Annotated in this window: 52 protein-coding genes and 2 tRNA genes; 31 read left to right on the plus strand and 23 right to left on the minus strand. The window is 69.3% G+C overall.

Annotation, left to right across the window (positions count from 1 at the left end; all coding sequences use genetic code 11):
• Both FV230_RS04925 and FV230_RS04930 read left to right on the plus strand, forming a co-directional pair.
• Positions 1-945: SDR family oxidoreductase (locus FV230_RS04925; RefSeq protein WP_147841493.1), on the plus strand; the 945-nt coding region annotated here is incomplete at its 5' end.
• A 1-nt stretch (position 946) separates the two neighbouring features.
• The gene (locus FV230_RS04930) at positions 947-1,849 is read left to right on the plus strand and encodes an alpha/beta hydrolase (RefSeq protein WP_147841494.1); all 903 of its coding nucleotides are present in this window, start codon (positions 947-949) and stop codon (positions 1,847-1,849) included.
• Positions 1,850-1,874: 25 nt separating this feature from the next.
• On the opposite strand, the gene FV230_RS04935 is transcribed toward FV230_RS04930, so the two are convergent.
• The 3 genes from FV230_RS04935 to FV230_RS04945 form a co-directional block, all read right to left on the minus strand.
• Complete coding sequence (locus FV230_RS04935) at positions 1,875-2,327, minus strand: Crp/Fnr family transcriptional regulator (RefSeq protein WP_147841495.1); 453 nt, start codon at positions 2,325-2,327, stop codon at positions 1,875-1,877.
• 66 nt (positions 2,328-2,393) lie between these two features.
• A complete protein-coding gene (locus FV230_RS04940; RefSeq protein WP_147841496.1) occupies positions 2,394-2,972 on the minus strand; it encodes a methylated-DNA--[protein]-cysteine S-methyltransferase in 579 nt (192 codons plus the stop codon).
• A 7-nt stretch (positions 2,973-2,979) separates the two neighbouring features.
• Positions 2,980-3,666, minus strand: coding sequence for a response regulator transcription factor (locus FV230_RS04945; protein WP_147725679.1), 687 nt, complete (start codon positions 3,664-3,666; stop codon positions 2,980-2,982).
• Positions 3,667-3,947: 281 nt separating this feature from the next.
• Between FV230_RS04945 and FV230_RS04950 the strand changes: the two genes are divergently transcribed.
• From FV230_RS04950 to FV230_RS04960, 3 genes are all read left to right on the plus strand, one after another.
• Entirely contained in the window at positions 3,948-4,523 is a 576-nt protein-coding gene (locus FV230_RS04950) for a L,D-transpeptidase family protein (RefSeq protein WP_147841497.1), read from the plus strand.
• A gap of 136 nt (positions 4,524-4,659) precedes the next feature.
• Positions 4,660-5,052, plus strand: coding sequence for a nuclear transport factor 2 family protein (locus tag FV230_RS04955; protein ID WP_147841498.1), 393 nt, complete (start codon positions 4,660-4,662; stop codon positions 5,050-5,052).
• A gap of 190 nt (positions 5,053-5,242) precedes the next feature.
• Positions 5,243-5,431, plus strand: coding sequence for a hypothetical protein (locus tag FV230_RS04960; RefSeq protein ID WP_147841499.1), 189 nt, complete (start codon positions 5,243-5,245; stop codon positions 5,429-5,431).
• A gap of 84 nt (positions 5,432-5,515) precedes the next feature.
• On the opposite strand, the gene FV230_RS04965 is transcribed toward FV230_RS04960, so the two are convergent.
• The 3 genes from FV230_RS04965 to FV230_RS04975 form a co-directional block, all read right to left on the minus strand.
• Complete coding sequence (locus tag FV230_RS04965) at positions 5,516-6,805, minus strand: MFS transporter (RefSeq protein ID WP_147841533.1); 1,290 nt, start codon at positions 6,803-6,805, stop codon at positions 5,516-5,518.
• 147 nt (positions 6,806-6,952) lie between these two features.
• Positions 6,953-8,371, minus strand: coding sequence for an FAD-binding oxidoreductase (locus FV230_RS04970; protein ID WP_147841500.1), 1,419 nt, complete (start codon positions 8,369-8,371; stop codon positions 6,953-6,955).
• Between the two features lie 267 nt (positions 8,372-8,638).
• A complete protein-coding gene (locus tag FV230_RS04975) occupies positions 8,639-8,905 on the minus strand; it encodes a hypothetical protein (RefSeq protein ID WP_147725674.1) in 267 nt (88 codons plus the stop codon).
• Positions 8,906-9,487: 582 nt separating this feature from the next.
• On the opposite strand from FV230_RS04975, the gene FV230_RS04980 reads away from it, so the two are divergent.
• The gene (locus FV230_RS04980; RefSeq protein WP_147841501.1) at positions 9,488-10,747 is read left to right on the plus strand and encodes a site-specific integrase; all 1,260 of its coding nucleotides are present in this window, start codon (positions 9,488-9,490) and stop codon (positions 10,745-10,747) included.
• A 281-nt stretch (positions 10,748-11,028) separates the two neighbouring features.
• On the opposite strand, the gene FV230_RS04985 is transcribed toward FV230_RS04980, so the two are convergent.
• The 3 genes from FV230_RS04985 to FV230_RS04995 are packed head-to-tail and all read right to left on the minus strand — an operon-like array spanning position 11,029 to position 12,236.
• Entirely contained in the window at positions 11,029-11,403 is a 375-nt protein-coding gene (locus FV230_RS04985) for a hypothetical protein (protein ID WP_147841502.1), read from the minus strand.
• The gene (locus FV230_RS04990; protein WP_147841503.1) at positions 11,387-11,986 is read right to left on the minus strand and encodes a hypothetical protein; all 600 of its coding nucleotides are present in this window, start codon (positions 11,984-11,986) and stop codon (positions 11,387-11,389) included. The genes FV230_RS04985 and FV230_RS04990 overlap by 17 nt, the downstream gene beginning before the upstream one ends.
• 1 nt (position 11,987) lies before the next feature.
• Positions 11,988-12,236: a hypothetical protein gene (locus FV230_RS04995; protein ID WP_147841504.1), complete on the minus strand. Its 249-nt coding sequence runs from the start codon at positions 12,234-12,236 to the stop codon at positions 11,988-11,990.
• Between the two features lie 131 nt (positions 12,237-12,367).
• Here FV230_RS04995 and FV230_RS05000 point away from each other — a divergent pair, with 131 nt between their 5' ends.
• Genes FV230_RS05000 through FV230_RS05015 form a run of 4 tightly spaced genes read left to right on the plus strand, consistent with a single transcriptional unit; the run spans position 12,368 to position 13,901 of the window.
• A complete protein-coding gene (locus FV230_RS05000) occupies positions 12,368-12,628 on the plus strand; it encodes a hypothetical protein (protein WP_147841505.1) in 261 nt (86 codons plus the stop codon).
• A complete protein-coding gene (locus FV230_RS05005) occupies positions 12,625-13,107 on the plus strand; it encodes a hypothetical protein (protein ID WP_187275389.1) in 483 nt (160 codons plus the stop codon). Before FV230_RS05000 ends, FV230_RS05005 begins: the two co-directional genes overlap by 4 nt.
• A 4-nt stretch (positions 13,108-13,111) precedes the next feature.
• Positions 13,112-13,669 carry a hypothetical protein gene (locus FV230_RS05010; protein WP_147841507.1) on the plus strand — a complete coding sequence of 186 codons (558 nt, stop codon included), beginning with the start codon at positions 13,112-13,114 and terminating at the stop codon, positions 13,667-13,669.
• 4 nt (positions 13,670-13,673) lie between these two features.
• Positions 13,674-13,901: a hypothetical protein gene (locus FV230_RS05015; protein ID WP_147841508.1), complete on the plus strand. Its 228-nt coding sequence runs from the start codon at positions 13,674-13,676 to the stop codon at positions 13,899-13,901.
• Here the strand turns inward: FV230_RS05015 and FV230_RS05020 are convergent.
• Positions 13,898-14,212 carry a nucleotidyltransferase domain-containing protein gene (locus FV230_RS05020; RefSeq protein ID WP_246694741.1) on the minus strand — a complete coding sequence of 105 codons (315 nt, stop codon included), beginning with the start codon at positions 14,210-14,212 and terminating at the stop codon, positions 13,898-13,900. The two genes, FV230_RS05015 and FV230_RS05020, sit on opposite strands and share 4 nt — an antisense overlap.
• 102 nt (positions 14,213-14,314) lie before the next feature.
• Between FV230_RS05020 and FV230_RS05025 the strand changes: the two genes are divergently transcribed.
• From FV230_RS05025 to FV230_RS29375, 6 genes are all read left to right on the plus strand, one after another.
• The gene (locus tag FV230_RS05025; protein ID WP_147841510.1) at positions 14,315-15,139 is read left to right on the plus strand and encodes a hypothetical protein; all 825 of its coding nucleotides are present in this window, start codon (positions 14,315-14,317) and stop codon (positions 15,137-15,139) included.
• Between the two features lie 165 nt (positions 15,140-15,304).
• Complete coding sequence (locus FV230_RS05030; protein ID WP_147841511.1) at positions 15,305-16,333, plus strand: hypothetical protein; 1,029 nt, start codon at positions 15,305-15,307, stop codon at positions 16,331-16,333.
• Positions 16,334-16,400: 67 nt separating this feature from the next.
• On the plus strand, positions 16,401-16,625 hold the full coding sequence (locus tag FV230_RS05035; protein ID WP_147841512.1) for a hypothetical protein: 225 nt from the start codon (positions 16,401-16,403) through the stop codon (positions 16,623-16,625).
• Positions 16,618-19,209 (plus strand): hypothetical protein, encoded by a 2,592-nt coding sequence (locus FV230_RS05040; protein WP_147841513.1) that lies wholly within the window; start codon positions 16,618-16,620, stop codon positions 19,207-19,209. Before FV230_RS05035 ends, FV230_RS05040 begins: the two co-directional genes overlap by 8 nt.
• Positions 19,112-19,591: a hypothetical protein gene (locus FV230_RS05045; protein ID WP_147841514.1), complete on the plus strand. Its 480-nt coding sequence runs from the start codon at positions 19,112-19,114 to the stop codon at positions 19,589-19,591. Before FV230_RS05040 ends, FV230_RS05045 begins: the two co-directional genes overlap by 98 nt.
• Positions 19,592-19,601: 10 nt before the next feature.
• Complete coding sequence (locus FV230_RS29375) at positions 19,602-19,742, plus strand: hypothetical protein (RefSeq protein WP_187275390.1); 141 nt, start codon at positions 19,602-19,604, stop codon at positions 19,740-19,742.
• Positions 19,743-19,745: 3 nt separating this feature from the next.
• Here FV230_RS29375 and FV230_RS05050 read toward each other — a convergent pair whose 3' ends face one another.
• Both FV230_RS05050 and FV230_RS05055 read right to left on the minus strand, forming a co-directional pair.
• Positions 19,746-19,967, minus strand: coding sequence for a hypothetical protein (locus FV230_RS05050; protein WP_147841515.1), 222 nt, complete (start codon positions 19,965-19,967; stop codon positions 19,746-19,748).
• Between the two features lie 60 nt (positions 19,968-20,027).
• The gene (locus FV230_RS05055) at positions 20,028-20,252 is read right to left on the minus strand and encodes a hypothetical protein (protein WP_147841516.1); all 225 of its coding nucleotides are present in this window, start codon (positions 20,250-20,252) and stop codon (positions 20,028-20,030) included.
• 71 nt (positions 20,253-20,323) lie between these two features.
• Between FV230_RS05055 and FV230_RS05060 the strand changes: the two genes are divergently transcribed.
• The 7 genes from FV230_RS05060 to FV230_RS31190 all read left to right on the plus strand — a co-directional run bounded on the left by FV230_RS05060 (position 20,324) and on the right by FV230_RS31190 (position 23,985).
• Positions 20,324-20,998: a lysozyme gene (locus FV230_RS05060; RefSeq protein WP_147841517.1), complete on the plus strand. Its 675-nt coding sequence runs from the start codon at positions 20,324-20,326 to the stop codon at positions 20,996-20,998.
• Positions 20,999-21,058: 60 nt separating this feature from the next.
• Entirely contained in the window at positions 21,059-21,553 is a 495-nt protein-coding gene (locus tag FV230_RS05065) for a hypothetical protein (protein ID WP_147841518.1), read from the plus strand.
• A gap of 48 nt (positions 21,554-21,601) precedes the next feature.
• A complete protein-coding gene (locus FV230_RS05070) occupies positions 21,602-22,078 on the plus strand; it encodes a hypothetical protein (RefSeq protein WP_147841519.1) in 477 nt (158 codons plus the stop codon).
• On the plus strand, positions 22,075-22,557 hold the full coding sequence (locus FV230_RS05075) for a hypothetical protein (protein WP_147841520.1): 483 nt from the start codon (positions 22,075-22,077) through the stop codon (positions 22,555-22,557). Before FV230_RS05070 ends, FV230_RS05075 begins: the two co-directional genes overlap by 4 nt.
• 279 nt (positions 22,558-22,836) lie before the next feature.
• Positions 22,837-23,202: a hypothetical protein gene (locus FV230_RS05080; protein ID WP_147841521.1), complete on the plus strand. Its 366-nt coding sequence runs from the start codon at positions 22,837-22,839 to the stop codon at positions 23,200-23,202.
• The gene (locus tag FV230_RS05085; protein ID WP_147841522.1) at positions 23,172-23,705 is read left to right on the plus strand and encodes a hypothetical protein; all 534 of its coding nucleotides are present in this window, start codon (positions 23,172-23,174) and stop codon (positions 23,703-23,705) included. Before FV230_RS05080 ends, FV230_RS05085 begins: the two co-directional genes overlap by 31 nt.
• A 145-nt stretch (positions 23,706-23,850) precedes the next feature.
• Positions 23,851-23,985: a hypothetical protein gene (locus tag FV230_RS31190; protein ID WP_281408251.1), complete on the plus strand. Its 135-nt coding sequence runs from the start codon at positions 23,851-23,853 to the stop codon at positions 23,983-23,985.
• Between the two features lie 406 nt (positions 23,986-24,391).
• Here the strand turns inward: FV230_RS31190 and FV230_RS05090 are convergent, their stop codons facing one another.
• From FV230_RS05090 to FV230_RS05115, 6 genes are all read right to left on the minus strand, one after another.
• Positions 24,392-24,769, minus strand: coding sequence for a hypothetical protein (locus FV230_RS05090; RefSeq protein ID WP_246694742.1), 378 nt, complete (start codon positions 24,767-24,769; stop codon positions 24,392-24,394).
• A 68-nt stretch (positions 24,770-24,837) separates the two neighbouring features.
• On the minus strand, positions 24,838-25,113 hold the full coding sequence (locus FV230_RS05095) for a hypothetical protein (protein ID WP_147841523.1): 276 nt from the start codon (positions 25,111-25,113) through the stop codon (positions 24,838-24,840).
• Positions 25,114-25,216: 103 nt separating this feature from the next.
• Positions 25,217-25,396, minus strand: a complete 180-nt coding sequence (locus FV230_RS05100; protein ID WP_147841524.1) for a hypothetical protein — start codon at positions 25,394-25,396, stop codon at positions 25,217-25,219.
• Positions 25,397-25,493: 97 nt separating this feature from the next.
• The gene (locus tag FV230_RS05105; RefSeq protein WP_147841525.1) at positions 25,494-25,718 is read right to left on the minus strand and encodes a hypothetical protein; all 225 of its coding nucleotides are present in this window, start codon (positions 25,716-25,718) and stop codon (positions 25,494-25,496) included.
• A gap of 94 nt (positions 25,719-25,812) precedes the next feature.
• Complete coding sequence (locus FV230_RS05110; protein ID WP_147841526.1) at positions 25,813-26,073, minus strand: hypothetical protein; 261 nt, start codon at positions 26,071-26,073, stop codon at positions 25,813-25,815.
• A gap of 507 nt (positions 26,074-26,580) precedes the next feature.
• Positions 26,581-26,656 (minus strand) — tRNA-Thr (locus FV230_RS05115).
• Between the two features lie 217 nt (positions 26,657-26,873).
• Here FV230_RS05115 and FV230_RS05120 point away from each other — a divergent pair.
• From FV230_RS05120 to FV230_RS05130, 3 genes are read left to right on the plus strand one after another with little or no spacing between them, the layout of a single operon-like run.
• Positions 26,874-27,344 carry a TerB family tellurite resistance protein gene (locus FV230_RS05120; protein WP_147841527.1) on the plus strand — a complete coding sequence of 157 codons (471 nt, stop codon included), beginning with the start codon at positions 26,874-26,876 and terminating at the stop codon, positions 27,342-27,344.
• Positions 27,345-27,357: 13 nt separating this feature from the next.
• Positions 27,358-27,756, plus strand: a complete 399-nt coding sequence (locus FV230_RS05125; RefSeq protein ID WP_147841528.1) for a CidA/LrgA family protein — start codon at positions 27,358-27,360, stop codon at positions 27,754-27,756.
• Positions 27,753-28,469, plus strand: coding sequence for an LrgB family protein (locus FV230_RS05130; protein ID WP_147725671.1), 717 nt, complete (start codon positions 27,753-27,755; stop codon positions 28,467-28,469). Before FV230_RS05125 ends, FV230_RS05130 begins: the two co-directional genes overlap by 4 nt.
• A gap of 10 nt (positions 28,470-28,479) precedes the next feature.
• Here FV230_RS05130 and FV230_RS05135 read toward each other — a convergent pair whose 3' ends face one another.
• Positions 28,480-29,574, minus strand: coding sequence for an NAD(P)/FAD-dependent oxidoreductase (locus FV230_RS05135; protein WP_147841529.1), 1,095 nt, complete (start codon positions 29,572-29,574; stop codon positions 28,480-28,482).
• Between the two features lie 424 nt (positions 29,575-29,998).
• On the opposite strand from FV230_RS05135, the gene FV230_RS05140 reads away from it, so the two are divergent.
• Positions 29,999-30,406, plus strand: a complete 408-nt coding sequence (locus tag FV230_RS05140; protein ID WP_147725669.1) for a MucR family transcriptional regulator — start codon at positions 29,999-30,001, stop codon at positions 30,404-30,406.
• A 170-nt stretch (positions 30,407-30,576) separates the two neighbouring features.
• Here FV230_RS05140 and FV230_RS05145 read toward each other — a convergent pair whose 3' ends face one another.
• On the minus strand, positions 30,577-30,813 hold the full coding sequence (locus FV230_RS05145) for a hypothetical protein (RefSeq protein WP_147725668.1): 237 nt from the start codon (positions 30,811-30,813) through the stop codon (positions 30,577-30,579).
• A 107-nt stretch (positions 30,814-30,920) separates the two neighbouring features.
• Between FV230_RS05145 and FV230_RS05150 the strand changes: the two genes are divergently transcribed.
• Both FV230_RS05150 and FV230_RS05155 read left to right on the plus strand, forming a co-directional pair.
• On the plus strand, positions 30,921-31,565 hold the full coding sequence (locus tag FV230_RS05150) for a DUF47 domain-containing protein (RefSeq protein ID WP_147841530.1): 645 nt from the start codon (positions 30,921-30,923) through the stop codon (positions 31,563-31,565).
• A 2-nt stretch (positions 31,566-31,567) separates the two neighbouring features.
• Positions 31,568-32,575 (plus strand): inorganic phosphate transporter, encoded by a 1,008-nt coding sequence (locus tag FV230_RS05155; RefSeq protein WP_147725666.1) that lies wholly within the window; start codon positions 31,568-31,570, stop codon positions 32,573-32,575.
• A 160-nt stretch (positions 32,576-32,735) separates the two neighbouring features.
• Here the strand turns inward: FV230_RS05155 and FV230_RS05160 are convergent, their stop codons facing one another.
• Together FV230_RS05160 and FV230_RS05165 are read right to left on the minus strand one after the other, a co-directional pair.
• Positions 32,736-37,847: an SdrD B-like domain-containing protein gene (locus FV230_RS05160; protein ID WP_187275391.1), complete on the minus strand. Its 5,112-nt coding sequence runs from the start codon at positions 37,845-37,847 to the stop codon at positions 32,736-32,738.
• A gap of 1,180 nt (positions 37,848-39,027) precedes the next feature.
• A tRNA-Glu gene (locus FV230_RS05165) sits at positions 39,028-39,102 on the minus strand.
• A 128-nt stretch (positions 39,103-39,230) separates the two neighbouring features.
• Between FV230_RS05165 and FV230_RS05170 the strand changes: the two genes are divergently transcribed.
• Together FV230_RS05170 and rpoH are read left to right on the plus strand one after the other, a co-directional pair.
• A complete protein-coding gene (locus tag FV230_RS05170) occupies positions 39,231-40,208 on the plus strand; it encodes an RluA family pseudouridine synthase (protein WP_147841535.1) in 978 nt (325 codons plus the stop codon).
• Between the two features lie 243 nt (positions 40,209-40,451).
• Positions 40,452-41,336: an RNA polymerase sigma factor RpoH gene (gene rpoH, locus FV230_RS05175; protein ID WP_147728070.1), complete on the plus strand. Its 885-nt coding sequence runs from the start codon at positions 40,452-40,454 to the stop codon at positions 41,334-41,336.
• 89 nt (positions 41,337-41,425) lie between these two features.
• Here rpoH and FV230_RS05180 read toward each other — a convergent pair.
• Positions 41,426-42,541: histidine kinase (locus FV230_RS05180; RefSeq protein ID WP_246694743.1), on the minus strand; the 1,116-nt coding region annotated here is incomplete at its 5' end.

Here is a 42,541-nt window from a genome sequence, read left to right on the forward strand (position 1 = left end):
GCCGGGGGCGCACGCGTGGTGCTGGCGGCCCGCAGCGCCGACGTGCTCGAGACCGTGCGGTCGGAAATAGAGGCGTCCGGCGGCCGGGCGATCGCCGTCGCCTGCGATGTCGGGAACCGGGCCGAGGTCCAGGCCGTGGCCGATCGCGCGGTGGCCGCGTTCGGCGGCTTCGACACCTGGGTGAACGTCGCCGGCCTTACCATCTACGGGCCGCTGCGCGAGGTGTCCGACGCGGACAACCTCCGCCTGATCCAGACCAACCTCTGGGGCACGGTGTTCGGGTCGCTCGTCGCGGTCGAGCACCTGCGCCGCCGCGGCGGTGCGCTGATCAACCTCGGCAGCGTCGCCTCCGACCTCGCCTTCCCGTTCCAGGGTATGTACGTGGCGAGCAAGCACGCCGTGAAGGGGTTCACTGACGCCCTGCGCATGGAGCTGCTGGCCGAGGATGCGCCGGTCTCGGTGACGCTGGTCAAGCCGACCTCGATCGACACGCCGCTGCCGCAGCGGGCGCGCAACTACATGGATCGGGAGCCGATGCTGCCGCCGCCGATCTACCCGCCCGGCGAGGTCGCGAACGCCATCCTGCACGCCGCCGTCCATCCGCAGCGCGACATCATCGTCGGCGGGGGCGGCAAGCTGATGGTGGCCGGCAAGGAATTCGCGCCGGGTGCCTACGATCTGCTGGCGCCGGCGATCATCGCGATGCAGAGGCGCGGCGAGGCACCGCGCGACCCGGCCGGCGCATTGCATGCGCCGAAGCATGCGGGCGCGGTCCGCGGCACCCAGCCCGGCTACGTGATGCGCACCAGCGTCTACACCCGGGCGACCCTGCATCCGGTCGCCGCGACGGCGGGGCTGATCGGGCTCGGCCTCGCCGCGCTGGCGCTGACGGGCATCGGCAGCAAGGCGGGCAATCCGTCCCGCGGGCGCAGGCGCTCGCTCTAGGATGGCCGCCCTGCTGCTCGACACGTCCGGCCTGCCCGGCCCTCCCCCCGAGACCCAGCGCATCGTCCCGCGCAAGATGGTCGACCTGCCGGACGGGCGGTCGATCGCCTATGCAGAGACCGGTGCCGGGCCGGACCTTGTCGCCATCCACGGCACGCTGATGACGCTGGAGGACATGTGGCTCGGTCCGGTGCCGGCGCTCGCCCGGCACTTCCGGGTGGTCGCCGTCGACCGGCCGGGGCACGGACTTAGCACCCGCGCCCGTGGAACCGACGCCTCGCCCTGGCGCCAGGCCGAGCTGATCCACACGGCCGTGCGATCGCTCGGGCTGCATCGCCCGGTGATCGTCGGGCATTCCTACGGCGGCGCCGTCGCGCTGGCCTACGGGCTGCTCTACCCCGACGACGTCGCCGGCATCGTGGCGCTCGCCCCGGTCTGCTTTCCCGAGCTTCGCCTCGAGCAGGTCCTGTTCGGCCCGCGCGCCGCCCCCGTGTCCGGCCCGGTGCTGTCGCGGGCTCTCGGCGCGTCCGCCGACCCGACGCTTCTGCCGATGCTGTGGAACGCGATGTTCCTGCCGCAGACGATGCCGAAGGCCTTCGCCGAGGCGTTCCCGTTCGGGTTCGCCGGGCGGTCCGGCCAGATCGTCGCCGAGGCGGAGGATGCGCTTTCGCTCTGGGCGGCGCTGAGCCGGAGCGCGGCGGCCTACGCGACCTGCCGCGTGCCGGTGCGGATCCTGGCGGGCGATGCCGACATCGTGGTCAACCCGATGATCCACGGCGCCCTGGCCGCCCGCTTGATCCCCGGCGCCCGTTACGAGCGGCTGCCGGGCATCGGGCACATGCTGCACCACTTCCGCGCCGATGCGGTGACGGAGGCCGCGCGCGCCGTCCTGCCACGATCCTGACCGCCGGCCACAGTGGCCCGGTCGCTCAATCCGCGTCGAGCATGGCGCGGACCCGGTCGAAGCCCCGGTTCAATCCGGTCAGGTCGTCGGCCAACGCGTCGTGGATCGCGGCCGCGGCGTCGGGGAACTCCTCCAGCACCCTACGCATCAGCGTCGGGGTGATGCGCATGACCTCCGCCGCGTCGCGCGCGGTGGCCTCGCTCGGCCGCTCGCCGCGGACGAACAGGGCGAGCCGCCCGATCAGCGCAGAGCGCCCGGCCAGGATCGTCTCGCCGCCGGGCACGCGCGGCTCGAGGGCGATCGTGCCCGACAGGACGATGAAGCCGCCGTCGGCAGGATCGCCGCGGGCGAACAGCCGCTCGCCGGGATCCAGCGACCGGCGCTCGGCGGCGAAGGTGAGCAGGCGCAGGGCGTCGCGCCCGAAGGCTTCGAACACCGGCGCGGCGGCGAGGATCGCGATGTCGTCTTCGATGCCCAACCCGCGCCGGTCCTTCCCCATCCGATCGGCGATCCTTAGCGGAAGCGTCGGGAACGGGGAACGGGCTTAACGCAGCAGCGCCGCCCCGAACAGGTCGGCGTGACGCTCCACGCCGCCGAGCCCGACATGGCGGGCCTCGTGGTCGAGAAGCCAGCGCTTGCGTTCCAGGCCGCCGCCGTAACCGGTGAGCGTGCCGTTCGCGCCGACGACGCGGTGGCACGGTACCACCACGCAGATCGGGTTCGCACCGTTGGCGGCGCCGACCGGGCGCACCGCGCGCGGATGCCCGATTCGCGCCGCGAGCGCGCCGTAGCTCTCGGTCGTTCCGGGTGGCACGGCGCGCAACGCAGCCCAGACTGCCCGCTGCAGCAGGGTCCCGCCGGTGGCCGTCTCGATCGCGTCGATGGCGGTGAGGTCGCCGTCGAAGTAGTCCGCGAGCGCGCGCAAGGCCCGGCTCGGATGCGGGCTGTCGGCGATCGACCAGCCGCCGCGGCCGTAGCCGCGTTCGAGCAGCGTTTCCATGCGGTCGCGATAATCGTCGAAGTCGGCGACCCGCAGCCGCCCGTCCGCGTCGGTGAGGAGGACGAGCGTTCCGATCGGGCTCGCAAGGGTCTCGCGCCGAAGGGCGACCGGGGCGGCCCTCATGCCGGCATCACGGCAGCAGCTTGTAGCCGCCGCCCTCGGTGACGAGAATCGCGGCGAGCCCCGGATTCGGCTCGATCTTCTGCCGGAGCCGGTAGATGTGGGTCTCGAGCGTATGCGTCGTGACCTGCGCGTTGTAGCCCCAGACCTCGGCGAGCAGCGTGTCGCGGCCGACCACCTCGCGCCCGGCGCGATAGAGGAAGCGCAGGATCGCGGTCTCCTTCTCGGTCAGCTTCAGCTTGGAGCCGCGCTCGCCGACCAGGAGCTTCGCGCCCGGCTTGAAGGTGTAGGGGCCGATCTGGAAGACCGCGTCCTCGGACGCTTCGTGGCTGCGCAGGTGCGCGCGGATGCGGGCGAGCAGGATCGCGAACTTGAACGGCTTGGTGACGTAGTCGTTGGCGCCCGCCTCGAGGCCCTCGACGGTGTCGGCCTCGGAATCCTGCGCCGTCAGCATGATGACCGGCCCCTTGAAGCCGTTCTTCCGCATCAGGCGGACGGCCTCGCGCCCATCCATGTCGGGCAGCCCGACATCCATCACCGCGAGATCGATCCGGTCGGCGGCGACGCGGGCGATGGCCCGGCCCGCATCGACCTCGGCGACCACCGTGAACTCCTCGCAGAGGTCGAGCTGCTCGGTGAGGGTCTCGCGCAGGATCGCGTCGTCGTCGCAGATGAGAAGGCGGTATGCGTTGGACATCGTCCGAGGAACTCTTCGACAGGGCACGACCGGAACGAGTCGTGCCCCGGAACTCCGGCGCGCGGGCGATCTCGCTCCCAAAAAAACCCGAGGGTTCTTCGACCCGGGTAGTCGCCTTAGAATAACGCGCTTTTCGCGGCGGGGAATTGCCTTGTGCACAATTATTCGACCATTTCGGTGACATCCTGCCCGTATGGTCCTCGCAGGACGGGGCCGGCACGGGCGGGCGGAGCCGATCGGGGCCCCGAACGCCGAGCCTGGAATCACTCTCGCGCAGCATCATGATTCAACGACCTCGCCCTCCCCGAACCGGCTCCCGACCCGGCAAGACGACCACCCTGGCGACGCTTCGCGTGCACCCGCGCGTCGGCGACCGGCGCAAGGGCCTGCTGCAGGCCGGCGACGCCATCATCCCCTGCGCCCTGGGAAGCGGCGGCATCGTGCAGGTGAAGCGCGAGGGCGACGGCGGATCGCCGCGCGGTCGCGTCCGCCTGCGCGGCGGCAGCTATCGGCCCGACCATCTTCCTCGCCCTGCCACCGCCCTCCCCTTACGCCGGACGGCGCCGGGCGACGGCTGGTGCGACGACGTCCGCGACCGCCGCTACAACCGGCCGATCGCCCTGCCCGCGCCGGGAGTGAGCGTGGAACGGATGTGGCGTGACGACGGTCTCTACGACGTGGTGATCGACCTCGACCACAACCGCGGCCCGATCCGCCCCGGCCGCGGCTCGGCGATCTTCCTGCACATCGCCCGGCCGGGCTACACGCCGACGGAGGGCTGCGTCGCGCTCAAGCGCGCCGACCTGCTCCGGCTCCTGCGCCGCCTCGGGCCGCGCACCAGGCTCGTGATCGGGTGATCGCGCGAGGATCGAGACCAGGACCGTCGGCCGCCATGAAGCCGTGACACCAGAATTTTTGCCTATCCGTGGCTTCTCAACTGGCATCTGGGCCGATACCCTCCTCGCGCAGATCGCCACCGCCGGAGGATGAGCCGTGCCGGACGAGACCAAGACGCCGGACGCGCCGGACTACGACCGCCTGCTGCGCGCGAATCTCGAACGCATCTTCAACGAACGCGACGGCGCGAAGCGCGAGCGCGCCCTCGATGAGCTCTTCGTCGCCGACCCGGTCATGTACGAGCCGACGACCGTCGTCGTGGGCCGTGCGGCGATCTCCGAGATCGCCGGCAAGCTTCTCGAGCAGTTCGGGCCGGACTTCCGCTTCGCGCCCGATGGCGTCGCGGTCGGGCATCACGGGCTCGGCGTCCTGCGCTGGAAAGGCGGCCCTCGGAACGGGCCGGTCGTCGTCACCGGCGCGGACGTCGCGAACGTCGTCGATGGGCGGATCACCCGCCTCTGGGTCATGCTGGACCCGCCGAAAACCTAGGGGCGCGTCGAGCACCACCGCGTGCGCCACGATGTGAGGTCTTCGCCGGCGTGCGGGGGGCCATCGGCGACGGGCGGTCGACTTCGGACCGCAGGCGGACCGTCGACCGAACCGATCCCCCTCCGGCCGGTACAGACTTTTGAAGCGTCGGCATAACTAGCCCTTCACCGACGCCGGGTCATGATGCGCCATGACCAGCCCCGTCGCCCGAGCCGTCCAGATCCAGGCCGGTGCCCTGTCTCAGTCGATCGGCACCGCCGTCGCGCATCAGCAGATCGACGCCCAGAAGGCGGTCGCCGCACTGGTCGCGGAGACGGCGGTTGCCGTTTCGCCCCCGGTGCAGGCCGGTCAGGGACAGGTCGTCGACCGAACGGTGTAGCCGCCACCTGCGCCATGGTCGTAAGCGGCGCCCGCGATCGGGCTCGATGCTTGATCGCGATGTGTCGGACGCCGGCACGCGGTTTCAGCCGGCGGCCGGCACCGCACCCGGCACCGCCTCCCGCCGCGGCGGGCTCAGCGTGAGGATCAGCGCCGAGGCGACGAGGCACAGCGCGCCTGCGGCGAAGAAGGCCGGCAGGTAGCTCTGCAGCTCGGTCCGCGAGAGGCCGGCGCCGAAGGCCGCCGTCGCCGCGCCGAGCTGGTGCCCGGCGAAGACCCAGCCGAAGACCACGTTGGCGCGCTCGCGCCCGAACCGCTGCGCCGCCAGCTTCACCGTCGGCGGCACGGTGGCGATCCAGTCGAGGCCGTAGAACACCGCGAACAGCGACAGCCCGGCGAAGGAGAAATCGGAGAACGGCAGGCACAGGAGCGAGAGCCCGCGCAGGCCGTAGTACCAGAACAGGAGCCAGCGGTTGTCGTAGCGGTCCGACAGCCAGCCCGAGGCGACCGTGCCGACGAAGTCGAACACGCCCATGCCGGCGAGCACGCTCGCCGCCTGGACCGGGCGCAGGCCGTAATCGGCGCAGAGCGGGATGAAGTGGGTCTGGATCAGCCCGTTGGTGCTCGCGCCGCAGATGAAGAAGGTGAGGAACAGCACCCAGAACACCCGCGTCCGCGCGGCCTCGCGAAGCGCCGCGATGGCGCCGACGGCGGGCCCGCGCGGCGGGGCGGCATTCGCCGCCGTCTCGCCGTAGGGCAGCAGGCCGACATCCTCCGGCCGGTCGCGCAGCAACAGGAACACGAAGAGGGCCGCCAGCGTGAGCAGGCTGCAGACCGTGAGCAGGGCGGCGCGCCAGCCGAGCGCCTCGGTCAGCGCGGCGAGGATCGGCAGCACGATCAGCTGGCCGGTGGCCGAGCTCGCGGTGAGCAGCCCGACGACGAGGCCGCGCCGATGCGAGAACCAGCGCGTCGCCACCGTCGCTCCGAGCACCAGCGCGGTCAGCCCGGTGCCCACGCCAACCACGATGCCCCAGAGCAGGATCAGCTGCCAGAGCTGCGTCATCGCGAGCGAGGCCAGCAACCCCGAGGCGATCAGCGCCAATGCCGCCAGCACGATCCGGCGCGGGCCGTAGCGGTTCATCAGGGCGGCGGCGAAGGGGCCCATCAAACCGAACAGCACGAGGCGGATCGCCAGTGCCGAGGAGATCGAGGCGGTGTCCCACCCGAATTCGGTCTGCAGCGGCAGGATCAGCACGCCGGGCGCCCCGACCGCGCCGGCCGTGACCAGCATGGTGAGGAAGGTGACCGCGGCCGAGACCCAGCCATAATGCACGCCGCGGCGCGCCAGCGCCCGGGCGAGCGCGCCGGACAGCACAGGGGACGGACTGGCGACCATCATCACATCCTCGACCGATTCGGTGCGCCCCCGCCCGAAACAGGCATATGCATGTATTTCGGCGGGACGCCAAGCTCGGATTTCCGGCGAAGCGGCGGACCGAACGGAGCCGGCGCGCGTGCGTCGCTAGTCGCGTCCGCCCATGGCGCCGGCGTTCATCAGCGCGTCCGGGTCGATGGCGGCCTTGACGGTCTCGATCAGGGCGAGCCGGGTCGGGTCGGCGTAGCGGCGGAGCAGGTCGCGCTTGAACCGGCCGATGCCGTACTCGGCGCTGAAGCTGCCGCCGAGATCGATCGCCACCGCGTAGAGGTCGTGCGCGATGCCCGCCTCGACCCGGCGGGTGAAGGCGAGGCGGTCCTCGCCCGCCGGCACCATCAGGTTGTAGTGGACGTTGCCGTCGCCGACATGGCCATAGAAGGACAGGCGCACGCCCGGCATCCGCTCCGCCACCAGCGCACCGCCGCGGGCCAGGAACGCGCCGAGCTGCGAGACCGGCACCGCGATGTCGAGCTTGACCGAGCCACCGGCCTGCTTCTCGCCCTCGGGGATGGTCTCGCGCACGGTCCACATCGCCCGGCGCTGCGCCTCGGAGCTCGCCAGCACCGCATCGGTGATCCATGCCCGTTCCATCAGGGCTTCGAGGGCCGCCATCAGCACGTCGTCAAGCGGGATGTGACGCGACGAGGACGAGAGCTCGAGCAGCACCGCCCCGCCGGCTCCGGTGGCGAAGCCGGTCGCGGCGCCGCGCATCTCGGCGACCAGAGCGAGCGACGAGGCCGAGATCAGTTCGAAGGTCGAGACCAGGTCCGAGGTCTCGCGGCGCAGGAACGCGGCGATCTCCGAGATCGGCGCGCCGGCGGCGAGCTGCAGCCACGCGGTCGCGCGGAAGCTCTGCGCCGGCCACAGCTTCAGCACCACCCCGGTGACGATGCCGAGCGTGCCCTCGGCGCCGACGAAGAGCTGCTTCAGGTCGTAGCCGATGTTGTTCTTGCGCAGCCGCTTCATGTCGGAGAGCAGCGACCCGTCCGGCAGGACCGCCTCCAGCCCGAGGACCAGGTCGCGGGTCATGCCGTAGCGCAGCACCTGTAGGCCGCCGGCATTGGTTCCGAGGTTGCCGCCGAGGCGGCAGCTTCCCTCCGCGCCGAGGCTCAGCGGCAGGAGGAGGTCGTGCGCGGCCGCGGCCGCCTGAGCGTCGGCGAGGATCGCCCCGGCATCGCAGGCGAGCGAGAAATCGAGGGGATCGACCGATCGGATCCGCGTCATCCGCTCCAGGCTGACGACCAGCTGCCGCCGCCCGGCCTGCGGCGTCGCCCCGCCGACGTAGCCGGTGTTGCCGCCCTGCGGCACGAGCCCGAAGCCCGCGGCCTTCGCGAGGCGCACGAGCGCCTGCACCTCGGCGACCGACCGCGGCCGCAGCACGGCCGCCGTCTCGCCCTGCATCAGGTCGCGCTGGTCCCGGGTGTAGCGCCCGGTGTCGGAGCCGGTCAGCACCCCACCCTCGCCGAGGAGGCTGCGGAACGGAGCGACGGCATCGGAGAGGGTCATGACAGCTCGCGCGGGTTTCGGACCTCGGGCGCGGACCATGTCGCCCCAACGCCCGGTTGAAAAGCCGCGACCGGGCCGCAGCCGGTCGATCCGCCTCGGACGCATGAGAAAGCGGCAGGGCTCGTACCCCGCCGCTGGATCTCGGCCCTCTGCTCGGGCGCGCCGCCTTCCACCGACGACGGCCCGCGCGTTACGACCGTCGCGATCACGCCGCGGGGAATGACCCGACGGACGACGTCGGCGACGACCTCCAGGCCCGCCAGCCGATCAGCAGCGATTGCCGCCGGCGGTCTGGCCGTACTGCTTCACCGGGAAGTTCTGCTGGTTGGCATTGCCCTCGGCGGCGGAACTCATCCGGCAGGTAGCCGGATTGCGGTCGAACCGCTGATCGAAGCCGTCGAACGAACCCGTCGTCTCGACGTCGTAGGGCGCAAAACCGGTGTAACGCGCCGGACGGTCGTAGGCCATTGCCGACGAGATCGTGGCGACGCCAAGAATAGTAGCGGCGGCGATGGCGGCGATACGGGTCTTCATGATGGCGTCTCGGCTCCTCTGCAGGACAAACCCTGATCCGGGTCCGTTTCTCTCTGCTTGAGACTGAGATGGTGAGCCGCTTACATTTTCGACGTGCCGCCGCGCACGCACCGGCCGGGATTAAAAAGCTTGCCGAATCTACAGCAGGTCGCCAGCGTCGGCGTCCTCGTTCGGCAAGATTGCAAGCTTGCGCTGGGGGCGGGCCGCGAGCGCCGCATCGGCTCCAGGCGGCAGCGTGATGCCACCCCGCGGGATCGCATGGTCCAGGTGATCGCTCCAACGACGTCGAGCCGATCGGGCGCACAGGGTCACCGCTGCGCGAGCGGCAGACATCGATTCGAGCTGAAGTGTTCAGGACCGTTGCGGAGAGCGCAACCAAAATGGTGCCGCTTGAGGGATTCGAACCCCCGACCCCCTCATTACGAAACACGGGTTATAGCTCGCAACAGTTGACAGGACTGCTTACCGGCCGCCAAAAGTGCTGACCGCGAGAGGGCTTGCCCACGGGTAACCCCTCATCATGCGCGCGGGAGCGAGCGTGGGCATCCGCCGCGCTGCTTACCATGTGCTTACCGGGGTGCGATGCGGCTCACGAACCAGACCGCAGCTGCCGTCGTGCTTCCCGCCGGGCGCGACAAGCTCGTGGTGTTCGACGACGACCTGCCCGGCTTCGGTTTGAGCCTCAGCAAGGGCGGCTCGCGGACCTGGGTCGTGCAGTACCGGAACGCGCTGGGGCAATCGAAGCGGGAGACGCTGGGCAAGGTCGGCGTGCTCACCGCGAGCGACGCGCGCCGCGCCGCCGGCGAACGCCTGGCGCGGGCGAAGCTCGGCGAGGATCCGCACGCTGAAAAGGTGAAGGCCAAGGCCCGCGCGGCGATCACCTTCGGCGCCGGCGTCGAGCCCTACCTCGAGGCGGTCGCCCCGAAGCTACGTCCGGCCTATCTCAGCGAGGCGTCTCGCTACCTGCGGACGGTGTGGCGCCCGCTGCATCGGCTGCCGCTCCATTCGGTCGGCCGACAGCAGATCGCCGATCGCCTGGCGGAGATCCGTCGAGAGACCGGCCCGCACGCGGCGAACCGCGCCCGCTCAGCCCTCTCGGCGCACTTCGCGTGGCTGGTCGGGACCGGGGCGGCCGAGATCAACCCGGTGATCGGCGTGCCGAAGCCGGCGCCCGAGGTCCGGCGCGCCCGCATCCTCACCGAAGACGAGGTTGCCAAGGTGCTCGGCGCGTGCCGGAACGACGACTTCGGCCGGATCGTTCGGTTGCTGCTGCTGACCGGCCAGCGCCGCGACGAGGTCGCCGGCATGGCGTGGCTCGAGGTCGACCTTGCCGGCGCGCTCTGGTCGCTGCCGGCGCATCGGGTGAAGAACGGGCAGGATCACGACGTCCCGTTGTCGGCCCCTGCCCTGCAGATCCTCACCGCCACCGAGCATATCGAGGGCCGGACCCTCGTATTCGGCCAGGGCGACGGCGGATTCCAGGGATTCTCGCGGGCGAAGGCGGCGCTCGACGCGCGCGCGGGCGTGACAGGCTGGCGGCTGCACGACCTGCGGCGCACCGCGGCGACGCTGATGGCTGATCGGCTCAAGGTGCTACCGCACGTGGTCGAGGCCGTCCTGAACCACATCTCGGGTCACAAGGCCGGCGTGGCCGGCATCTACAACCGGGCGGTCTACGCCTCGGAGAAGCGCGAAGCCCTAGACCTTCTCGGCACCTATCTCGCGGGTCTTGAGCCACGCATCCAGGTCACCCCGGCGGACGCCCAAGCGCCGCTCGCTCAGCCGAAGAAGCGTCGGGCCGCGCCCGTCCTTGCAGATCCGGCGAAGGGTCGCCGTACTTAGCCCGACCTCGCGGGCGGCCGCCTGAAACGGCACGACGTGGCGTGCGGTATCGATCATGGCCTCCTCGCCTGCTGCTGTCCGTGATTCCGCTCGCGCCTTGCCCTACCCATCAGCGTCGTCCCGTCCCCGAGCGGGCGGAGGGGAGGGGTCGCCAAAATACCCGATGGTGGCGGCGAGGCAGGCCAACGATAGGTTGGGCACTGCCACGCCTACAGATCCGAACATCGCCGCCGAGGTTGCCGCAAAAAGCACGTTCATGACGATGAAGCGATTTAAGCGGCTCATGGCTGGTCTCCCTCCCCCTCGCGCGCGGGCGGATTGAGGGCAGCGGGATCAAGAGCGCTGATGTCCTCATCAATCAGACCGCATGCGCCGCCGAAGAATTGCTGGATCTCGCGGGCTTGGTAGCGCGACTTAGTGAGGGCCGGCCGGTAATTCTTCCGCACGTTCCGAACGACGGCGAGGCATGCCGCCTTCGTCGCCTCCGCCTCAGACCGACCCGTACCGGTGGATCGGAGTGCGGCGAGGATCGTCCGCCACTCGTCAGGCTTGAAGGTCATGCCGTCGTGCCCCTTGGCGAGGGCTGCGTTGATGCGCGCTGCGATCCAGCCCAGGCGCTCAGCTTCAGTCGCGGGCTTCTCAGTCACGCTGGCCATCGGTCGTTCCTCCTGTGACGGTGAGAGCGCGGGCGGCGACGTCTGCCATGTCGTGCGCCACGGTCATTTCGCAGGTGGCCGGGCACGCGTCGGCGATCGCGGCAAGAGCCCCGCGCAGCCGCGCCACCTCATCGGCGAGCCGGTCGCGGTCGGCGGTGGCAAGCCGGTGCTCTTCTCGCCACGCCTGGGCCTCGCCGAGGGCGGCAGTCCAGCCCTTGTGATTGCCCTCCGCGCGGGCCTCGGCGGCGGTGATGCGGTCGAGGAGGGCTTGCCCGAACTTCGCGGCGTCGGCCTCGCTCGGTTCGTCTCCGAGGGTGATCGCGTCGCAAGCCGGGCAGTAGATGTCCGAGTCGTCGCCACCACTATCGGTGCCGCATAGCTCGGACGAACCGACCCAGCCGCAGTGCTCGCACTCCATCAGGAAATAGCGAGCGCGAACCGGGATCGGCGCCACTGCGCGCGGTAGGCTGGCCTTGCGGGCTGCTTCTTCAGCCGCGATCTCGGCTTGCATCTCCGCGTCGGTCGGCTCGTGCCGTTCCCGCTCCTCCGCTGAGGCGGCGCGGTGGGGTGTGGGGGCGGTCATGTCAGTGCGCCTTTTCTCTCGGGGGCGCTTCGTCCATGGCTTGGCCGACGACCTCCTCCGTTCGGCTTAGCGGTCCTTGGCTCACACGAACCATGATCGCATCGGCGGCATTCTCGTAAGCAAGCGCACGCTGCTCGCCTTTCGCCGGGTCGATGAAGGGATCGTTCCGCGCCGTGTCGGCATAGGAGCGGCAAACTTCAGCCGCTTCCTTCATGCCCCTGCGCCATTCGTCGGTGCGATCGTCGCTCATGCTCCGTTCCCTCTCTTGGCCGGAGAGGGAGCCGGGCGGGCGGCAGGGACGAAGTGGTTCGGAAGCTCGCTGGGCAAAATCCACGATAGCCGCTTGCTGCCGACCTTCCGGTAGATGACGAGGCTGTGCGGATGAGGCTCGCCGTACTCGTCAAGCTGCTGGCCCATGGCCTCACCCAGCACCTCGTACTCGGTGCCGCGCTTCACATGCTGGACGCGCTCGGGGGTCTCCGCATCACCCTCGGCAACGGGCCAGGCGGCGAGGATGGCGTCGGCTTTGGCGAGAGCGGCGTTCCAGCAGGTTTCGGCATAGTCTGCCGCGGCGCGAGCTTCGGTGCACGCCTGCTCTCGGCCCTCGCCTTGGGTGCGAGGCGGTCGTCCGGACGGCGGTGACGCACATCGCCGCCGGCGCCAGCGAGGCGACCTACGAGCGCAACGCCGACCTGATTTCGGGCGTGCGCTGGGTCTCGGTTCTCGACAGCCGGACGACGCCGGTCTGCATGGCCCGCGACGGCAAGGTCTACGAGCCGGGCAAGGGACCGCGGCCGCCGGCGCACTGGCGCTGCCGGTCCACAACGACGCCGGTCATCAAGAGCTTCCGCGACCTCGGCATCGACCTCGACGAGGTGCCGGCCGGGACGAGGGCGAGCATGGACGGCCAGGTGCCTGCCGACCTCACCTATGGGGCGTGGCTCGCGAAGCAGCCCGCATCGGTCCAAGACGAGATCCTGGGTCCGACGAAGGGCCTGCTGTTCCGCAAGGGTGAGGTGCCGGTCGACCGGTTCGTGGATCGGTCGGGGCACGCCTACACGATCGACGAGCTGCGGCGGCGGGAGCGCGGGGCTTTCCGGAAAGCGGGCTTAGCGGCATAGTGCCGTGATGATACTCGCCGCGCTTGAGAGCCGACTGCCCACATTGCTCGCAGCGGCAGAGATTCAATTCGGCCCTAAGGAGCCGGGCTGGGCAATTGCTGGGGTAGCAACCGCAGATAACGGCCCGGTACTTCATCGATCGGCGAATGACGAGTTGACTGTCTACCTCAACTCTAAACTTCACACCGAGGATCAAGGGCTGTTTCAGCTAGCGCATGAAGTGGTCCACCTTCTGGCGCCGGTCAGGAAAGAGTTCGCAAACACCTTAGAGGAAGGCTGCGCAGTGTGGTTCAGTCTTTACGGTGTTTCTTATCAACACCCAGGATATGCAGACAAAGCAAAAAGTTACATTGAAAATGATCCAAGTGCCGCAAAATACAAAGCAGCTCTAAAGGATGTCGTCGAATTGCTCTCGATAGACGAGCAGGCGGTCAGGAAGATTCGGGGAATATGCCCTCGGTTCGAAAACGTAACTGCTGGTCTCATCACCGAGATACTTCCAAACGTGCCTCTTGATTTGGCGCATCGGCTGGTCGAGCTCCAGCAGATGCGCGTTATGTGATCTGATGGCCGACCTCCGCCGCACCGAGAAGCCCGGCCGCCCGACGCCTCCGCTCATGTGGACGTGCCGGAAGTGCGAGGCGATCGACGGTGTCGCCACCGCCGTCACCACGAAGATCCGCCAGGGCGGGTACGTGAACCTCAAGACCGGCAAGATGGTCGGCGGCAACTTCTACGAGGTCTGCGCGATGTGCCTGGCGCGCGGGCGGACGACGATCATCTGCGCGGCTTAGGGCTCACGCTTCCATAGGAGCACGGCGGTAGCGCGGACCTCTTCCATGTCCGGGCCGAACGCGACGAGGCTGACCGGCCATTCCAGTAGCGTCCCTAGCGCTCCCTGCCACGCGTCGGCGAGCGAGTTGAACTTCCCGAACGCCCAGTCGTCGTTGCCGTTCGGAGGATAGAGATCGACGACCAGATCGATGTCGCTGTCGGGGCGTGCCGTCCCCTTCGCACGGCTACCGAATAGCCAGACCTCGGCGACCGCGTCGGTCCGCTCCGCCCAGTCGATGATCCAGGCGCGCTGAGAGTTCGTCAGGCTCACGCTCGTCTTCCCCCGAGATCCGCGCACCCGCGCGGCTACCCCGCCGGCAGCCATGGCGCTGACCGGCCTCTCCCGCCATGGGGCGGGTGCCAGGAGCCCACCATGAAGCTCAAGAAGGTCTACGACAACGAGGCCGACGTTCCGGCCGACCACCTCTCGCTCTACGAGGAGCGTGACGGGAAGTGGCACCTCACCGTGGAGATCGAGGGCACCTCGGACAGCGGCGATGTCGCCCGGCTGAACAGTGCCCTCGCGAAGGAGCGGAACGACCACAAGACGACCAAGGACAAGCTCCGCGCGTTCGACGGCCTCGACCCGCAGGAGACCCGCGACCGCCTCGACAAGCTGGCCGACATTGAGGCCAACCCGGACGCGACGGTCGAGCAGCGCGTCACCAGCGAGGTCGAGCGCCGGCTGAAGGCGAAGACCGCCCCGCTCGAGCGCCAGATCGCGCAGGCGAACGAGGCGAAGGTCGCCGCCGAGCGCGAGCGCGACGAGACCCGCGGCACTCTGCGCGGACGCACCATCTCCGACGAGGTCCGCGCGGCGGCCTCGAAGGCCAAGATCATCGATTCCGCCGTCGACGACGTGCTGATGTACGGCACCAGCGTGTTCGAGGTCGGCGAGGATGGCAGCGTCGTCACCAAGGACGGTGTCGGCGTCACCCCGGGCCTCAGGCCCGAGGCATGGCTGTCCGACATGAAGGAGCGCCGCCCGCACTGGTGGCCTGCGTCGCAGGGCGCCGGCTCGCAGGGGGGCCGAGGTGGCTCGACCGGCGGCGACAACCCGTTCACCGCCGAGGCCTGGAACGTCACCGAGCAGGGCAAGATCGCCCAGGCTGACGAAGCGAAGGCCCATCGCCTCGCCAAGGCCGCCGGCACCACGCTCGGCGGCGCGAAGCCGGCCCCGCGCAGCCGCGCGGCCTGACCCTTTCCGGCGGCCCATGGGGGCCGCCACCACCATCACCGGCCGCCGCCATGGGGCGCGCGGCCACCTTCCCTCGACCAAGAGCCCGAACACGACCGGCCGGCCATGGGGCCCGGCTTGGCGGTGCTGACGGATCAGACCCTCAAGCCTTCATAGGAGCCCATCATGGCCACCGGCGTCCTTCGCCTTTCCGACGTCATCGTCCCGTCCGTCTTCGTTCCGATGGTCCGCCGCCTGGCGGTGGAGAAGACGGCCCTCATCACCTCCGGCGCCATGGTCGCCGACCCGCTGCTCGACCGCTTCCTGGCCGGCCCGGGCCTGACCATCGACATGCCGCGCCTGAACCCGATCGACCGGCAGGACGTGGAAAACGTCAGCTCGGACGACCCGACCGTGTTCTCGACCCCGAACAAGCCGTCGACCGGCGACGAGATCGCGGTGCGCCTGTCGCGCAACAACTCGTGGTCGCAGATGGACCTCGTGCGTGCGCTGCTGGCCGCCGATCCGCTGGCGCAGCTCGCCAACGACATCGCGCAGTACTGGGCCTACCGCCGCCAGCGCGCGGTGATCGCTCACCTCGCCGGCGTCTTCGCCGCCAACGCCGCGGCCACCGACGCGAACCATGTCGCCAACGACATGACCCGCGACGTGTCGGGCTCGAGCTACACCGCCGGCGTCACCGACTTCAACGGTGCCGCCTTCATCCAGGCGCTGCTCACCATGGGCGACGCCATGGGCGGCATCGCGCTCGTCGCCATGCACTCGGTCGTCTACGCCAACGCGCTGACCAAGAACCTCATCCAGTTCCGGCTGGACAGCGAGGCCAATCCGACCATCCCGACGTACATGGGCAAGGACGTCACCCTCGACGATTCCATGCCCAACGCCGGCGGCGTGTTCGAGACCTGGCTGTTCGGCCGCGGCTCGGTGACCTACGGGACCGGCTCGCCGGAGATCCCGAACGAGGTGCTGCGCATCCCGGGCGCCGGCAACGGCGGCGGTCAGGAGACCATGTGGGACCGCGTCGAGTGGGCCCACCACGTGCCGGGCACGGCCTACGTCGGCACCCCGCCGAAGGGCGGCCCGACCAACGCGGCGACCACGAACAACCTCGCCGCGGCCACGTCGTGGACCCGCATCGCGAAGGATCGGCGCTCCATCCCGATCGCCCGCATCGTCTCCCGCGAGTTCTGAGCCTCGCTCCGGGGCGCGTCCGCGCGCTCCGCCGCCCGCCCCGCATTCCGATCAGAGGAGGGCCGCCATGCCCCCGCGCAAGACCGACGACACCAATCAGATCGACGGCCAGGACGACGTCGAGGGCCGCAACGCGGCTTCCGCCGAGGCCAACCGCGGCCAGTCCGCCGAGGGCGACGCGCCGGCCGGCACGCAGATGGAGGCCCGGATCAGGACCGCGGCCGACAGCTCCGTCTCGCCGAAGTCCTCGACCCTGCAGAACCCCGACGCCGAGAGCCTCGCGCGTGGCTGAGGTCGTCGCCGCAGCGATTTTCACGGCAGCCAGCACCACGGCAGTCGAGGTCGGGGCGACCTTCGGCATCTCGGCGGCGCTTGCCACATCGATCGTGGGCGGCGGCGCCATCTTGACCGGCGGCGTGGCCCTCAGCTTCGCGTCCAGTGCCCTCTCAGACCCGCAGAAGGTCGCGGCGCAGCAGTTCCAGTCGCGTCAGCCCGTGCCGCCCAGACAGCGCTCCTACGGCCGCGTGAAGCTCGGCGGAGCCTACGTCCAGTACAAGGCTCTCGGCGGCGCGTTCTACTACGGCCTCTACCACGGCGAGGGGCCCTGGGACGCGATCGAGGAATGGTGGTGCGACGACCAGAAGACGAACCTCGTCTCTGGCTCCCTTGGCGGGATCGTCACCTCGGTGCCCTGGCGCAACTACGTCGGCATCGAGAGCCACCTGGGGCTCGCCTCGCAGGCTGCGTCGCCTGTGCTCCTGCCCTCGACCGGGTGGGACGCGAGCCACTTCCTGAACGGCTGCGCCTACAGCGCGGTCAAGTCGACGGCGCCGGAAGAGAAGAAATTCAAGAAGTTCTTCCCGAAGGGCTCGTTCCCCACGCTGCGGGTCACCGCCCGCGCGTGCAAGGTGCGGACCCACGCTGATCCGGCACAGACTGCCGACCCCGCGACGTGGAAGTGGAGCGACATCGCAGCCCCGTGCATTCGGGATTTCCTCACGCATCAGCAGTGGGGACTGCGCGTCCCGGTCGCCCTGATCAGCGAAGCCAAGTTCGACGCCTGCCAAGGGCTTTGTTCGCAAGCGATCACCGCCAAGGACGGGACGCAATTCCCGCGCTACTTCCTGGGCGGCACCTACCAGCTCACCGACGACCCGACCGACGTGCTGACGCAGATGCTCGCCGCCTGCGATGGCGTGCTGACCCTGGAGGCCGACGGGACCATCGGCATCACCGGCGGCAAGGCACCTGTCCCGACGGTGACCTTGACCGACGCCGACGTGATCTCTCTGCAGATCGAGGCCGGTGGGTCGAAGCTCGCTGCCTTCAACCGGCTGAAGCTCACCTACGTCTCGCCCGCGCACGATTATCAGCAGGTCGAGGGGCAGGCATGGAACGATGCCTCGGCTCAGGCCGAGTCCGGCGAGCTGCTGGAAGAAGATTTCTCGCGGCCGTGGGTCCAGGCCTTCAACCAAGTCCGGCGCCTCGCGAAGATCCATACCGCGAAGGGCAACCCGGCCTTCAAGATCACCGGCGTGTTCAAGCTCTCGGCCGCGGCGGCGCTGTTCGAGGAGGCGATCCGCTACCAGTCCGACACCTACCCCATGTTCTCGGGGCTGACCTTCCTCGTGACGCGTGCCGTCGCGAACGTGTCCGGCGGGACGGTGACGCTGGACCTGCAGAGCCTCGACCCGGCCGCCTACAGCTTCGACCCTCAGACCGAGGAAGGCACGCCGCCCGCGCTGCCGAACACGAACGCGACGGTGGCCGCCCCGCCGCCCCCGGCGAACCTCGTCGTGACGGTCGAGCGCCGGGCGGTGAACGGCACCACGTCGGCGACCTTCTTGCGCATGACGGCCACCACGCCGGCCCGCGCCGATCTCTCGCTGATCGGGCGCTACCGCATGATCGGCGACGATGGCTACGCCACGATGGTGCAGGACACCGACGATCCGTTCTCTCTCCTGTCCCAGGTGCTGGTCGATGGGGCTCAGTATGAGGCGCAGGGTGCCGTCGCGACCTACGGGCAAGCGCTCGTCTCCGACTACGTCAACGCCGACCCGGACCCGATCACGGCTGTTGCCGACCCGACCGCTCCCGATGCGCCATCCGGCTTCGTGGCGAACGGCGGGGCCGGTCGAGTCCTGCTTGCCTGGACGAACTCCGGTTCATCGAATTACGCGGCCACGCGCGAGTTCCGCGGCACCACGGCGACCTTCGCCAATGCCATCCGGATCAACACCGTGGCCGGCGACCGGCGTCGTCATCGGACACTTCTGGATCAACGTCACCACCGAGGCCAAAGTCGCCGCACCGGCCGCCTCCGCCATCACGCCGATCGCGGCCCTACCGTCTGGAGCTGCAACGAGCGCTCTGCAGACCACGGGCAACACGGCGCTGTCGGGCCTGCAGTCCAGCCTCGGTGCGGCGACCGACGCCACGGCGACCTCGGACGCCGGCACGTTCGGCCTCGTCGCCCTGATCAAGCGCGGGCTCGCGAACTGGACGACGCTGCTGGCCCGTTTCCCGGCACTCGGGCAAGCACTGAAAGCGGCCTCGATCCCCGTCGCCCTTGCCTCGGATCAAGGTGCGCTCACCGTCACCACGGCGGACGCCACGATCCCGACCGGCTCCCCCGCCACCCTCGCCGCCACGGCCAACGCCGCCTTCACCTTCGACACGACGGGCGCGGGGAGCGTCGACATCCACATCACCGCGTTCGGCGGCGTGATGCTCCTGGAGCAGCAGGCAAGCGACGGATCGAACAACTGGCAGCCATTGCCGGCGACCTTCATCTCGAACGTCGGCAGCTCCCAGGGGCGTACCTTCAACACCATCATCTCGGCTGGCATTTGGCGGGCGAGCGTCGGCGGTAAGACGCTGCGGCTGCGCAACAACGGCGCGACGGCCAACACCTTCACCGTCGTGCTCAAGGCCGCGGCGTGGGTGGCGCCTTCGACCTACATCGAGGGCGGATCGCTGGTCGCTAACTCCAGCACGGTCACGGCAGATACCTCCGGCACGATCGCGGCGGGCGCCAACGTGGCGGCCGTGACAGGGAGCACTAGCCGCCAGCTCGCGATCATCAGCAACACCGGCACCAACCCGATGCAGGTCCGCTTCGGCGGTGCGGCGACCGCTACGGTCGGCCACACCATCGCGCCGGGCGCCAACCTGGTCCTTGATGCCAAGTGCCCGACCGCTGCGATCAACCTGTTCTCGGCCAACGGTACGACCTACCAGATCACCACCGGCTAAGGACGCGTCTATGTCCCGCATCCTCACGGCCCTCGCGCTCCTCTACGCGCTGGCTTCTCCCGTCATGGCTGCGCGTCATCGCCCGGTGTGCTTGGCCGTCGATGTCGAGGGCATCCCGGCCCGCATCTGCCCGCCGGCCCGGCGGCGCTGATCGTTAGACTGGCGGAATGCTGCCGTGGATCGTCGCTGGGTTGCCACGAAGCGCGCGACGGACCGCATCCATCTCGACGCCGTACCTTGCTCCGCTCTCACCGTGAACGCGGGGCCAGTGGTTCTGCCGAGCCAAGGCCTCGACCTGCTCGGGCTGGCACTCGCAGGCCAAGGCGATCTCCTGAGCCGTGAGCCAGGGTTTCGTCAGCTTCACCTCGGTCGACATCGCGAACGTCCTTCGTTGCTCGAACGAGGGGCCCACTAGCACAAGTTGATGTCGGCGAACCTACCCTTGCCGGCGTTCGCGTAGCCCGGCCCGCAGAAGCTCTTCCTCAACCACTGCGTAGACCGGCGCCATCAGGTCGTCGTTGCCCGCCGAAGGCGGGAGCACCGGCTTCATAGCCGGGAAGCTGCCCATCAGCTCCTCGATCGACATCGACGGGCGGTGATCGGCCCGCGCCTGAGGCTCGGTGGCTTGGGCGCCGAAGATTGATCTGAACTTTCCGAGCATGTGCGCCTCCGCCGCTTGAGTAGCACAACCCGCACCACCGCCTTCCGTTCTTCCTCATCGTGGAGACGACCATGGACCTCTCACCCGTCGGCGAGGCCGTTCTGATCGCGCGCGAGGGCCGGCGCCTGAAGGCCTACCGGGATTCCGTCGGCGTCTGGACCATCGGCATCGGCCATACCTCCGCGGCCGGCTCGCCCAACGTGACCTCGGGCCTGACGATCACCTCAGCGCAGTGTGACGCCCTGTTCGCGAAGGACGTGCAGGTCTACGTCGCTGCGGTCCGAAAGGGCCTAAAGGTGGCGGTGTCGCAGAACGCCTTCGATGCCCTGGTGTCGGTCTGCTACAACATCGGCCCGGCCGGGTTCGCTGGTTCGACGTTCCTCAAGCGCATTAACGCGGGGGACATGGCCGGCGCTCGTGACGCCGTGCTGATGTGGGCCAAGCCCGCCGCGATCCTCACTCGCCGCCGTGCCGAGGCCGAACAGCTCGTCACCGCCTACGTCGTCGCCTTGCCGCGGCCGACCACGGCCGCCGCGCCGGTGAAGGTGGCCGCGCCGGTGATCGCGGTCCTGCACCCCGAGGTCGCAACCCCCGTCATCGTGCCGGTGCCGCTGGCGCCGACCCTGACCGAGTCCGTCACGCCGAACTGGTTCCGCCGCCTCGGTCGCTGGATCGACGAGCGCTGGGGCGCAAGCGCTGGCCTCACCGCCAACGACAACGCCGCACCGGCCAGCCGCGCGGCCTGATCCGAGATCCCGAGCCGGCCGGGTCCAGCCGAGCGAACGCCTCACCGAAAGATCGAACTCATGAACCGCGTGCTTCTCGTGGCGCTGGCGCTCGCCTGTGCCTCCACCGCCGCCCTCGCCCAGACTGCCGCACCCGTCACCACCGTCGATGTCCCGTGGAGCGGCTGGCTCACCGGTGCGCTGTCCTACATCGCGCCGCTCGCCGTCACCGCGCTCGCCGGCATCGCCACCAAGGCGATCTACCAGGTGGCGCCGATGGCTCGCCTGGTGCTCACGCAGAACCGCGTCGAGCAGCTTGGCACCGCCGTGACGCAGTACGCGATCAACGCGATCGACGGCGCCACGAAAGACGGCAAGCTCACGATCCCCGTCGGCTCGGCGGTGATCGCCAAGGCCGTCCAGCGCGGTATCGACGCGGCGCCCGCCGCGGCTTTGAAGGCGGCCGGCGGCCCCAACGGCCTCGCGGAGATCGTGTTCCGCAAGCTCAACCTCGTGGACGAGGCCAACGCCGCCAACACGCTCGCGCCGGCGCAGGCCGCCATCGCGGCGAAGTAGCCTCGACTCTGCGCCCTCAGCCGTGAACCGGAACCTCTGTGAGATGCGATGTCCGCCAAAGAGCGACGGTACACGGCTGAGGAATGGGCGGAGATCCAGGGGCAGTACCGCGAGCAGCCAAGGCGCGGCGTGCGGACGATGTACCCGGACCCGCTCGACGAGTGCGAGCTAGGTCCGTTCGTGCCGCCGGGCGGGTTCAGCCAGGGCCGCGGCCGTGCCGAGTCCCCGCCGGCCCGTCATCAGCCACACGTGGAGACCTTCATCTCGACCCTCAGCGTGGAGGACGTCTCCAAGCTTGAGGCCTTGATGGCGCTCCGGCCCGAGACCGTGAAGTGGGTCGCTGAGAAAAACACCCGCGAGCTTGAGCGGCTGGATGGCGCCGTCGAATTCATCTCGTCCTCGCGGACCGCAGCCAAAGCCCTCATGTGGGTCTCGGGCGTAGCGGCTTCGTTCGCGATCACGGCGTTCGGCTTGGCCAAGTCGGGCATCGATCTGTTCTGGGCATTCCGGGGAGGTCGAGGATGACGCTTCGCGTTTTCGGCTACCTCACCCTCACGCTCATCTGCAGCACGATCCTCGGTGCCGCCGGTATCTTTGCCTGGTTCGCCGGAGATCGAGCCGTCCCTGTTGTGCTGATGTCGTCCGAGGTGCTAACGCCGCGCGTTCGGCCTGGCGACAAGCTCCTCATCCGGCAGCGCGTTCGCTTCGTCCGCGACTGCGCGGTGCACATCGACCGCGCCCTTTACGACCATGCCGCCGACGGTCGGACGATGGAGCAATCCGACACCCGGCGCGAGTTCCTGCGCGACGTCGATTACGACCACCCGCAGCTCGGCCTTGGCGTTCGTACGATCACGTTTGAGGAAGAGGTACCGCTGAACTTCAGGCCGGGCCCAGCGGAGTACCGCGCGCTGCCGTCCTACTCGTGCAACCCGCTCCAGAAGTTCTACTGGCCGATCACTCGGCCCGAGACGATCATCCGGTTCGAGGTCGTGGGGGACTGATCTGTGAAGATGTGCCCCGAAGGCGCGTTCACCGCCGGCCACCTCTGGATGGCGGCCCTGGGCGGCGCGATCCTCATGCCGGTGGTGTAGCTATCCTACGGGATCTGGCCGCCTCCCGTGAGCTGCAGCTCAAGAGATGAGCCCCCCCCCTATTGACCAGATGGCCCTCCCAAGGCGAGAAGGCAGCCCCCTCCAGCCACGGGCTCTACCCTCGTTGTGCAACTGCCAACAGCCAACAGCGTGCAAGAATGGCTGGATTTAGCTGAGTCCGCACGGATAATGGCCGACCAGGCGCTCGGCAACCCTAAAACTTCAACGATGGCTTGGAGCAACGCGGGGTTCGCGGTCGAATGCACCCTAAAGGCAGCCATAATGCGGGCCCAAGGGTTGAACAGCTGGCCGTCACGGGCCGCGCGCTCTGATCTCTACACTCACGATCTGGCCGCTTTGGCGGCGGTGCTCGGCATGGTCGTTGCGCCAACGGATACGGTGGCGCCCTCGTGGGCGGTCGTGCTTAAATGGCGGCGCGAGCATATGTACAGCCCACCGATGACACGCGTCGTCGCGCAGTCGCTTCGCGAAGCAGCGTTTTCGGCAACGGATGGAGTAGCGCCATGGATATGCGCGAAGTACCGGATTCCATGAAAATGCCGCCCAAGATTCAAGTTAATGATTTGCCGGAAGTTTTGGAACAGGCAGGCCATTCATTTAAGGATGCAATAATTAAGCTTGGGCTTTCAGTCGAAGGAATTCTGTGGGTCAATATGATTGAGTCTAAAAAATTTGAGATGTGGATAGTTTGGTCGGGCTTGGACGCCTATGGGCCGCTAGCGATTGCAAAATCACTGTTCCGAGCCTATAATGCTGCAGCTCTACCACAGGTAATTGACCCATTCGATATAACTGTTGTTGGACCAGAACATATTGTTTCTCGTTTGCACGCCGCATTCAGCAAAAAATCAAATATAGAAGCGCCTGATCTTGCGGAATATGCGGCACTTTATCTGCAGGAGGGAGAGAACAAGACGGTTTTCTGTGCCGTCAAGCGATCCTGGATCCTTTTACCGGTAAAGCGTCGCCTGCCGAAAAAAGAGATAGACCGCGGGTGGAGGCGGTTTCAGGACAACGTAGATAAGCTGGCTGCATGACGAGCGTTGTTCGGAGGTTAAGGTGCAATGCCTCGCTCCTCCTCGACTCAGCCCCGCCGGCATCCGCCGCGCGGGGCTTTTTCGTTTCGGCGAATCAGCAACCGGATGCCGTTCGTCGCGTTGGCGTCTCAACCTGGAGACGAACATGCAGAAGAATTGGTTGACCCTGCCGGAGATCGCTTTGAACCGGCACATCACCATCGACAAGGCGCAGGCGCTAGTGGACGACGCGAACTGCGCGAAGGTCTTCAAAGCCGACGGCACGCTCTACCTGATCTGAGCGTTCAGCATTCCGATCTCAGCCCGCCCGGCATCCGCCGCGGCGGGCTTTCTTCTGCGCTATGGGATTCGGTACGGGCGGGCGATCACAGCTTGGGCTTGGGGGCCGCGCGCGGTCATTGCCTTCGTGCTCGAGTGACGGCGGCCATGACCTGTCGACCGTCTCGGCTCGTAGTCAGGCAGGTACGGCCCGGCCACCCGTTCCGAGCCGTAATAGTCGAAGCCACTCGACCCGAACGTTCCGCCCCGCACGACGCCGGCCGACTCAGGCTTGCCAAGCAGGAAGTCTGAGATCGGATCCGCGACTGCAGGCAGTGCTGTGACGGCGAGGACGAAGGCAGTGAGGAGCAAGCGCATTCGCCACCCTACGCCCTTCCCCGTGAGAATACGCTTAACGAGGTTGGGATCTACCGCGCAGCCTGCCACACCGGCACGCCGACAGGCCGCCCCGGGCGGTCCCGCCGAAAGGTCTGGTTGCCGTACCGGATCCAGGTGTCGCCGATCGCCTCGACGCGGCGCGCGTTGATCATCAGGCCGCCGCAGTAATCGACGCGGACCACACCGACGGTCGGGTGCACGCCGAAGAGGTCGGTGACCGTCCAGCCGAGGGCGATGGCGTCCTCACCGAACCGGTCGAGGAAGTCTATCGCCGCCTCGCGCATCTCCTGCCAGCGCTGCGCCGAGAGGCCGGGACAGGGCGGCACCGTGGGCTTCATGGCCTCGAGCGCGTCGCGCCAAGCCTGGAGGTCGGCAGGCGCAGGTCGAATCGGTGCGGGTGATGCCATGGGTCTCGCCGGATGTGGGCCGGCGGGGATAGGGGTGCCGGCCGGGCGGCACAAGGCGGCGTTCGGCCCTACCGCACCCGCTGCGCCGCCCCGCCGATCGCCATCCATGCGCGCCACGCGACGTGCAGCTGCTCAATGGCCTCGTCGCGGGTCTCGACGGTGCCGCTCAGCGCGCATCCGACCGTACCGGGAGCGGCTTGCACCCCGTTCGCGAAGAATGACCACTTCCCAGCGCGCAGGCCGGTCTCACGCCGGATTCGGCCGACGAGGTATCCGTCCGCGTCCCGGGCGATGAAGTCGTAGTGGCTATCCGGCTGCGTCCGGGACCAGACGAAGCCGCTCACGCCAGCCGCGCCCACACCTCGGCCGCCAGCATCACAAAGAAGCCCGAGCCGATCAGGTAGAGCGGGAGGCGGTTTCTTGCGCTTTTTGCACGGAAGGGGTCGCTCACTGCGCCTGCTCCGGCCCCTCGACCAGCCCGTAGAGATGCGCCAGCGCGATCAGCTCGCCGTCGGTGCATTCATGGCCGTCGACCAGCCACAGGCCCAGGTCGTCGCCGGTTGGCTCGACCGTTCGGCCGATCGCGCGGAGGGCTTCGACGGCTTCGTGGAAGGGGTCGTCACTCAAGGCCCGGTGCTCTCGTTCTTCCGGTATAATGCAGAGACCTCGCCCAAAACCGTTGGAGCGGATGGCCTGATGACGCGAATTACCAGCGCGGTGGACGCTACCGGCTCGTCATTTCTGCGGTGACGAAGGCTTCTACCAGCGCCCTGATTTTGCGGTGAGCGGCGTCCTCGATCTCGGTTGAAGATTGGCCCTGCGCAACCGCGACTCTCACAACGCCATTCAGCCTGCCGTGATCAGTTTCGAGGCTGAACTGGAAGTTGCCGAGGCGGCCCCGCTTGATGCTAAACACTGGTGGCTTAGGCGCGTCGCTGACGGGTTCCATGCCCTGATAGGCGTCATGGCCGCCCTACGGTTCCCGTACATTCCCGCCCGCGAACAGGCGCGCCTACCACCGGTCCTGCAGTTCGCGGCGGCGCTCACGGCACCGCCGGCCGCGCCAGCAGGATCGCGGTCCGCACCATGCCGCGCCGGAAGGTCTCGGATGCGCCGGGCTCGGCCACCGCCTTCCGCGACGGCTCGTGCTCCTTCACCGCGGCGGATGGATCGACCGTGTGGCCGCTCGCGAATCGGAACAGGCCCACCGTTGGGTCGCGCATGAACACGTCGACCGCGGCGTTCACCTCGTCGGAGGCGATCGTCTTGGCTTTGATGAGGTCGCCGGTCGTCGCGTCTGCCATGGTCGAATCCTAAAGTCGGCCTAGCATCGGCACTGCGGTCCGGAGCCGCGGCTCACCGAGCTAAGGTCTGAGCATCCTTAGGAGTGATGCCTTGCGACCTGAGCTGCTCGTTCTGCTCATTGACCTGGATGGGATCCACCCGGCGCACAGGCGCCCCAGGCAGCGTGATAGAAGGCTCAGAAACCGAACCTGCAGACACGGATGGCATGCAAAGCTTCTGGCAGATTGGCACGTTTTCGACCGTTGACGAGCAACGACCCACAGCGGTGCCCTGCACGCAGACACAGGCGCATATGGCGAACGCCGGGACGGGCGCGATCGCGATCGCAAGCGTGAGGATGATGGTTCGCATGGCGCTGACCTGGATGGTTGCACCTGATCCTAAAGCCCGTGGGTTATAGGGGCCACAGGTGATTGAAGGCGTGTCGCTAGGAAGGCAGTTGCCCGGTCTGCTTACCATGTGCTTACCGGTCATCATTTCCGGTAAGCAAGCAGAGGGCTAAGTGTTGGTGCCGCTTGAGGGATTCGAACCCCCGACCCCCTCATTACGAATGAGGTGCTCTACCAGCTGAGCTAAAGCGGCATCCGTCCGCGGTCGCAGGGTGCGATCGCCGAGGCCACGGTGCATAGCCGTCCGGTCTGCCGTTGGCAAGGCGGCACCGTTCGCGGGGCCGGCTGCGATGCAGGCGGGACACGGCGGCGCGGGGAAGCGTCGGGGCTGGGCTTCGCGTCCTTGACGGGGGCGGATGCGGCGGGAAGGGTCCCACCGCACCGGGCGCGCCGGTCGCGGGAACATCGCCATGTCGCTGATCGCACGCCTGCGGGCCTATGCCGCCGAGGCCCTCGGGGTCGCCGCGCACGAGACGCCGGGCGACGACACCCACCTGGCCGCCACCGCGCTCCTCGTCCACGTGGCCCGGGCCGACGGCATCCTCGCGCCGGCGGAATTGGACCGCCTCGCGCGTCTGGTGCGCGGGCGCTACGCCGAGAGCGCCGAGGCCGCCGACGCCCTGATCGCCCGGGCCGCCGCCTTCGATTCCGAGACCCGCGACGTGGCGAGCCTCGTCGAGATGCTGCCGCACGAGGCCGATGCCGGCGAGCGCGGGCGCATCCTGGCGATGGCGTGGTCGGTCGCCGCCGCCGACGGCCACGTCGACGAGTTCGAGGAGGCGCTGGTCTGGCGGCTCGGCAAGCTCCTCGGCTTCGACGAGGCCGGGATCGCGCGGGCGCGCGGCGAGGGCATCCCCGGCATCGCCGCCGATCCGGCCTGAGCGGCGGCGATCGATGATCGCGAGCCTGACCCTGATCCTGCTGGCGCAGCTCCTCGGCGAGGTGCTTGCCCGCAGCGCCGGGCTGCCCCTCCCCGGCCCGGTCCTCGGCATGGCCCTGATGCTGGGCTTCCTGGTGCTGCGCGACCGGCGCGCGCTGCACTTGGCGCGGGTCCTGCCGAAGCCGCTGACCGACGGGACGTTGGAGAACACGGCCCGCGGGCTGCTCGCGAACCTGTCGCTGATGTTCGTTCCGGCCGGCGCCGGAATCGTCGGGCGCCTCGACGTGGTGCAGGCGCAGGGGCTTCGCCTCGCGATCGTGGTCGTAGTCTCGACCGCGGCGGCGCTCGTCGCCACGGTTCTGGTGTTCCTCTGGGTCGCGCGGCTGACGGCGCGGATCGGGGGCGACCGGTGAGCGGCGAGTTCGCGGTCTGGGTCTACCTCGCGCGCACGCCGCTGCTGTGGCTGACGGTGACGCTGGCCGCCTACCTCGTGGCGGACCGGATCTCGGCCGCGAGCGGGCGCCACCCGGTGGCGAACCCGGTGCTCATCGCCATCGCGATCACCGGCACGGTGCTGACCCTGACCGGCACGCCCTACGCCACCTACTTCGACGGCGCGCAGTTCGTCCACTTCCTGCTCGGGCCGGCGACGGTGGTGCTGGCGATGCCGCTGTACGAGCACCGCGCCACGGTGATGCGGGCGCTCCTGCCCATGCTCGCCGCCCTCGTCGCCGGCTGCACGGTGGCGCTCGGCAGCGCGATCGTGCTGGCGCGCCTCCTCGGCATCCCGGAGCCCGTCATCGTCTCGCTCAGCCCGAAATCGGTCACGTCGGGGGTGGCGATGGGCATCTCGGAAGCGCTCGGCGGCGACCCGACGCTGACGGCGGTGCTGGTGATGCTGACCGGCATCACCGGGGCGATCCTGGTGACGCCGCTGATGCAGGCCTTGGGCATCCGCGACATGCGCGCCCGCGGTTTCGCGGTTGGGCTCGCCGCCCACGGCGTCGGCACCGCGCGGGCGTTCCAGGTGAGCGAGGTCGCCGGCACCTTCGCCGGCATCGCCATGGGGTTGAACGCCTTCCTCACCGCGATCTTCGTGCCGCTGGCGCTGCGGATCCTGTCCTGAGAGCGCGCCGTCACGCGCCGAGGCGGTCGGCCACCGCCTCGGCCAGGGACAGGCTGGCGGTCAGGCCCGGGCTCTCGATTCCGAACAGGTGAACGAGGCCCGGCAGGCCGTGCTCGGCCGGCCCGTCGATCACGAAGTCGGCGGACGGCTCGCCCGGGCCGGTGAGCTTCGGGCGGATGCCGGCGTAATCGGGGACCAGCGCGCCGTCGGGCAGGCCGGGCCAGTAGCGCCGGATCGCCGCGTAGAAGGCGTCGCCGCGCGCCGGATCGACCCGGTAGTCGACCGCCTCGATCCACTCAACGTCGGGGCCGAAGCGCATCCGCCCGGCGAGATCGAGGGTGAGATGGGTGCCGAGGCCGCCCTCGACCGGTGCCGGATAGATCAGCCGGGAGAACGCGGGCTTTCCCGTGAAGCCGAAGTAGTTGCCGCGCGCCAGCACACGGCGCGGCACCCGCTCGGCCGGGTAGCCCTCGGTCTGCGCGGCCAGGGCCTGTGCGTCGAGGCTCGCCGCGTTGACCACCGCGTCGCACGGATAGTCGCCGGGGCTCGCACCGCCGAACGCCGCCGCCCAGCGTCCGTCGCGGCGCCCCAGGCCGGTGACGGGGGTGTGCAGGGCGATCGCGCCGCCGCGATCCTCGAGATCGCCCTGCAGCGCCAGCATCAGGCCGTGGCTGTCGACGATTCCCGTCCGCGGCGACAGAAGCGCTGCGGTGCAGGCGAGGTTCGGCTCCAGGCGTCGGGCCTGGGCGGCGTCGAGCAGATCGAGTCCTTCGACGCCGTTGGCGACGCCGCGATCCCGGATCGCGGCGATCGTCTCCGCCTCGGCCTCCGTCGTGGCGACGATGAGCTTGCCGCAGGCGCGGTGGGCGATGCCGTGGCTTTCGCAGAGCGCGTAGAGCCGGCGCGCGCCGTCAACGCAGTGCTTCGCCCGCAGGGAGCCCGCCGGATAGTACATCCCGCCGTGGATCACCTCGGAGTTGCGCGCGGACACGCCGGTGCCGATCGCCTCCGCCGCCTCCGCGACGACGACCTCGTGCCCCCGCAGCGCCAGGGCGCGCGCGGTCGCGAGGCCGACGACGCCCGCACCGACGACCAGGACTTCCATGATGCGATCCTCCGCCGCCCGTTCTCGGCGAGGTCGCCAGACCGGTAAAGGCCCGGTGCCTCGTCGAGGGCGTCGCACCGGGCGGCAGCGCGAGGCATACAACTAGAAAGTGTATAGCGATTCGCGCGAGCGGCGGACGATTTAGGATTCGCCTAAGGGATTGTCGCCGTAAGCGAAATGGTCGACCGGAGCGCGCTGCGTGCGTGCATTTGCAACCCGCTTGAGCGCGTTAATCAATTCTAAGTAGATTTAACGCACTGAATGGATCGCGCATAAGTTGTGTTTTGAGCGCGCAGGCGCATAATCGTTCGGCAGCGGCTCCTCTCGCCGCGTCCCTCTAGAGCGATCGACCGCTGAAGCATCCTGGTTTCGACGACTTCGCGCCCCGGCGCACCCACCAGATTGAATTCGGAAGGACACGACCGTGCAGACCACCTCAGACCCCATCGATCTCGCCGCGAAGATCCTCGCCGCCTACGTCGCCCGAAACTCGGTGCCGGCCGCCGGCTTGCCGGACCTCATCCGGACGGTCCACGGCTCGATCACCGGCCTGCAGACGCCGCCGAAGCCGGTGCTCGCCCGGCCGACCGACGCCCAGATCCGCGCCTCGATCCGCCAGGATTCGATCATCAGCTTCGAGGACGGCAAGCCCTACAAGGCGTTGCGCCGGCACCTGACGCTGCGCGGCCTGTCGCCGGAGGCCTACCGCAGCAAGTGGGGCCTCCCGATCGACTACCCCCTGGTCTCGGCGAGCTACAGCGCCCGCCGCTCGGTGATCTCCCGGACCATCGGCCAGAACCAGCGCCTGCGGCTGCAGCAGGCGGCGGAGTGATCCGCTGAACCTCGACCGCCCTCGCGTCCGAGGTCGGCGCCGAGGGCGCATGGATGGGCCGAACCGGATCGGGCTGCCGCGGCGACCGCCGTGCGGGCCCGATCCGATGCCGTCCCCGGGATCCGACGATCCCGGCCGGGCGCCGTCGCGGCGATGCGCGGGCTCGCCGTTCAGATCGCGCGCATCTCGCCCGCCGACAGCCGGATCGCCTTCGCCATGCGGCTCGACAGCGACCCGACCACGACGACCTCGTCGCTCCCGTCGGCCTGCGCGCGCACGATCTCCAACGCCTCGTCCGGGCGTCGCGCCATCACCGCGTAGACCGAAGCCGGCACCGTGCTTGTGGCCGCGTCCGCGGTCACCGCGACGAGGAAGGTGGTGTAGCGCCGTCCGATACGCTTCGGCATGATCGGTCGAGCCTTTCACGCGCCCGCCCTCGCGCCGAGCCGCAAAGCGTGCCACGAGGGACCGGAAGCGGCGCGTCGACGGTCGGGCGCCGAGGGGTATCGCCGCGATGCTGGGATGGTTCCGGGCGCTGATGCCGCGCGAGGATCGGTTCTTCGATCTGTTCGCGCGCCACGCCAAGACGTTGGTCGCCGGAGCCGACGCCCTTCACGGCCTGCTCCAGGGCGGCGATGCCGTGCCGGAGTTCGGCCGCACGATCGTGGCGCGCGAGGCGGAGGCCGACGCGATCACCGGCGAGGTGCTGCTCGCGGTGCGCCGCAGCTTCATCACCCCGTTCGACCGCGGCGACATCAAGGACCTGATCCAGTCGATGGACGACGCCATCGACCAGATGCAGAAGACCGTGAAGACCATCGAGCTCTACGAGATCCGCACCTTCGAGCCGCTGATGCGCGAGATGGGCGACACGGTGGTGCAGGCGGCCCGCCTCACCGCCGAGGCCGTCCCGCTGCTGAGCGCGATCGGCACCCACGCCACGCGGCTCTCCGCCCTCACCGAGGAGATCACCCGCGTCGAGGGCCGCTCCGACGAGCTGCACGACCAGGGCCTCAAGGCGCTGTACCAGGCCCACGGCCACACCGACCCGATGCGCTACCTGATCGGACGCGAGATCTACGGCAGCCTCGAGAGCGTGGTCGACCGGTTCGAGGACGTCGCCAACGAGATCAGCGGCATCGTCATCGAGAACGTCTGAGGATGACGATCACCGCGCTCGCGCTGCCCTGGCTCGTCGGACTGATCGCCGTCGCGCTGGTCTTCGACTTCCTCAACGGCCTGCACGATGCGGCCAACTCGATCGCCACCATCGTCTCGACGCGGGTGCTGCGGCCGCGCTACGCCGTGATCTGGGCGGCGTTCTTCAACTTCATCGCTTTCCTGTTCTTCGGCCTCCACGTGGCGCAGACGCTCGGGACCGGCATCGTCGACGCCAGCATCGTCGACGCGCCGGTGATCTTCGCCGCGCTGATCGGCGCGATCGCCTGGAACGTCGCCACCTGGGTGCTCGGCATCCCGTCGAGCTCCTCGCACGCCCTCGTCGGCGGGCTCGTCGGCGCGGGCCTCGCCAAGGCCGGGCCGCCGGTGATCGTGTGGGCCGGCCTCGGCAAGACCATCGCCGCGATCGTGCTGTCGCCGCTGCTCGGCTTCCTGCTGGCGCTGCTGCTGGTGCTCGCCGTCTCCTGGAGCTTCGTGCGCGCGACGCCGTTCGCGGTCGACCGCACATTCCGGGTGATGCAGTTCCTCTCCGCCTCGCTCTACTCCCTCGGGCACGGCGGCAACGACGCCCAGAAGACCATGGGCATCATCGCGGTGCTGCTCTACTCGCAGGGGCTGCTCGGATCCGAGTTCTACATCCCGCTCTGGGTCGTGCTCGCCTGCCAGGGCGCGATGGCGCTCGGGACGCTGCTCGGCGGCTGGCGCATCGTCCATACCATGGGCTCGCGCATCACCCGCCTGAACCCGATGCAGGGGTTCTGCGCCGAGACCGGCGGGGCGATCACGCTGTTTGCCGCGACCTGGCTCGGCGTGCCGGTCTCGACCACCCACACCATCACCGGAGCCATCGTCGGCGTCGGTGCCGCCCGCCGCACCTCGGCGGTGCGCTGGGGCGTGGCCGGCAACATCGTCATCGCCTGGGTGCTGACGATGCCCGCCGCCGCGCTGATCGCGGCGGGGTGCTACGCGCTCGTCGGGCTGTTCGCCTGATCCGCCGTCGGGGTCGCCGCGCAAGCCTGCCCCGATTCGCACATTGCGGCTGACGGAGAGCACCCTGGCCCCGGTGCACGCTTTCGCGCCGAGCCGGTTTCTTCGCCGGCCGGAGAGCGCCGGTGCGTCCCGTCGAGGCGGCGCACCGGCGCGGCGCGCTTCAGGCGAGATGGTGCCCTTCCGCCATGCCGAACTGCAGGTAGTGGTGGAGCGGATCCATGCCGAGAGCCGCCACGTCCGAGTTCGCGGCGAGGTAGGCGTCGGTGTGGAAGGCCGTGCTCGGGTCGCGTCCCGCGAACCAGCCGGTCTGCTCGTAGTGCAGCAGCGGATTGGTCCCGGAGGCGGCGACGTCGGGGTTGGCGGCGAGGTAGCCGTCGGTCGAGAAGTAGGCGTTCGGGTCGCGGCCCTCATGCGCGCCGGTGGTGAGGTAGTGCGTGAAGGCGAACGAATCCGCCGACCCGCTCTGCGACCGTGCGGCGGCCGCCACGTCGAGGTTGTGGGCGAGATAGTAGGTCGCGTCGAAGTCGCCGTAGAGATGGTCGCCCGTGCCGTTGGCGATGGTCAGCCCGGGGAACGCGGCGCGGCCCTCCGCCTGTCCGGTCGCGAGGTAGTGCTTGAGCGGATCAATCTTCGCGGCGGCCACGTCCGGGTTCGCGGCCAGGTAGGCCTCGGCCGAGAAGTCCGCGCCGGGGCTGCGACCGTCCAGCCACCCGCGCACGTCGTAGTGCGTCAGCGGGTTCACGCCGGCGGGACCGAGCTTCGGATTGGCCGCCAGGTAGGCGTTGGTCGAGAAGGAGGCGTTCGGGTCGCGGCCCTCGTGCCATCCGTACTGCGCGTAATGCGTGTCCGGATCGATGTGGGCGCGCCAGACGTCGAGGTTGTTCGCGTCGTAGTACAGGTCGTCGACCAGGGGCGACCCGTCCTTCTCCCGCACGGTCCCGTCGGTGAAGGCGATGGTGGCGACGCCGGTCAGGTCGGTGACGATGCCGTTCGGCGTCGTCATCAGGGCGTGACCGTCGCGGAAGTCGAAGTGCGCCTCGGTCAGCGCGAAGCCGAAGCTCAGCGACGACGGGATCGCCGCCTTGGCGACGTTCATCGTCAGCGTGGTCTGGCCGGTGTTGCCGGCCGCATCCGCCACCGTCTCGATGTACACCGCGTGGCCGACCTTCGTCGGCTGGTAGCTGTAGCTGCCGTCGGCCGAGACGGTGAGCGTGCCGCTCGGGTCGTAGGCCTGGACCGTGCCCGAGGCCGAAACGGCGTGGGACGGCCCGTTGCCGAACTGCACCGCCACCAGGTGGAGCCCGGCTGCGCCGGTGTCGTTGGCCAGCACTTTGCCGGCGAGCGCCGCCGCGAAGCCGGTGCCGGAGGCGGTGTCGGCCTTCAGGGTCGGAGCGACGTGATCCAGCACGAAGCCGAGGGACCCGGCGACGGAAGCGTTGCCGGCGGCATCGGTCTGCACGACGGAGACGGTGTGGGCGCCGTCCTTGAGCGTGCTCGGGTTGTAGGCGGCGACCGCGCTGCCGTCGACGACGTAGCTCAGCTTGCCGCCGGCCTCGGCCGGCGTGACCTTGAGGGTCGCGTCGGCGGTGATCCGATCGGTCGAGGAGAAGCCGGTATCGTGGGCGAGCGCGATCGTCGGCGCAACCGGCGCGGTGTGGTCGAGGGTGAAGCCGACCGTGCGGGCGGCGGAGACGTTTCCGGCGGCGTCCGACTGGGTCACCGAGACCGTATGGGCGCCGTCCTTCAGCGTGCTCGGGTCGTAGGTCCCGACCGCGCTGCCGTCGACGACGTAGCCCAGCTTGCCGCCGGTCTCCGCCGCCTTCACGGTGAGCGATGCGTCCGAGGTGATCCGGTCGCTCGCCGACGCGCCGGTGTCGTGGGCGAGCGCGAGCCCGGGCGTGCCCGGCGCGGCACGGTCCAGGACGAGGCCGACACGTGCGGAGCCCGCCGCGACGCCGAGATAGGTTTCCGTCGCCGTCAACGTGTGGACGCCGTCGGCGAGCCCGGCCGGGGCGATGGTGTATTGCCCGTTCGCATTGGCGGTCGCGCGGCCGACCGTGCGGCCGGCTTCGTCGACCAACGTCACCGTCGCGCCCGCATTGGTGACGCCGCTGACCGTGGCGTTCGCCGTGATGCCGTCGATCGCCGACGTGCCGGTGTCCTGTGCCAGCGCCGTCGTGATGCCGAGCGCCTTGATCACCACCGAGGTGGTGCTGTCCATGGCGGCGGTCGGGTAGGCGTTCGAGATCGCCTGCAGGGTGAAGGTCGTCGTGCCGGGCTGGCCGATCGTGGGCGCGAAGGTGAGCGCGTGCAGGGCCGCGGTGATGGTCGCGGCCGAGCCGGACAGGATGTAGGCGCCGTCGTTGGTGGCGACGAGCCCGGCGCCGGACAGCGTGCCGCCGGCCCCCGTGACGGTGATCCGCAGGGTGTCGGTCGCGCCGAGATTCGGGTCGGCGAGGGTCGTCGTCGCGAACGGGCCCATCGCGGCCTGCGCGGTGGTCTGGTTGGCGACCGTGCCGGTGATCGCCGGGCCCCCGGCGGCGACGTAGCCGATCGGCAGGCCGTGCGGATCGACGGAAAGCGGCATCCCGTTGTTGTCGTAGATCGCGTTGCCGTTGCCCGGGCCGTTGTTCTGCTGCAGGCGCAGGCTGCCCCAGCTGTAGAACAGCCGCTCGCCGGCCGGCACCGCGGTGTCGAACGTCAGCAGCAGGTGGTTGGCGTCGACGATCTGGGCAGCGGTGCCGTTGGCCTCCGCGGTCGCGTCGTCGTAGCCCGCGCGAACGGACCAACCGGTGCCCGAGGCGGCCACGCCGTCGAGCCCCTGCAGGCTCGCGGCCTGATCGAAGGCCAGGGTGACGAGGAGCTGGTTGGCGTGCCCGGCCACCGCCGAGACCTGGGTGACCTGCGGCCCGAGATTGTCGATGTTGCCGTTGGCCAGGCTGATCGGCGAGCCCGGCATCGCCGATGCCGCGAACTGCTGGGCCAGGCCGAGGGCGGCGCGGCCGTAGAGCGTCTGCTGGTCCTGCGTATTGAGGTGGAACCCGCCGTTGGCGCCGTCGTGATCCATGGTCACGTCGCTGCTCTGCAGCGTGACCACCTTCGCGTTGAACGCCGCGTCGGCGCTGAGCTCGGCCTGCCCGACCGCGATCGCCTGATTCTGCAGGGGCTGCTGCGGCGCGCCGGCGGCGAAGGGGATCGGCGAGACGAACAGGTAGGGCGCGTCGCTGGCGCTCAGCCCGAGGACGGCGCGGGCGAGGCCGGCCTCGTAGCGCATGGCGCTCATCCAGCGGTCGGCCGTAAGCCCGGTGGTGAAGTTGCTGTCCCACTCGTTGTGGAGCATCACAATCGCGGTCGGCGCGCCGCGGTCGGTGGCCGGCAGCTGGTTGATCGCGCTGAGATAGCCGCGCTCGAGATAGGTCGAGGACCAGTCGGGTCCGTTGGGATGGAGCCAGTCGGCCGTCAGCGAGGTGCCGCCGATCTCGGTGTCGCCTTTGTTCGGATCGTTGCTCGTCGCGACGACGTTCACGCGCTGGTTGATGCCGTCGAAGCCGAGCAGCTTCTGGATCTCCTGGCGCATCACCTCGATCTGCCCCTCGACCGTGGGGTAGTAGGTGTTGGACTGGCCGCGCACGACGACGTTGATGACCTTGCTGACCGTGGGCGGAACCACGGTGGCCGGCGCGGTGGCCGCGACGACGGCGAGGTCGACATGGTCCAGGGCCTGGCCCGGGACGAGCGCCAGGCCCGAGACGCCGCGGGCGTCCTCGCTGGCGAAGCCGGCGGGCGGGCTGACGACGACGCGGTAGTTCTGCCCGGCATAGGGGTCCGGCAGGGTGTAGTGGCCGTTTGGATCGGCGGTCAGGGTCGCGACGACGTAGCCGCTGCCGTCCATCACCGCGACGTGCGCGCCGGCGACGCCGGCCTCGCCGGCATCGAAGCGCCCGTTGCCGTTGGCGTCGGCGAACACGGTGCCCGATAGGCCGGCCGCGACCTTCGCAGCTCCGGTGACGAGGGTGTGCTCGTAGTTGACGGCGGTGCCGTTCACGACCGTCCGCGAGACGCTCGCGGGCGCGTCGACGACGGCGTTCCCGAGACCGGGATCGAACGCGACCGTGTATTGCCCGCCGCCCAGGCCGAGACAGGCCCAGGCGCCGTTCGGGCCTGTCGTCGTGGTCTGGATCGCGTGCCCGCTCGCGTCGTACAGCGTGACGACGGCGCCGGTCTGTCCGCCGTCGCTGGTGTCGATCCGTCCGTTGCCGTTGGAGTCCGCGTAGACGATGCCGTTGATGCTGCCCGCGGGGGCCAAGTTGAATCCCTGGCTCACGAGGGTCGGCGCGCCGTGATCGACGGAGACGGCCTGCCAGTTGAAGCCGTCGGCGGTGGTGATGCCCTGGTCGCCGTGGAAGCCGTCACTGGTGTGATACCGCAGCGCGTAGGTTCCGTCGGCGAGGTTCGCGAAGACGAAGTTGCCGTTCGCGTCGGTGGCGGTGCTGCCGTAGAGGACCGTTCCGGCCGCATTACAGAGGTCGATCGGGAAGCCGGCGCCGAGGCTGTACTCGCCGGCTTGCTGGCTGCCGTCGGCATCCGTGTCGAAGAAGGTGTGGCCGCCGACGCTGCCGCTGCCGGCGGACGGCGCGAGCGTCGGCGCGGCCGCCAGGACGAAGCTGTTGCCGTCGGACCCCGAGGCGACCGAGGCCGCGACCGCCTTGTAGGCGCTTCCGACCACGGTCTGACCCAGCGGGTTGACCACCTGCACGGTGTAGGCGCCGGCGAGCCCCGAGAAGCCGTAATGGCCGTCGGCGTCGGTGCTCGTGCTTCCGACGAGGTTCCCGACGCCGTCGAAGGCGCGGACGATGACGCCGCCCTGGCCCTCGCCTGCCGTCACCTGCCCGTCGCCATCGAGGTCGGTCCCGACCGTGCCGCCGATCGTGCCGCCGGCGCCGACGTAGAAGCCCTGGTCGACCGTGGTGGTGGCGCCGCGGCCGACGGTGACGTTGGTGATCCAGCTGGCGCCGTCCGCGGTCATCGTGGCCTGGTCGCCGCGGAAGCCGCCGCCGCTGCCGAAGCGGATCGCGTAGGTGCCGTCGGGGCGCTGGCCGAAATCGTAGTTGCCGTCGGCGTCGGTCAAGGTCGTCGCGATCAGGGTCCTGCCGTCCGCGCTGTACAGGCCGACCGGGAACCCGCCGAACAGGTTGCCCTCACCGTATTCCTGCGTGCCGTTGCCGTTCGTGTCGAAGAACGTGTGCCCCTTGAGGCTGCCATAGACGGCCATGATGCTCTCTCCCCGGTCTGATCGTCGTTGTTGATTGTCTCGAGGCAGGTGCCGTGAGGGCATCCGCCGCGAACGCGGCGACGCTTGCAGCGAGGCGCGCAAGCAACGCGCGCCGCGCTGACCGCTTCAGCCTTCGAACGACGCGCGATGCATCGGCGCGGACGATTTTTTCGCGAATGAGTTCAGGCTAGGTCGCGTGAGAGGAGGATGATCCTCGGTCGCACGGATGGCCGATCGCAGCGGGCCGGATGCGGCGGCACGTCCCACGAGAGGCGTGCACCACCCGCAACGCGACGCGTCGCCCGGTCGATAGTCTCGGCCAGGGGCAACATCTCCTGGTTGCACAGGATGTATTTCATTAGTCTCGACATCGATCGGCCCGCCTCCCAGACGAACCCGACGCAGGGAGACATGGTCACGCTGCATCGAGGGCAGCTTTTGGAGCTGCTTTTTTTCATGCGTGTTAAGAACTATTAGCCATATACGGCCCGGGCAATGACCGACCTAGGAAATATATCAACACGCCCCTGCATTTGTAACGCGGCCGAGGTCGGCGTTGGCGGTGTGTCGACGTCGAATGCACCGACACTGAGCTGCCGCGGCCCGGACGATCACACGCTGCCGACGGCGCTCTCGCCGTCAAAAAGATCATTTTATGACAACGATGTAGAGCTGGACAACGTGTCGATGGTGACCGCTTTTTGAACCTTCCTCGGCCCGTCGCCGCCGCCGAGCCAGTGCCGCTCGAATGGACCCACGAAGCTGCCGGCCAGTGGACGCGGAACGAATCGTCAGGGACCAGAGTCCTGGATACCCTCAGATTGCATCACGAATAGGAATGCCCACCGACGGTGATGCTGTGCGCCCCGCGCGGATCTATGATTCATCGTCGGCTGCGGAGGACCGACGGACCGACCGACGCGCGGTGCCCGACGGAACGCCTCGCGGCGACCTCGAGACCCTCGCGCAGTTGACCGGAGAGCCGGCGTTGAGGCGGTCTCTCAGGCTTCACCACCGCAGCGCGAAGAAGCGGCGCGAATGAGGAGCGAGATGAGCGGTGGCACGAAAGCAAGCGCAGGACGAGCGAGACGGATGCACGCCCTCTTGGCGACGAAGCCGGGCGATCCGGCGAGGTCGTTCTCGCTGCCGAACGATAAATTTTCGTTTATTAGAAGTAAGTTGGCGCGCCCACGGGGAATCGAACCCCGGTCTGATCCGTGAGAGGGACCTGTCCTAACCGCTAGACGATGGGCGCGGTCGCTGCGGCTGATGAAGCTATCGGCCGGCGAGGCGTTCGTATAGCGACGGTACGGCGATGGAGCAAGACCCGGGCGGAGCCTTTTTCGCCGGGTCGTGAGGAGTGGCGTGTTGCAGGGTTTGGAGATCGAAGGCGAGCGGCAGGCGGTGATCGGGCCGGAGGCGGAGCGGGTGCGCCTCGACAGGGCGTTGGCGATCGCCTTTCCCGACGTGTCGCGGGCGCGGTTGCAGGATCTGGTCAAGGCGGGCCATGTCCGCCGCGACGGGGTGACGATCCTGGATTCGGCGGTGAAGGTCGGGCCGGGCACGGTGCTCGCGGTGGTGCTGCCCGAGGCGGTGTCGGCCGAGCCGCAGGCGGAGGCGGTCGACCTCGTCATCGCCTACGAGGACGACGACCTCGTCGTGATCGACAAGCCGGCCGGGCTGGTGGTCCATCCGGCGCCCGGGCACGCGGCCGGCACCCTCGTCAACGCGCTGATCGGCCATTGCGGGGCGAGCCTGTCGGGGATCGGCGGCGTGCGCCGGCCCGGCATCGTCCACCGGCTCGACAAGGACACGAGCGGGCTGATCGTCGTCGCCAAGAACGACGCCGCCCACAAGGGCCTCACCGCGCAGTTCGCCGACCACGGCCGCAACGGGCCGCTGGAGCGGGCCTATCTCGCCCTGGTCTGGGGCCTGCCCGAGCCGCGGGTGGGCACCATCGACGCCAACCTCGACCGCAGCCGCAAGAACCGCGAGAAGATCGCGGTGGTGCGCCCCGAGGAGGGCCGGCACGCGGTGACGCACTACGCGGTCGAGGCGGCCTACCCCGAGGCCGCCCTGGTCCGCTGCCGGCTCGAGACCGGGCGCACGCACCAGATTCGCGTGCACATGACCCATCGCGGGCATCCGCTCCTGGGGGATGCGGTCTACGGCGGCGCCTTCATCACCAAGGCGGCGCGGCTGTCGGAGACCGCGCAGGCCGCGCTGAAGGCCCTCCGGCGGCAGGCGCTGCACGCGGCGCTGCTCGGCTTCGCCCATCCGCGCACCGGCGAGCACCTCCGCTTCGAGAGCCCGCTCCCGCCGGAGATGACGCGGCTGGTGGCGGCGCTGGCGGAGCGCTGAGCCGCGTGGCCGCCGGGCCACGGTCAAGGACCAGCGTGTGAAACCGCACCGAGGCCCGCGACCGATCGTGACAGGTTCGACCTTCCGGAGGCGTGATGCGTTGAGGTCTATGTTCGCGTCGCGGACCTGCTACCGGCTCGGAGTTTTCCCCTCTACCATGGGGATTCGGAGAGCCGGCTTGAGAAGCGGTGCTCCGCACCAGAGTGTCCGCCCGCCAGGGGGACCATCGTCAAGGAGAATGCCATGGCCGGCGCATTGCCCGTGCTCGCCAACGAAGGTGGCCTGTCGCGCTACCTCGACGAGATCCGCAAGTTCCCGATGCTGGAGCCGACGGAAGAGTTCACGCTGGCCAAGAATTGGCGCGACGGCGGCGACCGCGAGGCGGCGCACCGCCTCGTCACCTCGCACCTGCGCCTCGTCGCCAAGATCGCCATGGGTTATCGCGGCTACGGCCTGCCGATCGGCGAGGTCGTGTCCGAGGGCAATGTCGGCCTGATGCAGGCGGTCAAGCGCTTCGATCCCGACAAGGGCTTCCGCCTCGCGACCTACGCGATGTGGTGGATCAAGGCGGCGATCCAGGAATATATCCTGCGCTCGTGGTCGCTCGTGAAGATGGGCACCACCGCCAACCAGAAGAAACTGTTCTTCAACCTGCGCAAGGCCAAGGGCAAGATCTCGGCGCTCGAGGAGGGCGACCTCAAGCCGGATCAGGTGGCGCAGATCGCGACCCGGCTCGGCGTGCCGGAGCAGGACGTGATCGACATGAACCGCCGCCTGTCCGGCGACACCTCCCTCAATGCGCCCCTGCGCGAGGAGGGCGAGGGCGAGTGGCAGGATTGGCTCGTCGACAACGCGCCGAGCCAGGAGACGGTGCTGGCCGGCGAGCAGGAAGGCCAGAACCGGCTTTCGGCGCTGCGCGACGCGCTTTCGGTGCTCAACGCCCGCGAGCGTCGCATCTTCGAGGCGCGGCGCCTCGCCGACGATCCGATCACCCTGGAGGACCTCTCGGGCGAGTTCGGCGTCTCGCGCGAGCGCGTCCGCCAGATCGAGGTGCGGGCGTTCGAGAAGGTCCAGGAAGCGGTCAAACGCAACCTCGCGACGCGGGAATTGCCGCGCATGGGTGCGTGACGCCGAGACCAGCGTCGGCGGCGACATCCGGGCATGTCCCCTCCCCCCATACGGGGAGGGCGGCACGGCCTTCCGTCGGAGCCGTCAGCTCACTTCCACTGGTCGAACGCCTCCTGCACCACCTGCGTGCCGGCGCTGCCCTTCTCGAAATTGAGCACGGCGCGCTGCCCGCTGGCGTAGCGGATCGCGATGTCGAACCAGGGCTTGTGCAGCAGCAGGTCGGTGTTGCGGTCGACGTCGCCGCGCAGCGACGACAGCCCGATCAGGAATAGGTTCTCCCGCACGCGGACCGGTAGGCCCGAGACCGGCGAACCGCGGGCGGCCTCGTCGTCCTTGGCCTGAAGCAGGCCGATATCCTGCACCGAGCGCTTCTCGCCGTCCGCGCCGGTGCCGGTGAAGACGAGATTGATCGTGTGCGAGGCCGGCAGGGTCTGGTCGAGGTTGCGCTGGATCGTCATCACTAGCGTCAGGCCGGCTTCCGGCACCGTCACCGTGGCGACGATCGCCGTCTCCAAGGGCTGGCCCTGCTCGCCGGGAACGGAATCGAGGCGCCAGACCACGCGGCCGGTCGTCGAGGTCGGCGCCGCGTTCTGGCCCGCGGTGTTCTCCTCGATTAGGACGGCGCGCTGCGCCACCGCGATCCCGGGTTGGCTCGGCGGGCTCGCGGGATTGCGCGACCCGGCCTGATCCGTCGCGACGGCCGGCGGCGATGCCTTCGGGGCGGGGTCGCCGCCGATCCGGTCCGAGAACTTCGTCTCGGCGCCCTCCGGCTGGGTTTCCGCCGTCTCGGCACCGCCGGAGGGCAGGTTCGCCGGCTTGTCGCGCAGCAGGAACGCCGCGACCGCGATCAGTCCGATCACCACCGTCAGGACGATGCCGACGAAGGCGTTGCGCAGCATCCGCGAGCGCCCGCCGCGCGGCGCCACCACGTCGATGCGCGGGCGCTGCCGCCCGTTCGCCGCATCGTTGGCGGCGATCGGATCGTCGACGGCCTCGGCCGGCTGGACCGCCGCGGGCTCCGGCTCGGGGATCGGATCCGGGCCCTTCGGCTTGCGCGCGGTGATCGGCACGGCGGCCTCGCGCGGCTCCTCCGGCGGCTTCGGCAGGAAGGACGGGGCCGGAGCCGGCGGGAGGAACGGCGTGGCTTCGGGCCGCGAGTTCGGCGTCAACACCGGGCGCAAGCGGCGCTGCGGCTGGTTCGATGC

Source organism: Methylobacterium sp. WL6 (assembly GCF_008040095.1).
Lineage (GTDB): Bacteria > Pseudomonadota > Alphaproteobacteria > Rhizobiales > Beijerinckiaceae > Methylobacterium.

Excerpts from the sequence above, each read along its gene's own strand:
- FV230_RS04995 (WP_147841504.1), bottom strand. The coding sequence starts at position 12,236 with ATGAGCGACGATCGCACCGACGAATGGCGCAGGGGCATGAAGGAAGCG.
- FV230_RS05055 (WP_147841516.1), bottom strand. The coding sequence starts at position 20,252 with ATGCTCGGAAAGTTCAGATCAATCTTCGGCGCCCAAGCCACCGAGCCT.
- FV230_RS05025 (WP_147841510.1), top strand. The coding sequence starts at position 14,315 with ATGAAGCTCAAGAAGGTCTACGACAACGAGGCCGACGTTCCGGCCGAC.
- FV230_RS05075 (WP_147841520.1), top strand. The coding sequence starts at position 22,075 with ATGACGCTTCGCGTTTTCGGCTACCTCACCCTCACGCTCATCTGCAGC.
- FV230_RS05085 (WP_147841522.1), top strand. The coding sequence starts at position 23,172 with ATGGATATGCGCGAAGTACCGGATTCCATGAAAATGCCGCCCAAGATT.
- FV230_RS05065 (WP_147841518.1), top strand. The coding sequence starts at position 21,059 with ATGAACCGCGTGCTTCTCGTGGCGCTGGCGCTCGCCTGTGCCTCCACC.
- FV230_RS05080 (WP_147841521.1), top strand. The coding sequence starts at position 22,837 with ATGGCCGACCAGGCGCTCGGCAACCCTAAAACTTCAACGATGGCTTGG.
- FV230_RS04950 (WP_147841497.1), top strand. The coding sequence starts at position 3,948 with ATGATTCAACGACCTCGCCCTCCCCGAACCGGCTCCCGACCCGGCAAG.
- FV230_RS31190 (WP_281408251.1), top strand. The coding sequence starts at position 23,851 with ATGCAGAAGAATTGGTTGACCCTGCCGGAGATCGCTTTGAACCGGCAC.
- FV230_RS05000 (WP_147841505.1), top strand. The coding sequence starts at position 12,368 with ATGAGGCTCGCCGTACTCGTCAAGCTGCTGGCCCATGGCCTCACCCAG.
- FV230_RS04960 (WP_147841499.1), top strand. The coding sequence starts at position 5,243 with ATGACCAGCCCCGTCGCCCGAGCCGTCCAGATCCAGGCCGGTGCCCTG.
- FV230_RS05035 (WP_147841512.1), top strand. The coding sequence starts at position 16,401 with ATGCCCCCGCGCAAGACCGACGACACCAATCAGATCGACGGCCAGGAC.
- FV230_RS05155 (WP_147725666.1), top strand. The coding sequence starts at position 31,568 with ATGACGATCACCGCGCTCGCGCTGCCCTGGCTCGTCGGACTGATCGCC.
- FV230_RS29375 (WP_187275390.1), top strand. The coding sequence starts at position 19,602 with ATGTCCCGCATCCTCACGGCCCTCGCGCTCCTCTACGCGCTGGCTTCT.
- FV230_RS05110 (WP_147841526.1), bottom strand. The coding sequence starts at position 26,073 with ATGGCAGACGCGACGACCGGCGACCTCATCAAAGCCAAGACGATCGCC.
- FV230_RS04985 (WP_147841502.1), bottom strand. The coding sequence starts at position 11,403 with ATGGCCAGCGTGACTGAGAAGCCCGCGACTGAAGCTGAGCGCCTGGGC.
- FV230_RS05150 (WP_147841530.1), top strand. The coding sequence starts at position 30,921 with ATGCTGGGATGGTTCCGGGCGCTGATGCCGCGCGAGGATCGGTTCTTC.
- FV230_RS05060 (WP_147841517.1), top strand. The coding sequence starts at position 20,324 with ATGGACCTCTCACCCGTCGGCGAGGCCGTTCTGATCGCGCGCGAGGGC.
- FV230_RS04980 (WP_147841501.1), top strand. The coding sequence starts at position 9,488 with ATGCGGCTCACGAACCAGACCGCAGCTGCCGTCGTGCTTCCCGCCGGG.
- rpoH (WP_147728070.1), top strand. The coding sequence starts at position 40,452 with ATGGCCGGCGCATTGCCCGTGCTCGCCAACGAAGGTGGCCTGTCGCGC.
- FV230_RS04940 (WP_147841496.1), bottom strand. The coding sequence starts at position 2,972 with ATGAGGGCCGCCCCGGTCGCCCTTCGGCGCGAGACCCTTGCGAGCCCG.
- FV230_RS04930 (WP_147841494.1), top strand. The coding sequence starts at position 947 with ATGGCCGCCCTGCTGCTCGACACGTCCGGCCTGCCCGGCCCTCCCCCC.
- FV230_RS05030 (WP_147841511.1), top strand. The coding sequence starts at position 15,305 with ATGGCCACCGGCGTCCTTCGCCTTTCCGACGTCATCGTCCCGTCCGTC.
- FV230_RS04945 (WP_147725679.1), bottom strand. The coding sequence starts at position 3,666 with ATGTCCAACGCATACCGCCTTCTCATCTGCGACGACGACGCGATCCTG.
- FV230_RS05145 (WP_147725668.1), bottom strand. The coding sequence starts at position 30,813 with ATGCCGAAGCGTATCGGACGGCGCTACACCACCTTCCTCGTCGCGGTG.
- FV230_RS04975 (WP_147725674.1), bottom strand. The coding sequence starts at position 8,905 with ATGAAGACCCGTATCGCCGCCATCGCCGCCGCTACTATTCTTGGCGTC.
- FV230_RS05135 (WP_147841529.1), bottom strand. The coding sequence starts at position 29,574 with ATGGAAGTCCTGGTCGTCGGTGCGGGCGTCGTCGGCCTCGCGACCGCG.
- FV230_RS05160 (WP_187275391.1), bottom strand. The coding sequence starts at position 37,847 with ATGGCCGTCTATGGCAGCCTCAAGGGGCACACGTTCTTCGACACGAAC.
- FV230_RS05105 (WP_147841525.1), bottom strand. The coding sequence starts at position 25,718 with ATGGAACCCGTCAGCGACGCGCCTAAGCCACCAGTGTTTAGCATCAAG.
- FV230_RS04990 (WP_147841503.1), bottom strand. The coding sequence starts at position 11,986 with ATGACCGCCCCCACACCCCACCGCGCCGCCTCAGCGGAGGAGCGGGAA.
- FV230_RS05125 (WP_147841528.1), top strand. The coding sequence starts at position 27,358 with ATGATCGCGAGCCTGACCCTGATCCTGCTGGCGCAGCTCCTCGGCGAG.
- FV230_RS05120 (WP_147841527.1), top strand. The coding sequence starts at position 26,874 with ATGTCGCTGATCGCACGCCTGCGGGCCTATGCCGCCGAGGCCCTCGGG.
- FV230_RS05090 (WP_246694742.1), bottom strand. The coding sequence starts at position 24,769 with ATGGCATCACCCGCACCGATTCGACCTGCGCCTGCCGACCTCCAGGCT.
- FV230_RS04970 (WP_147841500.1), bottom strand. The coding sequence starts at position 8,371 with ATGACCCTCTCCGATGCCGTCGCTCCGTTCCGCAGCCTCCTCGGCGAG.
- FV230_RS05070 (WP_147841519.1), top strand. The coding sequence starts at position 21,602 with ATGTCCGCCAAAGAGCGACGGTACACGGCTGAGGAATGGGCGGAGATC.
- FV230_RS05015 (WP_147841508.1), top strand. The coding sequence starts at position 13,674 with ATGGCCGACCTCCGCCGCACCGAGAAGCCCGGCCGCCCGACGCCTCCG.
- FV230_RS05050 (WP_147841515.1), bottom strand. The coding sequence starts at position 19,967 with ATGTCGACCGAGGTGAAGCTGACGAAACCCTGGCTCACGGCTCAGGAG.